The sequence below is a fragment of the Curtobacterium sp. Csp1 genome (assembly GCF_013347185.1).
Genome location: NZ_CP054594.1, coordinates 1,385,836 through 1,438,634, shown reverse-complemented (window position 1 = coordinate 1,438,634; position 52,799 = coordinate 1,385,836). Strand labels below are relative to the sequence as shown.

The 52,799-nt window shown below is 72.2% G+C and carries 45 protein-coding genes (1 of these 45 running past the window's edge); 4 read left to right on the top strand and 41 right to left on the bottom strand.

Annotation, left to right across the window (positions count from 1 at the left end):
* From HUN58_RS06985 to HUN58_RS06940, 10 genes are all read right to left on the bottom strand, one after another.
* Positions 1 to 180, bottom strand: a 180-nt coding sequence (locus HUN58_RS06985; RefSeq protein ID WP_208745724.1) for a leucine zipper domain-containing protein, incomplete at its 3' end; no start/stop codon positions are given.
* A gap of 102 nt (positions 181 to 282) precedes the next feature.
* The gene (aroB, locus tag HUN58_RS06980; protein WP_114850127.1) at positions 283 to 1,365 is read right to left on the bottom strand and encodes a 3-dehydroquinate synthase; all 1,083 of its coding nucleotides are present in this window, start codon (positions 1,363 to 1,365) and stop codon (positions 283 to 285) included.
* A gap of 11 nt (positions 1,366 to 1,376) precedes the next feature.
* Positions 1,377 to 1,919 (bottom strand): shikimate kinase, encoded by a 543-nt coding sequence (locus HUN58_RS06975; protein ID WP_338084835.1) that lies wholly within the window; start codon positions 1,917 to 1,919, stop codon positions 1,377 to 1,379.
* On the bottom strand, positions 1,916 to 3,136 hold the full coding sequence (gene aroC, locus HUN58_RS06970) for a chorismate synthase (RefSeq protein ID WP_180225367.1): 1,221 nt from the start codon (positions 3,134 to 3,136) through the stop codon (positions 1,916 to 1,918). Before aroC ends, HUN58_RS06975 begins: the two co-directional genes overlap by 4 nt.
* A gap of 69 nt (positions 3,137 to 3,205) precedes the next feature.
* On the bottom strand, positions 3,206 to 4,699 hold the full coding sequence (gene mltG / locus HUN58_RS06965; protein ID WP_180225368.1) for an endolytic transglycosylase MltG: 1,494 nt from the start codon (positions 4,697 to 4,699) through the stop codon (positions 3,206 to 3,208).
* Positions 4,700 to 4,792: 93 nt separating this feature from the next.
* The gene (gene ruvX, locus HUN58_RS06960; protein WP_058742143.1) at positions 4,793 to 5,236 is read right to left on the bottom strand and encodes a Holliday junction resolvase RuvX; all 444 of its coding nucleotides are present in this window, start codon (positions 5,234 to 5,236) and stop codon (positions 4,793 to 4,795) included.
* An 8-nt stretch (positions 5,237 to 5,244) separates the two neighbouring features.
* Positions 5,245 to 7,902, bottom strand: coding sequence for an alanine--tRNA ligase (alaS, locus tag HUN58_RS06955; RefSeq protein WP_180225369.1), 2,658 nt, complete (start codon positions 7,900 to 7,902; stop codon positions 5,245 to 5,247).
* A gap of 59 nt (positions 7,903 to 7,961) precedes the next feature.
* Positions 7,962 to 8,156: a hypothetical protein gene (locus tag HUN58_RS06950; protein ID WP_114849980.1), complete on the bottom strand. Its 195-nt coding sequence runs from the start codon at positions 8,154 to 8,156 to the stop codon at positions 7,962 to 7,964.
* Positions 8,157 to 8,285: 129 nt separating this feature from the next.
* Positions 8,286 to 8,915: a 30S ribosomal protein S4 gene (rpsD, locus tag HUN58_RS06945; RefSeq protein ID WP_058742120.1), complete on the bottom strand. Its 630-nt coding sequence runs from the start codon at positions 8,913 to 8,915 to the stop codon at positions 8,286 to 8,288.
* Positions 8,916 to 9,180: 265 nt separating this feature from the next.
* Positions 9,181 to 10,563 (bottom strand): replication-associated recombination protein A, encoded by a 1,383-nt coding sequence (locus HUN58_RS06940; RefSeq protein ID WP_180226019.1) that lies wholly within the window; start codon positions 10,561 to 10,563, stop codon positions 9,181 to 9,183.
* Between the two features lie 128 nt (positions 10,564 to 10,691).
* Here HUN58_RS06940 and HUN58_RS06935 point away from each other — a divergent pair, with 128 nt between their 5' ends.
* Together HUN58_RS06935 and HUN58_RS06930 are read left to right on the top strand one after the other, a co-directional pair.
* Positions 10,692 to 11,507: a peptidylprolyl isomerase gene (locus HUN58_RS06935; RefSeq protein WP_180225370.1), complete on the top strand. Its 816-nt coding sequence runs from the start codon at positions 10,692 to 10,694 to the stop codon at positions 11,505 to 11,507.
* A 111-nt stretch (positions 11,508 to 11,618) separates the two neighbouring features.
* Positions 11,619 to 12,851 carry a DUF349 domain-containing protein gene (locus HUN58_RS06930; protein WP_180225371.1) on the top strand — a complete coding sequence of 411 codons (1,233 nt, stop codon included), beginning with the start codon at positions 11,619 to 11,621 and terminating at the stop codon, positions 12,849 to 12,851.
* 133 nt (positions 12,852 to 12,984) lie between these two features.
* Here HUN58_RS06930 and HUN58_RS06925 read toward each other — a convergent pair whose 3' ends face one another.
* The 5 genes from HUN58_RS06925 to HUN58_RS06905 form a co-directional block, all read right to left on the bottom strand.
* Positions 12,985 to 13,947, bottom strand: a complete 963-nt coding sequence (locus tag HUN58_RS06925) for a bifunctional riboflavin kinase/FAD synthetase (RefSeq protein WP_058742118.1) — start codon at positions 13,945 to 13,947, stop codon at positions 12,985 to 12,987.
* Between the two features lie 8 nt (positions 13,948 to 13,955).
* Entirely contained in the window at positions 13,956 to 14,396 is a 441-nt protein-coding gene (locus HUN58_RS06920) for a hypothetical protein (protein WP_180225372.1), read from the bottom strand.
* A gap of 80 nt (positions 14,397 to 14,476) precedes the next feature.
* Entirely contained in the window at positions 14,477 to 14,842 is a 366-nt protein-coding gene (locus HUN58_RS06915; RefSeq protein ID WP_058742116.1) for a hypothetical protein, read from the bottom strand.
* A complete protein-coding gene (truB, locus tag HUN58_RS06910) occupies positions 14,839 to 15,807 on the bottom strand; it encodes a tRNA pseudouridine(55) synthase TruB (RefSeq protein ID WP_180225373.1) in 969 nt (322 codons plus the stop codon). The genes HUN58_RS06915 and truB overlap by 4 nt, the downstream gene beginning before the upstream one ends.
* A 36-nt stretch (positions 15,808 to 15,843) precedes the next feature.
* The gene (locus HUN58_RS06905; RefSeq protein ID WP_058742114.1) at positions 15,844 to 16,290 is read right to left on the bottom strand and encodes a hypothetical protein; all 447 of its coding nucleotides are present in this window, start codon (positions 16,288 to 16,290) and stop codon (positions 15,844 to 15,846) included.
* A gap of 52 nt (positions 16,291 to 16,342) precedes the next feature.
* On the opposite strand from HUN58_RS06905, the gene HUN58_RS06900 reads away from it, so the two are divergent.
* Positions 16,343 to 17,242, top strand: coding sequence for an A/G-specific adenine glycosylase (locus HUN58_RS06900; protein WP_141861839.1), 900 nt, complete (start codon positions 16,343 to 16,345; stop codon positions 17,240 to 17,242).
* A 3-nt stretch (positions 17,243 to 17,245) separates the two neighbouring features.
* On the opposite strand, the gene rbfA is transcribed toward HUN58_RS06900, so the two are convergent.
* The 12 genes from rbfA to HUN58_RS06840 all read right to left on the bottom strand — a co-directional run bounded on the left by rbfA (position 17,246) and on the right by HUN58_RS06840 (position 31,511).
* Positions 17,246 to 17,689: a 30S ribosome-binding factor RbfA gene (rbfA, locus tag HUN58_RS06895; protein WP_058742112.1), complete on the bottom strand. Its 444-nt coding sequence runs from the start codon at positions 17,687 to 17,689 to the stop codon at positions 17,246 to 17,248.
* A gap of 89 nt (positions 17,690 to 17,778) precedes the next feature.
* On the bottom strand, positions 17,779 to 20,610 hold the full coding sequence (gene infB, locus HUN58_RS06890) for a translation initiation factor IF-2 (RefSeq protein WP_114849986.1): 2,832 nt from the start codon (positions 20,608 to 20,610) through the stop codon (positions 17,779 to 17,781).
* 75 nt (positions 20,611 to 20,685) lie between these two features.
* Positions 20,686 to 21,000, bottom strand: coding sequence for a YlxR family protein (locus tag HUN58_RS06885; RefSeq protein WP_180225374.1), 315 nt, complete (start codon positions 20,998 to 21,000; stop codon positions 20,686 to 20,688).
* A 211-nt stretch (positions 21,001 to 21,211) separates the two neighbouring features.
* Positions 21,212 to 22,207: a transcription termination factor NusA gene (nusA, locus tag HUN58_RS06880; protein ID WP_058742891.1), complete on the bottom strand. Its 996-nt coding sequence runs from the start codon at positions 22,205 to 22,207 to the stop codon at positions 21,212 to 21,214.
* A 197-nt stretch (positions 22,208 to 22,404) separates the two neighbouring features.
* Positions 22,405 to 24,159, bottom strand: coding sequence for a proline--tRNA ligase (locus tag HUN58_RS06875; RefSeq protein WP_208745445.1), 1,755 nt, complete (start codon positions 24,157 to 24,159; stop codon positions 22,405 to 22,407).
* Positions 24,160 to 24,196: 37 nt separating this feature from the next.
* On the bottom strand, positions 24,197 to 25,330 hold the full coding sequence (ispG, locus tag HUN58_RS06870; RefSeq protein WP_058742895.1) for a flavodoxin-dependent (E)-4-hydroxy-3-methylbut-2-enyl-diphosphate synthase: 1,134 nt from the start codon (positions 25,328 to 25,330) through the stop codon (positions 24,197 to 24,199).
* Positions 25,331 to 25,380: 50 nt separating this feature from the next.
* On the bottom strand, positions 25,381 to 25,956 hold the full coding sequence (locus HUN58_RS06865) for a cysteine hydrolase family protein (protein WP_058742889.1): 576 nt from the start codon (positions 25,954 to 25,956) through the stop codon (positions 25,381 to 25,383).
* Positions 25,953 to 27,398, bottom strand: coding sequence for a cytosine permease (locus tag HUN58_RS06860; protein WP_141861845.1), 1,446 nt, complete (start codon positions 27,396 to 27,398; stop codon positions 25,953 to 25,955). Before HUN58_RS06860 ends, HUN58_RS06865 begins: the two co-directional genes overlap by 4 nt.
* Before the next feature lie 16 nt (positions 27,399 to 27,414).
* Entirely contained in the window at positions 27,415 to 28,749 is a 1,335-nt protein-coding gene (locus HUN58_RS06855) for an RIP metalloprotease (RefSeq protein WP_175326338.1), read from the bottom strand.
* Positions 28,750 to 28,863: 114 nt separating this feature from the next.
* Positions 28,864 to 30,054, bottom strand: a complete 1,191-nt coding sequence (locus HUN58_RS06850) for a 1-deoxy-D-xylulose-5-phosphate reductoisomerase (RefSeq protein WP_180225377.1) — start codon at positions 30,052 to 30,054, stop codon at positions 28,864 to 28,866.
* Positions 30,055 to 30,056: 2 nt separating this feature from the next.
* Complete coding sequence (locus tag HUN58_RS06845; RefSeq protein ID WP_114849990.1) at positions 30,057 to 31,028, bottom strand: FKBP-type peptidyl-prolyl cis-trans isomerase; 972 nt, start codon at positions 31,026 to 31,028, stop codon at positions 30,057 to 30,059.
* A 6-nt stretch (positions 31,029 to 31,034) separates the two neighbouring features.
* Entirely contained in the window at positions 31,035 to 31,511 is a 477-nt protein-coding gene (locus tag HUN58_RS06840) for an OsmC family protein (protein WP_254631635.1), read from the bottom strand.
* Positions 31,512 to 31,545: 34 nt separating this feature from the next.
* Here HUN58_RS06840 and HUN58_RS06835 point away from each other — a divergent pair, with 34 nt between their 5' ends.
* On the top strand, positions 31,546 to 32,538 hold the full coding sequence (locus tag HUN58_RS06835) for an asparaginase (protein ID WP_180225379.1): 993 nt from the start codon (positions 31,546 to 31,548) through the stop codon (positions 32,536 to 32,538).
* 11 nt (positions 32,539 to 32,549) lie between these two features.
* Here the strand turns inward: HUN58_RS06835 and HUN58_RS06830 are convergent, their stop codons facing one another.
* The 14 genes from HUN58_RS06830 to HUN58_RS06765 all read right to left on the bottom strand — a co-directional run.
* Positions 32,550 to 33,335, bottom strand: a complete 786-nt coding sequence (locus HUN58_RS06830) for a hypothetical protein (RefSeq protein WP_180225380.1) — start codon at positions 33,333 to 33,335, stop codon at positions 32,550 to 32,552.
* A gap of 103 nt (positions 33,336 to 33,438) precedes the next feature.
* On the bottom strand, positions 33,439 to 35,181 hold the full coding sequence (locus tag HUN58_RS20460; RefSeq protein ID WP_254631634.1) for an FHA domain-containing protein: 1,743 nt from the start codon (positions 35,179 to 35,181) through the stop codon (positions 33,439 to 33,441).
* On the bottom strand, positions 35,178 to 37,643 hold the full coding sequence (locus tag HUN58_RS06820; RefSeq protein WP_180225381.1) for a transglutaminase domain-containing protein: 2,466 nt from the start codon (positions 37,641 to 37,643) through the stop codon (positions 35,178 to 35,180). The genes HUN58_RS20460 and HUN58_RS06820 overlap by 4 nt, the downstream gene beginning before the upstream one ends.
* Positions 37,640 to 39,052: a DUF58 domain-containing protein gene (locus tag HUN58_RS06815; protein ID WP_144801015.1), complete on the bottom strand. Its 1,413-nt coding sequence runs from the start codon at positions 39,050 to 39,052 to the stop codon at positions 37,640 to 37,642. Before HUN58_RS06815 ends, HUN58_RS06820 begins: the two co-directional genes overlap by 4 nt.
* Entirely contained in the window at positions 39,049 to 40,020 is a 972-nt protein-coding gene (locus tag HUN58_RS06810) for a MoxR family ATPase (RefSeq protein WP_058742420.1), read from the bottom strand. Before HUN58_RS06810 ends, HUN58_RS06815 begins: the two co-directional genes overlap by 4 nt.
* A gap of 67 nt (positions 40,021 to 40,087) precedes the next feature.
* Positions 40,088 to 45,901, bottom strand: coding sequence for an Ig-like domain-containing protein (locus HUN58_RS06805; RefSeq protein ID WP_180225382.1), 5,814 nt, complete (start codon positions 45,899 to 45,901; stop codon positions 40,088 to 40,090).
* Positions 45,898 to 47,307: a serine/threonine-protein kinase gene (locus tag HUN58_RS06800; protein WP_144801011.1), complete on the bottom strand. Its 1,410-nt coding sequence runs from the start codon at positions 47,305 to 47,307 to the stop codon at positions 45,898 to 45,900. Before HUN58_RS06800 ends, HUN58_RS06805 begins: the two co-directional genes overlap by 4 nt.
* Before the next feature lie 185 nt (positions 47,308 to 47,492).
* Entirely contained in the window at positions 47,493 to 48,314 is an 822-nt protein-coding gene (locus tag HUN58_RS06795) for a PP2C family serine/threonine-protein phosphatase (RefSeq protein WP_229666818.1), read from the bottom strand.
* Positions 48,315 to 48,374: 60 nt separating this feature from the next.
* Entirely contained in the window at positions 48,375 to 49,055 is a 681-nt protein-coding gene (locus HUN58_RS06790) for an FHA domain-containing protein (protein WP_141861865.1), read from the bottom strand.
* A complete protein-coding gene (locus HUN58_RS06785; protein ID WP_180225384.1) occupies positions 49,052 to 49,648 on the bottom strand; it encodes a hypothetical protein in 597 nt (198 codons plus the stop codon). The genes HUN58_RS06790 and HUN58_RS06785 overlap by 4 nt, the downstream gene beginning before the upstream one ends.
* 89 nt (positions 49,649 to 49,737) lie before the next feature.
* Entirely contained in the window at positions 49,738 to 50,499 is a 762-nt protein-coding gene (locus HUN58_RS06780; RefSeq protein ID WP_254631676.1) for a YaaA family protein, read from the bottom strand.
* 5 nt (positions 50,500 to 50,504) lie between these two features.
* On the bottom strand, positions 50,505 to 50,768 hold the full coding sequence (locus HUN58_RS06775) for a F0F1 ATP synthase subunit epsilon (protein ID WP_058740380.1): 264 nt from the start codon (positions 50,766 to 50,768) through the stop codon (positions 50,505 to 50,507).
* Position 50,769: 1 nt separating this feature from the next.
* Entirely contained in the window at positions 50,770 to 52,224 is a 1,455-nt protein-coding gene (atpD, locus tag HUN58_RS06770) for a F0F1 ATP synthase subunit beta (protein WP_058740381.1), read from the bottom strand.
* A gap of 48 nt (positions 52,225 to 52,272) precedes the next feature.
* On the bottom strand, positions 52,273 to 52,799 hold the 3' portion of the coding sequence (locus tag HUN58_RS06765; RefSeq protein WP_058740382.1) for a F0F1 ATP synthase subunit gamma. It continues 376 nt past the right edge of the window; 527 of the gene's 903 nt are visible here — the last part of the coding sequence; its start codon lies off the right edge, out of view; the stop codon is at positions 52,273 to 52,275.

The window sequence follows — 52,799 nt, the reverse complement described above, 5'->3', positions numbered from 1 at the left end:
TGACCGGTCCAGTAATCCGATGGCGCCGTCAGCCCGAAACCGACGAACCCACCGGTGCGCGCACTGACGCGAGATGCCGAGCTCCTTGGCAACGTGCGCGACGGGACGACGGTCATCAATGACGCGAGTAATGAGCAGCCGCCGGCCGTGCAGGGTCAGACGGGCATTAGCGTGGGACACAGAGGCCTCCTGGCGATGGCAGAACTAGACAGCTCCATCAAGCCAGGAGGCCTCGCTGAGTCACAAGCCCCGCAGTGTCACCAACGTCACGGCCGGGTACACCTAGACCCCGACCTCCTGGTACGCGGTGAAGAGCAGGTGGTCCTCGGGCCCCTCGAGCGTGACCGGCTTGCCGACCCCGTCCAGGATGATGAACCGCAGCATGCCGGCCCGGGCCTTCTTGTCCCGACGCATCGTCGCGAGCAGCCCCTCCCACCGGCCGAGCCCGTAGGACGTCGGGAGCTCGAGCGACTCCAGGATCGAGCGGTGCCGGTCCACCGTGGCGTCGTCGAGGTGCCCGGTCAGCCGCGCGAGCTCGGCCGCGAACACCATCCCGACCGAGACCGCCGCGCCGTGTCGCCACTGGTAGCGCTCGGCGTGCTCGATGGCGTGGCCGAGCGTGTGCCCGTAGTTGAGGACCTCGCGACGGCCCTGCTCGGTGAAGTCGTCCGAGACGACCTCGGCCTTGAGCGCGATCGCGAGCTCGACGACGCGGCGGAACTCGGGCGTCGTCGGGTCCGTGACGCGTGCGACGTCGGCCTCGATGACGTCGAGGATCTCCGGCACGGCGATGAACCCCGCCTTCACGATCTCGGCGAACCCGGTCAGGATCTCGTTCCGGGGCAGCGTCCGTGCCAGGTCGAGGTCCACGACCACGGCGCGCGGCGCGGAGAACACCCCGACCAGGTTCTTGCCCTCGTTCGTGTTGATGCCGGTCTTGCCCCCGACGCTCGCGTCGACCATGCCGAGCACGCTCGTCGGGATCGCCAGGAAGGGGACGCCGCGGAGCCACGTCGCCGCGACGAAGCCGGCGAGGTCCGTGACCGCACCGCCGCCGAGCCCGATCACGGCGTCCGTGCGGGTGAAGTCCGCCTGGCCCATGACCTGCCAGCAGAAGGCCGCCACCTCGACGCGCTTGGCCCCTTCGGCGTCCGGCACCTCGGCGATGAGCGCCTCGAGTCCGGCGTCCGCGAGCATCTCGCGGAGCTCGTTCGCCCGGGCGCCGAGCGTCGGGGCGTGCACGATCAGCACCTTGGCGACGCGCGGACCGAGCAGCGCGGGGACGGACCCGAGCAGGCCGTTCCCGACCGCGACGACGTACCCGCCGTCACCGCCGACCCGGATCTCGGTGGTGCCCTCGGGCAGGTTCGACTCGGTCACGGTGTCCCTCCGGTGGTGGTGTCCTGCGCGGTCACCCACGCGACGACGTCCTGCACGACGTGCGACATCGGCCGCCGCGAGGTGTCGAAGGTGGCGTGCGCCAGTTCGGCGTAGGTGGCGGCCCGGGCGTCCAGGATCGTCTGCCAGGCGTCGATGCCGCCCTGGGCGAGCAGCGGGCGGTCGCTGCCGGCGATGCGTTCGGCCACGGCCTCGGGTGAGACGGTCAGGAGCACGACCCGTGCCCCGGCCATGGCGTCCCGGGTGTCCGCGTGGGTGACGGCTCCCCCGCCGACCGAGACGACCCCGCCGGTGGCGATCGCGTCCCGGACGGCCCGGGCCTCGAGCTCCCGGAACGCCGGCTCCCCGCGCTCCGCGAAGATGCCCGGGATCGGGCCGTGCTCGCGCGCGATGACCCGGTCGGTGTCGGTGAACGGCACGCCGAGCGCCTTCGCGACGCGCTTGCCGACGCTCGACTTGCCGGCGCCCATCGGGCCGATCACGACGACCGGCCCGTGCGGCGCCCGGTCGGGCGTGCTCACCAGGCGGTCGAGGGCTCGGCGGCGTCGGTCCGCCGGGAGCGGAGCGTCTCCGGGATCGCGGCCAGGTAGCCGTCGAGGTTCCGCTTCGTCTCGGCGAGGCTGTCCCCGCCGAACTTCTCGAGCACGGCGTCGGCGAGCACGAGCGCGACCATGGCCTCGGCGACGACGCCGGCGGCGGGCACCGCGCAGACGTCGCTGCGCTGGTGGTGCGCCGAGGCGTCCTCGCCCGTGGCGACGTCGATGGTGTGCAGGGCGTGCGGGATCGTCGCGATCGGCTTCATGCCGGCGCGGACGCGCAGCACGGTACCGGTCGACATGCCGCCCTCGGTTCCGCCGGCGCGGTCGCTCGTGCGGATGATCTCGCCGTCCTCGCGGTACAGCTCGTCGTGCGCCGCCGACCCCCGTCGCGCGGCGGTCGCGAAGCCGTCACCGACCTCGACGCCCTTGATCGCCTGGATGCCCATGATCGCGGCGGCCAGACGGGCGTCGAGTCGACGGTCCCACTGCACGTGGGAACCGAGCCCCGGGGGGACGCCGTAGAACAGGACCTCGACGACCCCGCCCAGGGTGTCGCCGTCCTTCTTCGCGGCCTCGACCTCGGTGACCATGCGTGCGGACGTCTCGGCGTCGAAGCACCGCAGCTGGTCCTCGTCGAGCCGGTCGACGTCGTCGGGCTGCGGCAGGTCCGTGCCGTCCGGCACGCGGACGGTACCGACCTGCAGGGTGTGCGCGACGGACCGGATGCCGAGCTCGGCGAGGAACGACTTCGCGACGGCGCCGAGCGCGACGCGGGCCGCGGTCTCACGGGCGGACGCGCGCTCGAGGATCGGACGCGACTCGTCGAAACCGTACTTCTGCATCCCGACCAGGTCGGCGTGACCCGGACGCGGGCGGGTCAGCGGGGCGCTGCGGCCGCGGGACATCTCGGTCTGCTCGACGGGCTCGGGGCTCATCACCTCGACCCACTTCGGCCACTCGGTGTTGCCGATGCGGATGGCGATCGGGCTGCCGATCGAGAACCCGTGGCGGACACCGCCGGAGACGTGCAGCTCGTCCTGCTCGAACTTCATGCGGGAGCCCCGGCCGTACCCGAGCTTCCGCCGTGCGAGGTCGGTGCGGATGGACTCGAACGACACCGGCACACCCGCGGGCAGGCCCTCGAGCATCGCGATCAGTTCGGGTCCGTGGGACTCACCAGCGGTCAACCAACGAAGCATGTCGACCATCCTCCCACAGCGCACCACCGTGCGACGCGGCCGCCGGACCGGCGCACCGGCCCGATCGACTCACTGGTAGGACGGGTGCGCCCGGAGCCACGCCTGGAACTGCGCCACTGCGACCTGGTGCTGGGCGTAGGTGTCCGAGAACACGGTCTCACCGGTCTCCAGGTTCACGGTGACGAAGTACAGCCAGTTCCCGCTCGCGGGCTGGGTCACGGCCTTGATCGCGACGTCACCCGGGTTCGAGATCGGTGCCGGCGGCAGGCCCTTGTGCTGGTAGGTGTTGTACGGGTTGCTCGCGTCCGCCCGCTCCTTGTCGGTCGTCGTGACGGTGTGGGTGTTCCCCGTTCCGTAGGCGACGGTCGCGTCGGACTGCAGCGCCATCCCCTGGTCGAGACGGTTCTGGAACACGCGCGCGACCTTCGGGAAGTCGGCCGCGACGCCGGCCTCCTTCTGCACCAGCGAGGCGAAGATGATCACGCGCTCCTGGTCGGCCTCGGCGACGCCCGCCGCGGCGAGGTGCTGCTTCATCGTGTCGACCATCGACTGGAAGTACTGCTTCGCGCTCCAGCCCGGGTTGATCGGGTACGTGGCCGGGAACAGCCAGCCCTCGAGCGTCGTGGTGCCGGCCGGCAGCCCGTAGGCCTGCACGTCGGCGGCCGCGGACGAGACCTCTTCCTTGGTGAGACCGGCCTTCGAGACCATCCCGGCCTCGATGTCCTGCAGGGCCGTGCCCTCGGGGATGACGATGGAGGCCTGCACGCGGTTCTTCTCGTCCTGCAGTGCCGCCAGGGCCGACTTCGCGCTCATCTCCTTCTTGAGCGCGTAGGAGCCCGGCTGGAACTGCACGTTCGGCGACGTCAGCAGCAGCTTGTAGAACACCTGCGAGCTCTTCACGACACCGCTGCGCTGCAGCGTCTTCGCGACGTCCTCGCCGATGTCGCCCTGCTTGATCGTGATGGTGACCTTGCTCGTCCCGGACCCGGAGTAGTCGTCCGACTCCTGGGCGCCGCTGATCGCGCCGATCACCTGTTGGATCTTCGGTGCCGCGAACGCGTACGCCCCGCCGCCGGCGGCGAGCACGACCGCCACGATCACGATCCCCGCGATCAGCGGTCCGCGTCGTCGCTTCGGTCGCGGCTCGCGCGGCGGCCTGGAGGATCGCCCTCCACCGCCACGGCCGTCACGTCCGCCGCCTCCCGCGGCCCCGCCGCCGGGTGCCGCACCGCCACCGGCGGCTGCGGCACCACCGACGAGTCCGGCGTTCCGGGCTGCGTCCGCCGGCACCTCGCCGGTCAGGAGCGCCCGCACCTCGGGGTGGAGCTCGTCGTGGTGCTGCGCGACGGGAGCGTCGGCCGGCGACGTCGGTCGCGTGCTGTCGGCGTCGTCGCCGTCCCGTCGACCGCGGGCCGCCTCGGCGGCGCGGGCTTCGCGGCGGGACAGCGGCTGGTCGGCGCTCGTCGGACGCTCGGTGTCGTCGGGTCGTACCGCGGGCTGCTTGCGCCCGTCGGCGTCGTCACCGGGCGCGATGATCGCGTTCCAGTCCAGGTCGTCTGCCAACGGATCCTCGGTTCCTCGGGTCGGGGGCTCCGCCTGGGGGTGTCGGTCCGGGTACGACGGTCGGTGGCGGCGTCCTCGTCGTCGGCCGACCGGTCAGGGGAGCGTGGCGCCGGGGGCGGCGCTGGACGCACGCTCGTGGTCGAGCGCGTGTTGCAGAATGATAACAGCGGCCGCTTGGTCGATCACGGCCCGGGACTTCTTCGTGTTCTTGCCCGCCTGGTGCAGGCCGCGCTGGGCCGTCACGGTCGACAGACGCTCGTCGACGAGCCGGACCGGACGGTGCCGTGCGATCCGCTCGGCGAACGCGCGGGCGTCGGCGGTCGACGGCGTGTCGCCGCCGGACATCGACAGCGGCAGTCCGACGACGACCTCGAGCACGTCGTACTCGTCGGCGATCGCCAGGATGCGCCCGAGGTCCCTGCTGTCGTCGCGTCGCACGGTCTCGACCGGGGTGGCGAGCAACCCGTCCCGGTCGCACACGGCGACGCCGATCCGGGCGCGACCGACGTCGATGCCGAGTCGTCGCCCGGACCGCATCGTCACCGTCAGCCCGCCAGGCGCGCGGTCACCGCACGCAGGGCCGCCGGCAGCGCAGCCGGATCGGTCCCGCCGCCCTGCGCCAGGTCCGGCTTGCCGCCGCCGCCGCCGCCGAGCACGCCCGCGGCCTCCTTCGCGAGGGGTCCGGCCTGGACCCCCGCAGCGCGCGCGGCGTCGTTCGTCACGACGATCACGACGGGCTTTCCGCTCACCACGGCACCGAGCACGACCACGGACGCACCGTCGCCGAGCTGTGCGCGCACGCCGGTGGCGAGCGAACGGAGGTCGTCGGCGGACTGGACGCCGTCGACCGTCTCGGCGACGACCGTCGTCGCGCCGACCGTCGTGGCCTGCTTCGCGATGCTCGGCACCCGCTGCTGCAGGTTCGCCGACTCGAACTCGGCGATGCGCTTCTGGGCGGCGCGGAGGTCCTCCATCAGGCTCTGCACACGTCCCGGCAGGTCGTGCCGGGGCGCCTTGAGCGCGCTGGACAGCTGCGAGACGATCGTGCGCTCGACCGCCAGGTCCCGGAAGCCCTCGAGTCCCACGAGCGCCTCGACGCGGCGGTTCGTCGAGCCGACGCTCGACTCCCCCACCAGGTTGACGAGGCCGACCTGGGCGCTCGAGGCGACGTGCGTGCCACCGCAGAGCTCACGGGACCACGGTCCGCCGATGTCGACCATGCGGACCTCGGCGCCGTACTTCTCGCCGAAGAGCGCCTGGGCGCCGAGGGCCTTCGCCTCGTCGAGCGGCAGCACGCGGGTGGAGACCTCGAGGTCGGAGCGGATCGCGGCGTTCACGACCTCCTCGATCTCGGAGCGGGTCGACGTCGAGACCGGCTGCGACCAGGAGAAGTCGAGGCGCATGTAGCCGGACTTGTTGTACGAACCGGCCTGCAACGCCTCCGGGCCGAGCACGTCGCGGAGCGCGGCGTTCACCAGGTGGGTCGCGGAGTGCGCCTGGGTCGCACCGCGGCGGTACTCGGCGTCGACGACGGTGGTCGCGGCGTCGCCGACCCCGACCTCGCCGGACCGGACCTGGACCTTGTGGCTCCAGAGCCCGGCGACCGGACGCTGCACGTCGAGGACCTCGAGGTCGAAGCCGTTGCCGATGATCGAGCCCTGGTCCGCGTCCTGGCCACCGCTCTCGGCGTAGAGCGAGGTCTCACCGAGGATGACCTCGGCGATGTCGCCCGCGACCGCACGGTCCACGCTGACACCGTCGACGATGATGCCGAGGATCGAGGACTCCGCCTCGAGCGCGTCGTAGCCGAGGAACACGGTCTCGCCCGCGGCGCGGAAGGCGCTGTAGACGCTGAGGTCGGCGAGGGCCGTCTTCTTGCTCTTCGCGTCCGCCTTGGCGCGGGCACGCTGCTCGGACATGAGCGTGTCGAACGCGGTGCGGTCGACGACGACGCCCGCCTCCTCGGCCATCTCCATCGTCAGGTCGATCGGGAAGCCGAACGTGTCGTGCAGCAGGAACGCCGTGTCGCCGCCGATCGACGGGGCGCCGTCCTGCTTCGCACGCTCGACGGCCACGTCGAGGATCGTCGTCCCCTGCGCGAGCGTGCGGAGGAAGGTCTCCTCTTCCGCGTAGACGGTGCGCGCGATGCGGTCGTACTGCTCCGCGACCTCGGGGTAGGCGTCCCGCATCGCGTCGCGCGACGCCGGGAAGAGCTCGGGGAAGGTGGCGCCCTCGACGCCGAGCAGGCGCATCGCGCGGACCGTGCGGCGCAGGAGTCGGCGGAGGATGTAGCCGCGTCCCTCGTTCGACGGCGTCACGCCGTCCGCGACGAGCATGAGCGACGAGCGGACGTGGTCGGCGATGACGCGCATGCGGACGTCGTCCTCGTGCACGGCGCCGTAGCGGCGGCCGGAGATCTCGGCCGCCTTGTCGAGGACCGGGCGCACCTGGTCGATCTCGTACATGTTGTCGACGCCCTGCTTGATGAACGCGACGCGCTCCAGGCCCATGCCGGTGTCGATGTTCTGGTTCGGCAGGTCGCCCGTGATGTCGAAGTCGACCTTCGACCGCACGTTCTGGATCTGGTACTGCATGAACACGAGGTTCCAGATCTCGACGTAGCGGTCGTCGTCCGTCGCAGGACCGCCGTCGATGCCGTACGCCGGGCCGCGGTCGAAGAAGATCTCCGAGCAGGGGCCAGCAGGACCGGGCTGCCCGGTCGACCAGTAGTTGGTGTCCTTGCCCAGGCGCTGGATGCGCTCGTCGGGCAGCGACGAGTGCTGCTTCCAGAAGGCGATCGCCTCGTCGTCGTCCTCGTACACGGTGACCCACAGGTCCTCCGGGTCGAAGCCGAGGCCCCCGTCGGACTCCGACGACGTCAGGAACTCCCAGGCGTACTGGATCGCCTGCTCCTTGAAGTAGTCGCCGAACGAGAAGTTCCCGTTCATCTGGAAGAACGTGCCGTGCCGCGGGGTCTTGCCGACCTCTTCGATGTCGTTCGTGCGGATGCACTTCTGCACGCTCGTGGCGCGCGGGTACGGCGCCGGGACGAGCCCCGTCAGGTACGGGATGAACGGCACCATGCCGGCGACCGTGAACAGGAGCGACGGGTCGTCGGAGACGAGCGACGCGGACGGGACGACGGTGTGCCCACGGTCGCCGAAGTACTGGAGCCAACGGCGGCGGATCTCTGCGGTCTGCATGGTGCTTCCTGGGTCGAGGAGTCGGTGGGAGGGTGTGCGCGGGGACGCGGCTCGGGCGGTCAGTCGACGACGTCGGTGGACGGGCGCAGCTCGGCGTCCCGCGACCGGTAGCCGTCGGCCACGGCGTCCGTGAAGGCCTTGGTCCGGGCGTTCACGTCCGCGAAGAAGCGCGCGCCACCCGGGGTGTTCGCGATCCGGTGCGCTGCGGCGAACCCGATGACGACGCCGACGGCGACGAAGAACAGCTGCTTCACGGTGCCCCTCCCTCTCGCGCACGCAGGCGGCGCGTGCCCGACGAGTCTAGTGGCGGGGAACCTCCGGTACGCCGAACGGCGGGCCGTCCTCCTGAGAGGACGACCCGCCGTTCGGGTGTGATCGGTGGATCAGCGAGCTGCGTAGTACTCGACGACGAGCTGCACTTCACAGGTCACGGGGACCTCGGCGCGCTTCGGGCGACGGACCAGGCGGGCCTGGAGCTTCTCGATCTCGACCTCGAGGTAGCCCGGGACCTTCGGCAGGACCTCGAGGTGACCACCGGCGGCGGCGACCTGGAGGGGCTCGAGGGACTCGGAGCGCTGCTTGACGTGGATCATCTGGCCCTCCTTCACGCGGAAGGACGGACGGTCGACGAGCTTGCCGTCGACCATGATGTGACGGTGCACGATCAGCTGACGGGCCTGCGCGGTGGTGCGGGCGAAGCCGGCACGGAGCACGAGGGCGTCGAGGCGCTGCTCGAGGAGCTCGACCAGGTTCTCACCGGTCAGGCCCTTCGTCTTGCGGGCCTCTTCGAAGACGATGCGGAGCTGCTTCTCGCGGATGCCGTACTGGGCGCGCAGACGCTGCTTCTCACGGAGGCGGACGGCGTAGTCGCTGTCCGCACGACGGCGGGTGCGGCCGTGCTCACCGGGGCCGTAGGGGCGCTTCTCGAGGTAGCGGGCCGCCTTCGGCGTCAGCGGGATGCCGAGCGCGCGCGAGAGGCGGGTCTTGCTGCGGGTGCGTGACTTGGTAGACACAGGGTCCTTTTCTCTGTCTGAACTGAATGACTCGTCGGACACCACCCGTCCGCGGGCACTGCGTACCGGGGGCACTGCAAGCACGCGGGCGTGTTCGGTCCCGACGACGGGATCCAGAGGGATGAGCCTGTGGGATCGGACGGCTACAGTCCGAACCTCTGTCCCCGTACCGCCGGAGCGGGACTCTGTCCTCGGCGCAGCCGCACGCGAGGACCAGGACGTAGGCCCGGCAATGTTAGCAGCATCTGGACCCGCGGTGCCAGCACTACTCGCCGCGGGTGATCTTCCGGAGCCGCTCGAGGCGCGGACCGACCTCGCGCTCGTACCCGTTGCCGGTCGGCGTGTAGTACTCGGTGCCGTCGAGGACGTCGGGCAGGTACTGCTGTCGGGCCACCCCGTGCTCGGCGTCGTGCGAGTAGACGTAGCCCTTGCCGTGCCCGAGCCGCTTCGCCCCGGGGTAGTGCGCGTCACGGAGGTGCATCGGCACGACGCCCATCCGCCCGGCCTTGACGTCGGCGATCGCCGCGTTCACGCCGTTGTAGGACGCGTTCGACTTCGGAGCGGTGGCCAGGTACACGACCGCCTCGGCCAGGGGGATCCGGCCCTCGGGCATGCCGATGAGCTGGACGGCCTGCGCCGCGGCGACCGCTATGGGCAGTGCCTGCGGGTCCGCCATGCCGATGTCCTCGGACGCGGAGATGATGATGCGCCGCGCGATGAACCGCGGGTCCTCGCCCGCCTCGATCATGCGGGCCAGGTAGTGGAGCGCGGCGTCGACGTCGCTCCCCCGCACCGACTTGATGAACGCGCTGATGACGTCGTAGTGCTCGTCGCCCTGGCGGTCGTAGCGGAGCAGCGCCCGGTCCACCGCGGCCGCCACGGTGTCCGCGTCGACGACCGGGACGGTGTCGACGCCGTCGAGCGGCGCGTCGTCGGCGTCCTCGGGGTCGGCAGCGGCCGCGATGGCCGAGGACGCCGCGGCCTCGAGCGCGGTCAGAGCGCGTCGGGCATCGCCGGAGGACAGCCGCACGATGGCCGCACGGGCGTCGTCACCGAGCACGACCGACCCGCCGAGCCCCCGTGGGTCCTCGACCGCGCGGTCGACGAGCATGCCGAGGTCGGCGTCCGTGAGGGGCTTGAGCGTCAGGAGCAGCGACCGGGACAGCAGCGGCGAGATGACGGAGAACGACGGGTTCTCGGTCGTCGCCGCGATGAGGATCACCCAGCCGTTCTCGACGCCGGGCAGCAGGGCGTCCTGCTGCGCCTTGCTGAAGCGGTGGATCTCGTCGAGGAACAGCACGGTGGTCGAGCCGTACAGGTCGCGGTGGGTCAGGGCCTTCTCCATGACCTCGCGCACGTCCTTGACCCCGGCGGTGACCGCGGAGAGCTCGACGAACTCGCGACCGGACTGCCGCGCGATCGCCTGCGCGAGGGTGGTCTTGCCGGTACCGGGCGGCCCCCAGAGGATCACCGAGACCCCACCCGGGTTCTCGCGCGTGCCCGTCGCGAGCTGCACGAGCGGACTGCCGCGACCGAGCAGGTGCTGCTGCCCGGCCACCTCGTCGAGGCTGGTGGGGCGCATCCGGACAGCGAGCGGCACCGAGCCCTGTGCCAGGCCGGCGCGACCGCCGGTGGTGGGCGCACGCATGCCCGATCGATCCGCTGCCATGCGTCGATCGTAGGCCGACCCACCGACGTGGGCGTGCCTCCAGGCCGGGCGCACCGCGCCGTCCGCTACGCTCGGCGGCACACTCGACGAGAGGTCCGATCAGCACCGTGGCACCGAAGAACCAGTCGCGCGACAACCGCGAGGCGCGCGAGCGGCTCCGTCTGTACCAGGCCCGTCAGGGGCTCCACGACCGGCAGCGCCGGCGCCGGGTGCGGGACAACACGGTCGGTGCGGTGGTGCTCGTCCTGGTCGCCGCGCTCGCGACCGGGTCCCAGCTCGTCCACGCGGGCACGCAGGGCTCCGGGAAGGCGGACACCAGCGCGAGCACGTCGGCCACCGCGACGGCGACCCCGTCCGCCAGTGCCGCGGGCGACACCGGAGACGTGCCGAGCAAGTCCATCGCCGGCGGGAAGACCTGGACCGGCACGCTGACCCTGAACAAGGACGTCGAGCTCGGCATCGAGCTCGACGGCAAGGCCGCCCCGCAGGCCGCGAGCGTCGAGATCGACCTCATCCGGAAGCAGTTCTACGAGGGCACGACGTGCCACCGGCTCGCCGACAGCGCCGACTTCGAGTTCCTGCAGTGCGGCTCCGCGAACGGCGACGGGACGGGTGACGCCGGGTTCCAGTACGGGCCGCTCGAGAACGTGCCGAGCGACGGGGAGTACCCCGCCGGCACGATCGCGATCGCCCGTGGGTCCTCGCCGACGTCGCAGACCACGCAGTTCTTCATCGTCTACGGCGACACGACCCTCGACGGCTCGACGGGCGGCTACACCGTGGTGGGCAAGGTGACGAGCGGCCTCGACCGGCTCGAGTCCCAGATCACCTCGAAGGGCATCGCCTCCCCCGGGAGCGACGGCACGGGCGAGCCGAAGGTCGCGACGACGATCACCGGCGCCACCATCGCCGAACAGCAGTAGTCCACAGGTCGCACGGACGCGGGTCGCGGAGGCCTCCCGTGCAATAGGCTGACGACCTGACCGTGCCGACGGTGACGTCGGTGATGCACGACCACGATCGAGGCGAGACCTGTGGGACCTGACGAAGCAACGACCTGGGGCCGGGTCGACGAGAACGGGACGGTGTACGTCCGGTACGAGGACACCGAGAAGGCGGTCGGCGAGTACCCCGACGCCACCCCGGACGAGGCGCTCGCGTACTTCGCGCGGAAGTACGCCGACCTCGAGGGGCAGGTGAAGATCGCGGAGCAGCGCACCCAGCGCGGTGCCTCGGCGAACGACGTCGCCCGCACCGTCGAGCACCTCCGCGCGCAGGTGACCGAGGCCCGGGTCGTCGGTGACCTGAAGTCCCTCGAGGATCGCGTCGCGAAGCTCTCCGAGCAGGTCGGTTCGCTGACCAAGGAGCAGCAGGCGCAGGCGCAGCAGGCCCTGACGGACGCCCTCGCGCACCGGACCGCCCTGGTCGAGGAAGCCGAGCAGCTCGCGGCCGTCGATCCGGCGCGTGCGCAGTGGAAGCAGATCACCGCACAGCTCGACGACGTGTTCGCCCGGTGGCAGCAGCACCAGCACGACGGTCCCCGTCTGCCCAAGAACGAGGCGAACGAGCTCTGGAAGCGGTTCCGTGCCGCCCGCTCGACGGTGGACCAGCACCGCCGCGCGTTCTACTCCGAGCTCGACGCGCAGCACCGCGACGCACGGGGCCGCAAGCAGGAGCTCGTGCAGCAGGCCGAGGCACTCGCCTCGCGCGGCTCGGACGGGATCCCCGCCTACCGCGAACTCCTGGACGAGTGGAAGCGCGCCGGTCGGGCGGGCAAGCGCCACGACGACGCGCTGTGGGCGCGGTTCAAGGCCGCCGGTGACGTGCTGTTCGAGCAGCGCCACGCCGAGGCTGCGGTGGAGAACGAGGAGTACTCCGCCAACCTCGTCGCGAAGCAGGAGCTCCTCACCGAGGCCGAGCCGCTCCTGCAGCAGCACGACCGCGTCGCCGCGCGCCGCACGCTCACCGACATCCAGCGCCGCTGGGACGAGATCGGCAAGGTCCCCCGCGGGGACGTCCGCCGCATCGAGGACCGACTGCGCGCGGTCGAGGACCATGTGCGGAGCCTCGAGGACCAGCACTGGAAGGCGTCGGACCCGGAGCGCAAGGCCCGTCAGACCGGCCTCGCGAGCCAGCTCGAGGACGCGATCGGCAAGCTCGAGGCCGAGCTCGCCGAGGCGCAGGCCTCCGGGAACGCCCGGAAGATCAAGGACGCGCAGGAAGCCCTCGACGCCCGCAAGATCTGGCTCGACGCGCTCGGTGGTTGAGGATCTGAGCGGTTGAAAATCCGAGTGGTCGAAGCTCCGAGCGGTTGACCACCCGGTCCACGACGAGGGCCCCCGCGAGTGCGGGGGCCTTCGTCGACCAGGTGATCGTCGACCGGGCGACGCTCGGTCCGGGTCAGACGGGAGCGGGCATGCCGAGCAACAGTCGGATGTCGAGGTCGTCCTGCCGCATCTGGGCAGCGAGCTCGTCCATCGAGGAGAACGCCACCATGCCCCGGACGTAGGACACGAACAGGACCGAGATCGTCTCGCCGTACAGGTCGATGTCGACGTCGAGCAGGTGCGCCTCGATCTGCTTCGCGGGCACGCCCTCGAAGGTCGGGTTGTTCCCGACCGAGACAGCCGCGGGGTAGACCGTGCCGCGGTGCAGGACCCGAGCGGCGTACACCCCGTCGGCGGGCACGAAGCCCTCGCACGCCGGGTCGAGGTTCGCGGTCGGGTAGCCCATCGCACGGCCGCGCTGGTTGCCGTGCACGACGGTGCTGCGGACGGCGTGCTCTCGCCCGAGCAGTCGCGCGGCCTCGGCCACCCGGCCCTGACCCAGGAGCTCGCGGATCCACGTGGAGGACACGCGGCGCTCGTTCGACTCGCGGACGTCGTCCCGCAGGTCGACGTCGTCGATGAGCTCGACCGTGAACCCGTGCCGCTCCCCCAGCGCCCGCAGCAGGGCGACGTCGCCGGCACCGCGGGCACCGAAGCGGAAGTCGCTGCCGACGAAGACGAGCCGGGCGTGCAGCGTGTCGACGAGCACGTCGGACACGAACGACTCCGGCGCCTGCGTCTGCAGGTGCTCGTCGAAGCGGAGCAGCAGGGTCGCGTCGACCCCGACGGACTCCAGGAGCTCACGGCGCTGCGCAGTGCTCGTGAGGGCCGGCGGGACCCGGCTCGGGTCGATGACGCTGAGCGGGTGCCGGTCGAAGGTGACGACGGTCGACACGAGCCCCTGTTCGCGTGCGGCACGCTCGAGGTGCGCGATCACGGCGCGGTGGCCGACGTGCACGCCGTCGAACTTGCCGATCGTCACCGCGCTCGGTCCGAAGCCCGAGGCGACGTCGGCAGGGTCGTCGTAGAACTGCACGCGGGCCCCTACTCGCCGGCCGCGACGGTGCTGCGGGCGGGCTCGGCGGCAGCCGTGCGGTGGTGCTTGCGGAGCCACCAGAGCCCGGCGATCGGCAGCACGAGCGGCGCGAAGACGTAGCCGAGGCCGTAGTACGACCAGACGGTGTCGTCCGGGAAGAGCTGTCGGTCGACCAGGGACAGCGTGCCGACGATCAGCACGCCGGCCATCTCGAAGCCGATCGTCACGCAGGCGACCCGGTACCAGACCCGGCCGGGGGCGATGAGGGCGATCATCGCGACGATGTACACGACCGCCGCCACCGCGCTGAGCGTGTAGGCGAACGGCGCGTGCGAGAACTTCTCGATGATCTGCACGACGCTGCGTCCCGTCGCGGCGAGGGCGAGGATGCCGTAGACGGCGATGAAGACACGGCCGACACCGGTCGCGAGGGAGGATCTGGTCGCCACGGCACCGAGTCTACCGACGCCCTGGGACACCCGATGCCAGCCCGGGCCGCTGTCCGCCCCGAGCACCCGGTCGGCGCTGGTCAGTTCAGCGCGAACCAGATCTGGTACATCCGGTAGACCATCACCGCGACGGTGAACGCACCGGCGCCGAGGACGACCGTGCTCCAGCGGGTGCGGTCGATGAGCGCCCAGACGATGGCCGCCGGCGGGACGAGCAGCACCGACACCGCGTACACGCCGAACTCGAGGCCGTTGCCCTGCGGCGGCGACCCGACGGCCGGCAGCACGAGCGACACGACCCCCTGGGCGAGCAGCAGCACCTCGATGAGGGCGAGCGCTCCGACCGTGTAGTCGTTCGGCTTCCACCCGACGAACCCGACGACGACCGTGAAGATCCCCACGACGACCGCGAGCACGAGCTGCACCCACATGAACCACTCGATCACGCGTCGGCTCCGCTCCGGTCGGCGTCCGCAGCGGCGGACGCCGGCGCGGGGAAGTTCGTGATGACGCGGAGTCGCCCGCGCCGGACCGACACGAGTCCGACGAGCCGGTCGTCCGCCGTCGCGACCGCCGCGACGGGGCCGTCGTCGTCCGGGTGGTCGGCGGCGACCCGTTTGCCGTCCGTCAGGTCCTTCGCCGCCTGCGGGTCGAGCGACACGCTCGGGAAGAGCCGCCGCGCGACGTCCGCCGGCCGGGCGAGCGCGCCGAGGACGTCCACGTCGTCGTCCTCGAGGTCGACCGCGTCGGCGACGTCGAACGGACCCACCGCCGTCCGACGGAGCGCGGTGAGGTGGCCGCCGGTGCCGAGCGCGGCCCCGACGTCCCGGGCGAGGGCGCGGACGTACGTTCCCGACGAGCAGTCGACGACGACGTCGAGGTCGACCACGGCGACGTCGGCGCCGTCCACGCGGACCGTGTGCTCGGTGCGCGCGGTCACGTCGAAGCGGGACACCGTGACGGTGCGGGAGCGCAGGACGACCTCCTCGCCCTTCCGCGCGAGGTCGTAGGCGCGACGCCCGTCGACCTTGATCGCGCTCACGGTGGAGGGCACCTGGTCGATCGTGCCACGCTGCCCCGCCACGGCGCGGTCGACCGCGGCCTCGCCGACGTCGGCGCCGAGGACGCCCGGTGCGGCGGTCGGGGTGCCGTCGGCGTCGTCCGAGTCCGTCGACACGCCGAGCCGGATGGTCGCGGTGTAGGTCTTGCCGAGGCCGACCAGGTGCGTCAGCAGACGCGTGGAGGGGCCGGCGCCCAGGATGAGCAGGCCGGTCGCCATCGGGTCGAGCGTCCCGGCGTGCCCGATCTTCTTCAGGCCGAGGCGGCGGCGGGCGATCGAGACGACGCGGTGGCTCGAGATGCCCTGCGGCTTGTCGACGAGGAGGATGCCGTCAGGCACGGAAGCGAGCACCGGACGAGGGTACCAGCGGCGCTGCGGGGCCGGCGCTCAGCAGGCGTCGTTCCAGTTGCGCCGCGGGTGCTCGGGGTCGGTCGCGTCCAGGATCGCGGAGGCGGCGAGCTTGACGTCCGCGCGGCGCTCGAGCCGCCCGTCCTCGCGCTCGACCCACAGCGACCAGCGCCACAGCCCCCGCGCCCCCGGCGCCAGCAGGCCGTGCCCGTGCACGACCAGGACACCGTCGCCGGCGCCCGTCGTGCGGAACGGCGTCACGACGTCCGCACGGAGCCGGTCGACGTCGTCCGAGGGAGCGGCGGCCGCCATCGCGGGGACACCGTGCTGCTCGAAGCCGGCGACGAGGCCGGCGGCGACGCGCTCGAGGTCGGTGCCGTCCTGCCCGTCCACCCCGATCACGGCGCGGTTCGTCCCCACCTGCGCGATCACCTCGCCCGCGATCGCGGCGTACGTGTCGGTCTCCTGCGGTGCCCAGCGTGCCATGCACCCACCGTAGGCTGTCGTGGTGAACGCGAGCGGAGCCTCCCGTCCTCCTGTGGACGAACCGTCGGACGCGACCCGACCCGACCTCGCGACCCCGCTGGTCGCCTGGTTCCGCGCCGAGGCGCGTGACCTGCCGTGGCGCCGCCCCGGCTTCCCGGCGTGGGGCACGCTGGTCAGCGAGGTCATGCTGCAGCAGACGCAGGTCGCGCGCGTCGTCCCCCGACTGGAGGCGTGGCTCACCCGGTGGCCGACGCCTGCGGACCTCGCGGCGTCACCCCCGGCGGACGCGGTGCGTGCCTGGGACCGGCTCGGCTACCCGCGTCGCGCGCTCGCGCTGCACGCGGCGGCGACCGCCATCGCGGAACAGCACGACAACGTCGTGCCGCGGGACGTCGACGCCCTGCTCGCGCTGCCGGGGATCGGTGACTACACCGCGCGTGCCGTCGCGGTGTTCGCGTACGGCGACCGCCACCCGGTCGTCGACGTCAACGTCCGGCGGGTCCTCGCCCGCGCGCTGCTCGGGCAGGGCGAGCCGGGACCGGCGAAGGCGAAGCAGGACCTGCCGCTGATGGCGTCCGTGCTGCCCGAGGAACGCGACCTGGCGGCGGCGACGAACGCGGCCGCGATGGAGCTCGGGGCGCTGGTCTGCGTCGCCCGCTCCCCCGCGTGCGACACCTGCCCGATCGCCGACCGGTGCGCCTGGCGCGCCGCGGGGTACCCGGAGCACGACGGACCGCGAGCACCGAAGCAGGCGCGCTTCGCCGGGAGCGACCGGCAGGTGCGCGGCCTGATCATGGCCGAGCTGCGGTCGAGCGACGTCCCCGTGCTCCGTTCCGAGATCGACCTGGTCTGGCCGGACGACGCACAGCGGGAGCGTGCCCTCACCTCGCTCCTCCGCGACGGGCTGGCCGTCGGGGACGATGCGGGCGGGTACACGCTCCCGAGTGCGTGAGGGTCAGGCGCGGTCGTCGTCCTCGTCCTCGTCGTCGTGCTTGTACGGGTCGGCGTCGCCGGCGTACTGCGCACCGGCCGAGGCCGCCTTCACCTGCGCGTCGCGCATCTGCGCCTGGGCGAGCAGGTCCTCCATGTGCGCCGAGGTCTCCGGCAGGGCGTCGGCGATGAACTCGAGCGAGGGGGTGAGCCGTGCCGTGATGTTCTTGCCGACCTCGCTCCGGAGCATGCCGGTCGCGGCCTTGAGCGCCGCGGCGGAGTCGGCACGCTCCTCGTCGGAGCCGTAGACGGTGTAGAAGACCGAGGCGTGCTGCAGGTCCCCGGTGACGCGGACGTCGGTGATCGTGACGAAGCCGAGACGCGGGTCGCGCAGACCCTTGTCGAGTCGACGAGCGACGACTTCCTTGATGCGGTCCGCCATCTTGCGTGCGCGCTGCGGATCGGCCATTGGGTGCCTCCTGGGGCAGGGATTCTTCTGGTGGAACGGGTGGACCCCGCCCCTCCCGAGGGAGGAGCGGGGTCCAGACTAGCCAGGCGTCAGTCGCGAGGCTTCTCGACGAGCTCTGTGGTCTCGATCTCGTCACCGACCTGGATGTCGTTGTACTTGCCCAGACCGATACCGGCCTCGAAGTCCGTGCGGACCTCGGTGACGTCGTCCTTGAAACGACGCAGCGACTCGATGGCCAGTCCGTCGGCGAGCACCACACCGTCACGGATGACGCGCGCCTTGGCGTTGCGCGTGATCGTGCCGGAGCGGACGATGACACCGGCGATGTTGCCGAACTTCGAGGAGCGGAACACCTCGCGGATCTCGGCGACACCCGACTGGACCTCTTCGTACTCGGGCTTGAGCATGCCCTTGAGGGACTGCTCGATGTCCTCGAGTGCGTTGTAGATGACCGAGTAGAAGCGCACGTCGATGCCTTCGCGCGCCGCACGCTCGCGGGCCTTGACGTCCGGGCGGACGTTGAAGCCGACGACGATCGCGTTGTCGATCGTGGCCAGGTCGATGTCCGACTCCGTGATCGCACCGACGCCGCGGTGCAGGATCCGGAGCTGGACGCTGTCGTCGACCTCGATGTCCAGGAGCGACTGCTCGAGTGCCTCGACGGCACCGGAGACGTCACCCTTGATGATGAGGTTGAGCGAGTCGACCTTGCCCTCTTCGAGTGCGCGGGTGAAGTCCTCGAGCGAGATGCGCTTGCGGGCCTTGGCCAGCTGGGCGTTGCGCTCGGCGGCTTCACGCTTCTCGGCGATCTGACGGGCCGTGCGGTCTTCTTCGGTGACGAGGAACGTGTCACCGGCGCGCGGCACCGACGACAGACCCTGCACCTGGACCGGGCGGCTCGGCGTCGCGGCAGTGACCGCGTTGCCGTCCTCGTCGGTCATCGCACGGACGCGGCCGTAGGCCGTACCCGCCACGATGGCGTCACCGACGTGGAGCGTGCCGGACTGGATGAGCACCGTGGCGACCGCACCGCGACCCTTGTCGAGTCGGGCTTCGATCGCGACACCGCGTGCGTCCTTGTCGGGGTTCGCACGCAGGTCGAGACCCGCGTCGGCGGTGAGCAGCACGGCGTCGAGGAGGTCCTGGATGCCGACGTTGTTGCGCGCCGACACGTCGACGAACATGACGTCGCCGCCGTACTCCTCGGCCACCAGGTTGTACTCGGTGAGCTGCTGCCGGACCTTCGCCGGGTTCGCGCCCTCCTTGTCGATCTTGTTCACCGCGACCACGATCGGCACACCGGCCGACTGCGCGTGGTTCAGTGCCTCGATCGTCTGGGGCATGATGCCGTCGTCCGCCGCGACCACGAGGATCGCGATGTCCGTCACCTGGGCACCACGGGCACGCATGGCGGTGAACGCCTCGTGACCCGGGGTGTCGATGAAGGTGATCGGGCGGTCGATGCCCTCGTGCTCGGTCGTGATCTGGTACGCACCGATGTGCTGGGTGATGCCACCGGCCTCGCCCTCGACGACCTTCGAGTTGCGGATCGCGTCGAGGAGGCGGGTCTTGCCGTGGTCGACGTGGCCCATGACGGTGACGACCGGCGGCCGCTGCTGCAGCACGTCGTCGTCCTCGTCCTCGAGCTCGGCATCGAGGTCGATGTCGAAGCCCTCGAGGAGCTCACGGTCCTCGTCCTCGGGCGAGACGATCTGGATCTTGTAGCCGAGCTCCTCGCCGAGGACCTCGAACGTGGCCTCGTCCAGGGACTCCGTGGCGGTCGCCATCTCACCGAGGTGGAACAGCACCGTCACGAGGTTGCCGGGCATCGCGTCGATCTTGTCCGCGAAGTCCGAGATGCTCGCACCACGGCGCAGACGGACGACCGTGTTGCCGTCGCCACGAGGGACCTGCACGCCGCCGAGCGACGGCGCCTGCCGCATCTCGTACTCGGCGCGCTTCGTCCGCTTCGACTTGCGGGCACGGCTCTTGCCACCACCGCGACCGAACGCACCGGCGGTCCCACCACCGGGGCCACGACCACGGCCACCGCCACCGGCGGGACGCGGGCCGGAGAACGCCGGACGCGGGAAGCCGCCGCCGGCACCCGGGGCACCCGGACGACCGCCGGGGCCACCACGGCCGCCACCCTGGCCCGGGCGCTGCCCGAAACCGTTGGGACGGTTCGCCTGACCGGGGCCACCCGGACGCGGCGCACCGGGACGCGGGGCGCCCGGACGCGGCGGTGCCGGACGCGGGATGCCGTTGCCGCCACCGGCGCCGCCGGCGGGACGCTGTCCCATGCCCTGGTTCGAGGAGTACGGGTTGTTGCCCGGACGCGGCGGGCGCGAGCCCATGCCCTGGCTCGACGCGTAGGGGTTGTTGCCGGGACGTGCGCCCGGCTTCGGGCCACCCGGCTTCGGGCCGGCTGCTGCGCCCGGCTTCGGGGAACCGCCGGGCTTGACGGCGTCACCCTTCGGCGCGGTCGTGCCACCGGACGCCTGGCTCGCGGCCTTCTCGTCGGCTGCGGCCTTGCGTGCGGCCTCGGCCTCGGCCTGGCGCTGGGCGACCGACTTCGGTGCAGCGGGCACCGGGGCGTCGCTGGCCGGGGCCTGCGCCTGGGGCTCGGGCTGCGGGGCCGGTGCCGGACGGGCCGGACCCGGGCGGGGGCCGCCGGGCTTCGGCGCGCTCGACTTCGGCGCTGCGGTCTTGGCGGGCGCGCTCGGCGTGGCCGACGCTGCCGGAGCCGACGACGAGGCGCCGGACGCCTGCAGCGCAGCACGGAGCTTGCGCGCGACGGGGGGTTCCACACTGGAGCTCGGGCCCTTGACGAACTCGCCGAGCTCCTTGAGCTTCTCCATTGCGGTCTTGCTGTCGACACCGAGTTCGGATGCGATCTCGTGTACGCGTGGTTTTGCCACTGTTCTCCTTCACGGGTCCCACCCCGCGAAGGGGGCAGGACTCACTGGATGACGGGTCTCATTTCGAGCCGCTCATCAGTTGTCCATAAGCCGTTCAGCCTGTTCTGTCGTGTCCTGGTGTCCGCCCGACTGCTCGGCTGCGAGGCCGTGCAGGTGGTCGAGCACTGCGGACGTGTCGGGTTCGCGATCCAGCCGGAGCGCCCGGCGGAAGGCCCGGCGCTTGACGGCCAGTTCGTAGGCTTCGACGGTCGGGTTGAGCCACGCTCCCCTGCCCGGCATGACTGCCTTCGGGTCCGCCACGACGCGACCGTCGCTCGAGGCGACGACACGGAGGAGGGAGGACCGGGGAGCACGGCGACGACTGCCGATGCACGTTCTGACGGGAACCACCTTACTCCTCACCTCCGACGACCGCGATCCGGCGCGCCCGACCGGGCCACGCCGAGGGCGAAAACGCACCGGACGACAGCCGCCGTCCGGTGCCGGGAGCCGCTACTCGTCGCCGTCCAGGATCGAGCCCTGACCGGCACTGCCTGGATGTCGACCCTACTCGTCGCCGTCCAGGATCGAGCCCTGACCGGCACTGCCTGGATGTCGATCCCTACTCGTCGCCGTCCAGGATCGAGTCCGGCTGGATGTCGATCCGCGCGCCGGTGAGCTTCGCGGCGAGGCGGGCGTTCTGCCCTTCCTTGCCGATCGCGAGCGACAGCTGGTAGTCCGGCACGAGCGCGCGGACGGCCTTCGTCGAGGCGTCGAGCACGAACGCGCTCGTCACCTTCGCCGGCGACAGGGCGCTCGCGACGAAGGACGCCAGGTCGGACGAGTAGTCGACGATGTCGATCTTCTCCGCGCCGAGCTCGGTCGTCACGGCACGCACGCGCGCACCGAGCTCGCCGATGCACGCGCCCTTCGCGTTCACGCCGGACTCGTTCGCCTTCACGGCGAGCTTCGTGCGGTGCCCGGCCTCGCGGGCGATCGAGGTGATCTCGACGACGCCGGAGGCGATCTCCGGGACCTCGAGCGCGAAGAGCTTGCGGACGAGCCCGGGGTGCGTGCGCGAGACCGTGATCTGCGGACCCTTCGCCCCGCGGCCGACGCTCGTGACGTAGACGCGGATGCGGTTGCCGTGCTTGTACTCCTCGCCCGGGACCTGCTCCTCGGGCGGGAGGATCGCCTCGACCGTGCCGAGGTCGACGTGCACCATCTTCGGGTTCGGACCCTGCTGGATCACGCCCGCGACGATGTCGCCCTCCTTGCCACGGAACTGCCCGAGGATCTTGTCGTCGCCGATGTCGCGGAGGCGCTGGTTGATGACCTGCTTCGCGGCGAAGGCGGCGATGCGGCCGAAGTCGCTCGGCTGGTCGACGGCCTCGCCGACGACGGTGCCCTCCTCGTCGCGCTCCGGCACGTAGACCGAGACCTCGCCGGACTTGCGGTCGAGCTCGACACGCGCCTGGGCGTCGACGGGCTCGTCGTTCTCCGCGCGGTGCTTCTGGTACGCCGTCAGGATGGCGGATTCGATGATCTGGACGAGTTCGTCGAACGGGATCTCCCGCTCGCGCTCCATGAGTCGCAGGACTGCGAGGTCGATCTTCACCGAGGTGCCTCCGTATTCAGCTGAGTCGCCTCCGCGGGGTGGATCTGCGCGGAAGTCGGCGACCAGCGTACCCCAGAACGGGACGGGAGGCGCGTGGCGGAGCCGCCACGCCTCCCTCGCAGGCTCGGTCGGCGCGCCCCGCGCAGCGCTCCGCGTCGCCGCCGAGCGGGGCGCGCCCGTCCGTCAGGGGGTTGCGATCAGATCGCGCGGACCGCCTCGAGCAGCTCCGCGACCGGCACGTCGCGGCGGACGCCGGACCGCCGGTCCCACAGTTCGACGACGCCGTCGGCGGCGCCCCGACCGGCGACGACGACCACGGGCACGCCGAGGAGCTCGGCGTCGCGGAGCTTCACGCCGGGCGAGACCTTCGGGCGGTCGTCGTAGACGACGTCGTACCGCTCGTCCTCGAGGGTCGCGATGAGCGACGACGCGACGTCGTAGGCGACCTCGTCCTTGCCGGTGGCGACCACGTGCACGTCGAACGGTGCGATCTCCTTCGGCCAGGCGAGGCCCTTCTCGTCGTTGTGCGCCTCGGCGAGGATCGCCATGATGCGCGTGACGCCGATGCCGTAGGAACCCATCGTGACGGTCGCGAGCTTGCCGTTCTCGTCCTGGACCTTGAGTCCGAGGGCCTCGGCGTACTTGCGGCCGAGCTGGAAGACGTGCCCGATCTCCATGCCGCGGGCGGTCTCGAGGGGGCCCGAGCCGTCCGGTGCGGGGTCGCCGGCACGGACGTCCGCGACGTCGGCGGTGCCGTCCGCGGTGAAGTCGCGACCCGCCACGAGGCCGGAGACGTGCACACCGCGCTCGTTCGCACCGGTGACCCACGCGGTCCCCTCGGCGACCCGGGGGTCGACGAGGTACCGGATACCCGAGGGGCTGTCGGCGCCCAGGACCTGCGGGCCGATGTAGCCCTTCACGAACACACCGGGGTGGCGCTTGAAGTCGTCGTCGCCGGCCGCCTCGACCTCGGCGGGCGCGAAGGCCACTTCGGCGCGCTTCAGGTCGACGTCCCGGTCGCCGGGGAGCCCGACGACGACGACCTCGCGGGTGCCGTCGAGGTGCGTCAGGGCGAGCACGACGTTCTTCAGGGTGTCCGCAGCCGTCCACCGACGGTCCGCGCGGGGGGCGGCGTCGTTGGCGTGCGCGACGAGCGTGTCGATCGTCGGGGTGTCCGCCGCGGGCAGGCGCACGGGGTCCGGCTGCCCCTCGATCGGCAGGCTGTCGGCCGCGGGGGTGACGTAGGCCTCGACGTTCGCCGCGTAGCCGCCGGCGCTCCGGACGAAGGTGTCCTCGCCGACGCCGATCGGGTGCAGGAACTCCTCGGACTTCGAGCCGCCCATCGCGCCGGCGTCCGCCTGGACGATCACGTACTCGAGGCCGAGTCGGGCGAAGATGCGCTCGTAGGCGTCGCGCATGACCTGGTAGCTGCGCTCGAGGCCCTCGTCCGTGAGGTCGAACGAGTACGCGTCCTTCATGGTGAACTCGCGCCCGCGCAGGAGTCCGGCGCGCGGCCGGGCCTCGTCGCGGTACTTGTCCTGGATCTGGAACAGCGTGACCGGGAGGTCCTTGTACGAGCCGTACAGGTCCTTCACGAGGAGCGCGAACATCTCCTCGTGTGTGGGCGCGAGCAGGTAGTCGGCGCCCTTGCGGTCCTGCAGGCGGAACATCCCCTCGCCGTACTCGGCCCAGCGGTTCGTCGCCTCGTAGGGCTCACGCGGCAGGAGCGCGGGCAGCAGGACCTCCTGCGCGCCGGCGGCCACCATCTCCTGGCGGACGATGTCCTCGATGCGGCGGCGGACGCGCAGGCCGAGCGGCAGCCACGCGAAGATCCCTGGGGACTGACGACGGACGTAGCCGGCGCGGACGAGCAGCTTCGCGCTCGTCACCTCGGCGTCGGAGGGGTCGTCGCGGAGCGTGCGGAGGAAGAGATGGGAGAGCCGTGTGACCACGGGGCAAGCCTAGCGGCGCACGCGGCCCTCCCCGCGACTACGGGGTCGTGACGACCTGGGGCGAACCCGTCGTGGCGTCCGGGCCCATCTCGTCGGCGAGCCGGTTGGCCTCCTCGATGAGGGTCTGCACGATCTCGCGCTCCGGGACGGTCTTGATGACCTGCCCCTTCACGAAGATCTGTCCCTTCCCGTTGCCGGACGCGACGCCGAGGTCTGCCTCGCGCGCTTCGCCGGGACCGTTCACGACGCAGCCCATGACGGCGACGCGGAGCGGGACGGTCATGCCCTCGAGCCCCTTCGTGACGTCGTTGGCGAGCTGGTAGACGTCGACCTGTGCGCGGCCGCAGCTCGGGCACGAGACGATCTCGAGCTTGCGTTCCCGCAGGTTGAGCGACTGCAGGATCTGCAGGCCGACCTTGACCTCCTGCGCGGGCGGCGCGGAGAGCGAGACGCGGATGGTGTCGCCGATGCCCTCGGCGAGCAGGATGCCGAACGCCGTGGCGCTCTTGATCGTGCCCTGGAACTCCGGGCCGGCCTCGGTCACGCCGAGGTGCAGCGGCCAGTCCCCCGCGGCGGCGAGCTGCCGGTAGGCCTTCACCATGACGATCGGGTCGTTGTGCTTGACCGAGATCTTGAAGTCGTGGAAGTCGTGCTCCTCGAACAGGGACGCTTCCCACACGGCGGACTCGACCAGTGCTTCGGGCGTGGCCTTGCCGTACTTCTGCAGCAGGCTCGGCTCGAGCGACCCGGCGTTCACACCGATGCGCAGCGAGACGCCCGCGTCCTTCGCGGCCCGGGCGATCGCGCCGACCTGGTCGTCGAACTTGCGGATGTTGCCCGGGTTCACACGGACGGCGGCGCACCCGGCGTCGATGGCCTGGAAGACGTACTTCGGCTGGAAGTGGATGTCGGCGATGACCGGGATCTGCGACTTCTTCGCGATGATCGGCAGCGCGTCGGCGTCGTCCTGGCTCGGGACCGCGACGCGCACGATGTCGCACCCGGAGGCGGTGAGCTCGGCGATCTGCTGCAGCGTCGCGTTGATGTTCGTCGTCGGCGTGGTGGTCATCGACTGCACCGAGACAGGTGCGTCGCCGCCCACGAGGACCTTGCCCACCCGGATCTGCCGCGACTTCCGACGCGGGCTCAGGGTTTCGGGGACTTTCGGCAGACCGAGGTTCACTGCTGGCACGAGGTGCACTCTACGCGCTCGCGGTGCCGTCACTCGGCGCTGGTCACCAGGTCCGTCCCGCGGTCCACGACCGTGACGAGCGGTGCGTACAGCCGCATCGCGTCGAGGGCGCGCTCGTGGTCCGCGTCGGTGGCGCCGGCGCACGCGTCGGCGACGACCGTGACGGTCGCGCCGGCGTCGGCAGCGGCCAGCGCGGTGCTCAGCACGCAGCAGTCGGTGGAGACGCCGGTGAGCACGAGGTGCGGGTGGTCGCCGACGACGGCGCGGAGGCTCGTCCCCCACTTGCCGAAGGTCGGTTCCGTGACGACGGGGTCGCGTCGGTCGACCGCGGCGGATGCGAAGGGCTCGGTCAGGCCGTACAGCGGGTCGCCGTCCGGGACGAGCGCGAACGGCCAGTCCCGGTAGTACGGCACCCAGGCACCCTCGGGCCGCTCGGGCGCGACGAAGCGCGTGAAGACCGTGCGACCGGCGAACCGGGGCAGCAGCCGTCCGGTCCCGGCGGCGGCCGCGTCGTACCGCGGCGCCGCCCACGGGCTGTCACCGGTGAAGATGCGCTGCAGGTCGATCGCGACGAGCCACGCGTCGGGCGGGACGACGACGCTCACGCCTGCTCCTGGCGGCGCACGGACCCGCGCGCGGTGAGGAGCGTGCCGACGAACCCGACCACGAGCGCGACGAGGACGCCGAGGTTGGCGTACGCCCACGCGCCCTGCCGGCCACCGAGGCCGAACGGCTCGAGCAGGTAGCCCTGCCAGTTCAGCCACGCCGGGACGCCGTACGTGTTCGTGACGAGCCCCCAGCCGAGGACGGTCCCGAGGACGACGAGCCCGATCGCGGCCCAGCGCACGTCGCCGTAGCGGCCCCGCACGTCGTCGAGCTCGGCGTCCGCGTAGGCCCGGCGTCGCAGCAGCACGTCGGCGACGAACACCCCCGCCCAGGCGGCGATCGGCACGCCGAGGGTCACGAGGAACGCCTGGAACGGCGAGATGAAGTCCTTCGCGAAGAAGACCACGTACACGGCCCCGGCGACCATGAACACGCCGTCGACCCCGGCCGCGACGGGCCGCGGGATCCGGACGCCGGCGCTGAGGAGCGCGAGCCCGGACGAGTAGATGTCGAGCACGGCACCGCCGACGAGCCCGAGGATCGCGACGAGGGCGAACGGGACGAGGAACCACACGGGGAGGATCGTCGTGAGCGCACCGATCGGGTCGGCGCCGATCGCGCTGTTCAGGTCCTTCGACGAGCCCGCGAGCAGGACGCCCACCACGACCAGGACGGCGGGAGCGAGCGCACCGCCGAACGTCGTCCACCAGACCACGCCCCCGGTCGAGGCGGTCCGCGGCAGGTAGCGCGAGTAGTCCGCAGCGGCGTTGACCCAGCCGAGCCCGAAGCCCGTCATCACGAGGACGAGTGCGCCGAGGACGTTCTGGGCGCTTCCGGACGGCAGGGCGCCGAGCGTGCCGAGGTCGATCGACGGCACCGCGAGCACGACGTAGACCACCGTGAGCACGGCGGTGACGACGGTGATCACGGTCTGCAGGCGCATGATGACGTCGAAGCCGGCGATCCCCGCCCCGACCACCAGCGCGGCGACCACGACCAGGGCGACGAGCTTCGTCACGACGCCGTCGTCCCAGCCGAGCTCCCGGAACACGGTCGACGTCGCCAGGACCGCGAGGGACGCCAGCGCGGTCTCCCACCCGACGGTGAGCACCCAGCTCAGGAACGACGGCAGCCGGTTCCCCCGCACGCCGAACGCCGCGCGGCTGAGGACCATCGTCGGCGCCGAGCCACGCTTGCCGGCGATCGCGACGATCCCGCAGAGCAGGAACGAGAACGCGACGCCGACGACGGACACGATCGTCGCCTGGGCCAGCGAGATGCCGAACCCGAGGACGAACGAGCCGTAGCTCAGGCCGAGCACCGAGACGTTCGCGGCGAACCACGGCCAGAACAGCCCGCGGGGCCGCCCCTTCCGGTCGGACTCGGCGATGACGTCGATGCCCTGGCGCTCGACGGCGCGGACCTCGGGGGCTGTGCTCATGCGCCCGAGCGTAGTGCTAGCCGAACAGGTTCACCGGTCGCACGATGTCGGCGTAGACGAGGAGCGCGCTCATCCCGGCCAGGAGCACGACGACGACCATCGTGAGCGGCATCGTCTTGGCCAGGTCGATCGCGCCCGGGTCCGGCTTGCCGACGAGCAGGTACGCGCGGCGCTTCACGGCCTCCCACAGCGCCCCGGCGATGTGACCACCGTCGAGCGGCAGGAGCGGCACCATGTTGAGCACGAACAGGCCGATGTTGAGCGACGCCAGGAGCCCGAGGATCGTGTAGACCTTGTCGACCACGGGGACCCCGCTCATCGACGAGACCTCACCGATGGCCCGGCCGACGCCGACGACCGAGACCGGGCTGTCCTGGGACCGCGCCTGCGAGCCGAACGCCGCGTTCCAGACCGCGACGAGCCGCTGCGGCAGGTCGATGATCAGGTGCGCCGACGCGGCGATCTGCGCGCCCGTCGCGGGGAGGACGGCCGCCGGGGACTGCCGCACGAGGGACTGCCCGATGCTGACCCCCACGACACCGACCTGCTGCGTCTTCGTGGTGCCGTCCGCGTTCTTCGCCGCCGTGCCCTCGGCCGTGACGACGTCGCGGGTGGCGAGCTGCGGCGTGACCTCGAGCGTCTTCCGCGCACCGTCGCGCTCGACCACGACCGTCACGGTCTTGCCGGCGGAGCGCTGGAAGACCTTCGAGACCTCGGCGATCGTCGGGTCCTGCTGGCCGTCCACCGCCAGGACGACGTCGCCGTCGCGGATGCCGGCCTGCTTCGCGGGTGACTCGGCGTCCCCCGGGGCGCACGCCGTGGCGCTGCTCGACGGCAGGACGCAGTCGACGCTCGACGTGAAGGTCGTCGTCGGGGCACCGAAGCCGCACAGCAGCACGCCGAACAGGACGATGCCGATGACGAGGTTCATCGCCGGGCCGGCGACCATGACGATGATGCGCTTCCACGGGGTCAGCCGGTAGAACGCGCGGGAGTCGTCGCCGCCGGAGTCCGCGATCTGCGCGGCGCTCGCCTCGCGCGCGTCCTGCACGAACGCGCCGTACATGCCGGTGTTCGTGATCGCGTTCGGCTTGCCCGAGGCCCGGGGCTTGAGCATGCCGACCATCGAGATGTACCCGCCGAGCAGGATCGGGCGGATCCCGTACTCGGTCTCGCCGCGGCGGAAGGACCACATCGCCTTGCCGAACCCGAGCGAGTACTGCGTGACCTTGACGCCGAAGAGCTTCGCGAAGGACAGGTGGCCGAGCTCGTGGAGGCCGATCGAGACCAGCAGGCCGACGATGAAGACGACCACGCCGAGGACGAACAGGAGCACGGATTCGACGGTCACCAGGAGAGGGTACGGGACCCCGCCCATGACGGAGCCGAGCGCATCCTGAGAGGTGGGGCGGGCCTCCCGTCCGTCAGGTGGTCACCACGGGACGGACGGGAGGCACGGGTCGGGTCAGCGCGTCAGCGCGCGGTCCGCCGCATCGCGGGCCCAGCGCTCGGCCGCCAGTACGCCGTCCAGGGACGGCTCCCCCGCCGTGTGCGCGTCGACGACGCGCCGGACCGTGTCGACGATGTCGAGGAAGCCGATCGCTCCGGCGTGGAAGGCGGCGACGGCCTGCTCGTTCGCGGCGTTGAAGACCGCGGGGAACGTGCCGCCGAGGACCCCGACGTGCTTCGCGAGGTCGACGGCGCCGAAGGCCTGCGCGTCGAGCGGTTCGAAGGTCCAGGTGCTCGCGGTCGTCCAGTCGAGCGGGACGCCCACGCCGGGGACGCGGTCCGGCCAGGCCAGGCCGAGCGCGATCGGCAGGCGCATGTCCGGCGGCGAGGCCTGGGCGATCGTCGAGCCGTCGACGAACTCGACCATCGAGTGCACGATCGACTGCGCGTGCACCGTCACGTCGATGCGGTCGTACGGCACGCCGAACAGCAGGTGCGCCTCGATGACCTCGAGGCCCTTGTTGACGAGCGTCGCGGAGTTCGTCGTGACGACGAGTCCCATGTCCCACGTCGGGTGTGCGAGCGCCTGCGCGGGCGTGACGTCGACGAGCTCGGCGCGGGAGCGTCCGCGGAACGGGCCGCCGCTCGCCGTGAGGACGAGCCGCCGGACCTCGGCGCCGGTGCCCGAGCGGAGCGCCTGCGCGATGGCGGAGTGCTCGCTGTCGACGGGCACGATCTGCCCGGGCGCGGCGGCGGCCTGCACGAGCGGGCCGCCGACGATCAGGCTCTCCTTGTTCGCGAGGGCGAGCGTCGCGCCGGTGTCCAGCGCCGCCAGGGTCGGGCCGAGGCCGACCGAGCCGGTGATGCCGTTGAGGACGACGTCCGCCTCGACACCGCGGACCAGGCGTTCGGCGTCGGCCGCGCCGAACGCGGTCTCCGTGACGCCGAAGCGGGCGGCCTGCTCGGCGACGAGCTCGCGGTTGGTGCCGGCGGTGAGGCCGACGACCTCGAAGCGGTCGGGGTTGCGGGCGACGACGTCGAGGGCCTGGGTGCCGATCGAGCCCGTGCTGCCGAGGACGACGATGCGGCGCCGGCCGGTCGGGCCGGCCGGGCCGGTCGCGTCGGCCGGGCCGGTCGCGTCGGCCGGGCCGGTCGCGTCGGCCGGGCCGGTCGGGCTGGTCGCGTCGGCCGGGCCGGTCGGCGTCATGGTCAGCCCTTGGCCAGTAGGTCGACGACGAAGACGAGCGAGGCGTCCTTCGGGATGTTCGAGCCCTCGGGCGGGTTCGAGCCGTAGGCGTCCTCGGCCGTCGTCACGATGAGGACCTGCGAGCCGATCTTCTGCCCGACCAGGCCGGTGACGAAGCCCTTGATGAGCGAGCCCTCGGACACCGTGAAGGTGGTGGGTGCGCCCTTCGACCACGAGGAGTCGAACTCCTTGCCGCCGTCGAGCGTCACGCCCTTGTACTGCACCAGGACGCTGTCGCCGTCGGCCACGGTGTCGCCGTCGCCCTGCTTGAGGACCTCGACCTCGGTCTTCGCGGGGGCGGTCTCGCCGGCGGGGATCGTGATCTCCGGCTCGCCGTCCGCCTTGTCCTTGACCGTGGGCAGCGCGGGGTTCTGCTCCTGCGGCGTGCCGGTCGCCTTCGTCGGGGTCTTCGCGAGCACGTCCGCGACGACGACGATGTCGCCGCTCGTGGTGAAGCCGAGCGCCGAGGACGCACCGACCGCCGCGACCCGGTCGCCGACCTTGGTGCAGGCGAGCAGGGCGCCGAAGCCGGTGCCGCCCACCGACAGGACCTGCGGGTTGCCCTGGTCGAAGCCGACCGCGCCGAGCTTCGAGGCGTCCTTCGCCTGGTACACGGCGTAGGAGACCTGCGCGAACTCGCCGTCCTTGAGCGCGGCACCGTCGCCCTCGACGACCGTGGAGGCCTGCGGCGTCTTCGCGCTGATGCCCTTGTCGAACGTGACCGTCGGGGCCTCCTTGCCGCCGAACGCACCGCTGACCTCGATGCTCTTCGACGCCGAACCCGGCTTCGGGCAGGCGGAGATCGGCGTGGCCGACGCGCTCGAGGACGCGCTCGGCGAGGCCGACGCGTCACCCGACCCCGAACCGGAGCAGGCGGCGAGTCCCAGCACGACGGCGGGGACGAGGGCGATCGGGAGCAGGCGAAGACGCTTCACGGGGACCTAGTGTGCCGTACGGACCTTGGTGACCGGCGCGTGGTGGACGGGGAACGCCACGGAGCGGGCGATGAAGCAGAGTTCGTTCGCGCGGGCGTGCGCCGCGTCGGCGTCGGCGACGCGGTCCGGCTCGGCGATCGTGACCACCGGGTGCAGGTGGACGGCGGTGACCTCGCCGGTGCCGTCACGGTGGACGTCGAGCGACGCCGTCGCGGTGTCGGTGTAGTCGAGGACGGTGAAGCCCTGCTGCACGGCGACGTACAGGTAGCTCATCATGTGGCACTGCGCGAGGGCGCCGAGCAGCATCTCCTCGGGGTTCCACCGGTCCGCGTCGCCACGGAACGTCGGGTCGGCCGACCCCGGGATGGACGGCTTCCCCGCGGCGGTGACGTCGTGGTCGCGGCCGTAGTCGCGGTAGCCGCTCGTCCCGGTGCCGCGGTTGCCGGTCCAGTTGACGGTGACCTCGTAGGAGTGGTCGCTCACGGTGGCCCTTCGTCGGTGTCGGTACGCTGGCGACATGACGGTGAGCACCGATGTCCGCACTGATCGCCATCCTCTCACCGCCGACGGTTCCGTCGAGCTCGCGGTGCTCGACCGCAACGGCTTCGATGAGAGCCGGCACGTGGGTGCCGGTGTCGTCGTCGGTGCCGACGGTCGGGTGCTCGACGCGGTCGGCGACGTGACGGCGAGCATCTACCCCCGGTCGACGATGAAGCCGTTCCAGGCGCTGGCCATCCGCCGGGCCGGGGCGTCCTTCAGCGACGAGGAACTCGTGCTCACCACGGCGAGCCACGCCGGCACGGCCCCGCACCAGGCCCTCGCCCTGCACATGCTCGAGTCCTTCGACCACACCGAGGCCGACCTGGGCTGCCCGCCGGACATGCCGTTCGACCGGGCGACGGCCCGCACGATGGCAGAGCCCCGGCGCCTGGCGATGAACTGCTCCGGGAAGCACGCGGGCATGCTCGCAGCCTGCCGGGTGAACGGCTGGGACGAGGCCACCTACCTGGACACGGCCCACCCGCTGCAGCAGCGCGTCCGTGACACCGTCGAGGAGTTCACGCGGGAGACGGTCGACCTGGTCGGCACGGACGGGTGCGGCGCCCCGGTGTTCCCCCTGACCCTGACCGGACTCGCCCGCGGCTTCGCGGGCGTGGTCGCACGAGCGGACGCCGACTCCGCCGCGCTCGTCGACGCGGTCCTGGACCACCCCTGGGCGATCGACGGCGTCGGGCGGGCCAACACCGTCACGATCGAGCGCCTGCAGGTCCTCGCGAAGTTCGGCGCCGAGGGCGTCATGGTGATGGGCCTGCCCGGAGGCGCGGCCGTCGCCGTGAAGACGCTGGACGGCTCCCAGCGCGCCGGGACCCTCGCGGCGCTGACGCTCCTGCAGCGGAACGGGCTCGTCGATGCAGAGGGCGTCACGGACGTCCTGCGTGCGACGGGCGAGCAGGTGCTCGGTGGCGGGGTGCCCGTCGGCGCGGTGCGGGTCGGCGCCGGCCTGCGCTGAGCTCGACGCCGTCACAGCGCCGGCAACGCGGGGTCGAGCGCGCGTGAGCGGTGGTCCTGCGCCCGTCGCACCGAGCATCCGTAGCGGGTGACCTCGACGACGGTGTCCCACGCCCGAGGCTGCATCCGCTCGCTCGGGACGAGCACGATCGTCGTCCGGATGCGCTCGTCCGCATCGGACAGGACGGCCACCGCCGTCCCCGCGGGGAGGGACACGCCTGCCGGCGCGCCGTCGAGCGCGGCGACCGGCGGCCGAGCGTCGACGAGGTCATCGGCGAGAGCCGTCCGTACGGCACCCCCGATCACCGCCGTCTCCGTCCCGGTCACGGTCGTGGTCGCCGTCGCGGTCGTGGTCACCGTCGCGGTCGTGGTCACCGTCGCGGTCGTGGTCGCGGTCGCACGGAGCAGGACCGCGAGTTCGACGAACACCGCGAGTGCGAGGGCGCCGGTGCCGACCACCACGAGGTGCGTCGGACGCCCAGGTGTGCCGAGTTCGTGACCGATCGGCTCGCCGTCGTCGTCGTGCCCGAGGAGCAGGTCGGACCGGCGGGACTGCGCCTGGCGGGCGGGAGGGTCGTCGCTGGTTCCCGGCAGGGGGCGTGTCCGGGTCGACTCCGGTTCCGGTTCGTCCGACGTCGTCGGTAGCGACCGGCTCGATGCACGGTCGAGCAGGGCGCAGCAGCATGCCGCCCCGAACAGAACGGCCCGCGCGGGACCGTCGAGCGCGAGGAGCACCGCGGCGAGCCCGAGCAGCACGGCGGTGCCGACGAGGGCGGTTCGAGCGACGAGGAGGGACACGCCGGTCAGTCCAGCAGAGTGACGACCTGCCCATGGAGGGAGCCGCCCGTCCTGTGGAGGGCGATGCGCTGTTCCTCCGTTGTGGAGGAGGAACAGCGCACCGTCACTGCACCAGGAAGAACTGCTCGCCGATGTCCACCCGGGCCCCGCGCTCCACGCGGTAGCGTCGCCCCGGCTCGCAGCGGCGGATGGAGCCGTCGATGTGCCGGATGACCGTGCCGTTGCCGGAGAACCGGTCGGAGACCCAGAGGTCGTCGCCGTCCCGGCCGAGCTCGAGGTGCGTCTTCGACACGGACTTTCCCGGGTCGTGAACGGTCACCAGGTCGTCGAACCGCTCCCCCGGCTGCGGCCGCGGCAGGCGTCCGAGCAGCCCGGTGCCGTGCACCTCGACGCGTTCCCCGGTGCTGCAGTGCAGGACGAAGGGATCCCGGCCGGTGTCCTTCGTGACGATCCGAGTCGCTTCGACGTCCTCGTCCAGGTCATCCGCGCTCGACGGAGCCGTCGCCGAACCGGTGGGCGGCAGGACCGGTCCGGTCGTCCCCGGAACAGGCGGGAGCGGTGCGGCGATGGGGGCGCTCGAGGCCGGGGACGCGACGTCCGTGACGGGCGGCGCGGTCCACTCGGCCACGGGGGCGGACGGTACCGTCGGCGAACCGGGTACCGGTGGGAGCGGCGCGGCACCGACGGCCCCGGGCGCTCCGCCGAACGCGCCTGCACCGGTGTCGTGCTCGTCCGCGCTGGGCGCATTCACGTCGGCGGCGTGCTCGTCGGCGTCAGCGTTCATGTCCGTGTCGTGCTCGGTCGCGTCGTCCCCGTCCGCACCGTGCTCGTCCTCGGCGCTCGCGTCGCTCGCATCAGCGTCGGCGGCGGTCGCGTCGTCGCCGCGACTGTCCTGGTCGCCGTCGTCCACCGCGTCGGCTGCGACGAGCGCTTGGTCGTCGGCAGCCCAGTCCGGGCGGGCGATCGGCAGCGGGACGACGGGTCCGGTGAACGCTGCGGTCACCGCGGGACGCACGGCTCCGCACTCGGCGCAGAAGATGTCGTCGGGCTCGAGCGGGTGTCCGCAGACGTGACAGGTAGCGGGTCCGCTCCCGGGGGTCACGAGCGGTGTCGGGCGCGAGGGGCGCCGGTCGACGAGGGGCTCGACGACGGCGGTGTCGTTCTCCGTGGGTCGCGACACGTCCTGGGCGGCGGCGGTGTCGGTCCGCTCGGCGTCGGTGACGTCGCTCGGGGTCTCCTCAGTGGCCGGCGGACGGCCGACCCACCACGACGGACGGGAGGGCGCGACGGGGGCCGACTGCGTCGGCGGCTGCCAGACCGGGGTGGTGGGCGGCTCGGGCACGTCGACCGGGTCCGTCTGCTCCGCCGGTCGCTCACGGGGAGCCGCGGGACGCGTCCACTCGGCATCGGCACCGTCCGGTACCGAGGACGACGGGTACTGCTCCGGGTCGAGGGGCGGCTCCGGGTGCGTGGTCGGAGCGCCCGTCGCGGGGACGTGGACGCCGGACACCGCACCGTGCGCGTGCGTCCGTGCACCACGCGGATCGGCACCACGCTGGTCGATGCCGTGCGGTGCGGCGGGGGCGGCGGTCGGGTTCGGGTCTGAGCCGGTCAGCCAGGCCCGGGTCGCGGGGTCCAGGGTCGCCTCAGGCAACCACGCCTCGGTGGCCGGGTCGGGGCGACGGCCCTGCGGATCCGGCTGCTGCAGCGGCGGCGGTGTCGTCTGGTCGTTCCGGGCTACCGGCGCGGGACGACGGTTCGCCGCGACGTTCACCGATCGCCCGCACTCACCGCAGAAGATCGCCCCCTCGGGGAGCATCGACCCGCAGTGTTCGCATCTGATCACGGTTGTTGGTCCTCACTCGGCCGTCCACGACGCTCGCCGGCCTCCGGCCCATCGTAGTCACGCGTGCCCGGACGACCGCGGTGCCACCGGCCGTCCGACGGGACACGTCGGGACCCCGTTCGGGGGCTGCTGCCCGTCCGCAGGGACCGGACGGACACCGCCGCACGCCACCGTTGCCGTCGGTTCCGCCCGGTGCGGAGGCTCCGGACCGCTTCCTCGGTCGCCGACCACATCCGGCTCGCGATGCGGTCGTCGGGGTCGTCCGGCCCGAAGACCGCGCGGTCCGCCAGCGCAGCGAGGCCCGTTCCGCCCTCGCCCGGTGCACCGACGACGGCCTCCTTGCGCGTGGCTGCGCGGGTGACGTCGTGCCCTCGGTCGACGAGGGCGTCGCGGTACTCGTCCCAGGCGCCGACGATCCGCCCGCGCGGGGTCGGGGCTCGGCGCCGCCGTCGTCGTCGCAGGCGCTTGAGCAGGACGACGACGACGAACGGCAGGAGCACGAGGGCCGCCAACGCGAGGACGCCGAGCACCCACGGCAGCACAGCGAGCAACACCTGCAACCAGAGCGGCTGGACGGGCGGGGTGCTCCGGTCGCTCTGCGGCGGCGCCTGCCGGTCCTGGTCCTGCTGCTCGACCGGCGGCGGCGGGACGACGGTCTCCGGACGCGTGACCGGCTGCGGCGTCTGGTCCTGCTCCTCGGGGATCTCGCGCACGACCGGGTTCGGGTCGAGCATCACCCACCCGTACTGCGCGGTGTCGACCTCGATCCGCGCGGTGACGTCGGAACCGCGGAACGTGGTGGTCCCGCCGGAGCCGCCTGCCGTCTCGGCGGCGTTCCCACCGGCGTCTCCCCCGGCGGTGAAGCCCATCACCACCCGTGCCGGGAAGCCGAGCTCGCGCGCCATCAGGGCGGCCGTGACGGCGTACTGCTCTTGGTCGCCGATCATGAGCGGGGACGTCAGGAGTTCCTGGATGCGGTCCGCCCCGTGACCCGAGCGGCTGGCGCGGTCGTCGCCGACGCCGTGGCTCACGTAGCCCGTCCGCTTGAGGTCCTGCACCGCAGCCAGGAGCTTCGCGCCGTCGGAGCCCGCGTCGGCGGTCGTCGCGTCGACCCGCTCGCGGACCGCGTCCGGCACGCCGGACGGCGTCGGGACCGAGGCGGTGCCCGGTCGGGCGTCGGCGAGCTGGGCGTCCGTCGGCTGGTCCGGGACGACGGCGTCGAGCTGGTAGCGGGTGCGGTCGCCCACCCCGCTCACCACCGCTCCGGTGCTGGTGGTGCGGTTGTAGAAGAACGCACCGCGTTCGGAGCCCGCGTCGCTGCCCTGGAACGTCACCGAACGGAGGTCGCCGACGGTCGGCAGCCACACGCCCCGGTACCCGTCGACCCGCACGTCGACGCGGACGTCGGTGCCGGACACGCCGCGCACGTCGACGCTCGTCGGCACGCGCTCGAAGGTGCCGGACGCCGATGCCCCGTCGTCGCCGCCGACGCGGTACACGACCCCGTCGTACGTGTCGAGGGTCGCGATCCGGACGAATCCGCCTGCGGGCAGACCCGTCACCGTCAGCTGTGGTGCATCGGCGCCGCCGGACTCCTCGTACGCGCGGAACCCGCTCAGCGGACTCACGTGGTCCCGTGGGTCGAAGGGCTTCACGACGTCGCTGCGGGCGACCGTCCGGTCCGCGGCCGGTGGCACGACGAGTCCGAGTCCGGTCGCCACGACCCCGGCCGCGACGATCGTGCCGGTCCCGACGAGCGCGGGTCGGAGCACCGAACGCCAGACCGGCACCCGCGCCCCGACGGTGCGCGACACGGCCGCGGCGCGACGGACGTACCGCACCGTCAGCGCCCAGACGAGTGCGATCCCGCCGAGCAGGACCGCACTCGCCACGGACACGTCGAGTCGCGTCGGACCGACGACGACGCCGGCGGCGAAGAGGACGAGAGCCGGGATGCTCGCGAGTTCCGGACGGGAGGCACGGGTCGCCACGCTCACGGCCGTCACCGTCGCGACGAGGAGCGTGACGAAGAAGGGGACGAGCAGCGACTCGTAGGACCCGACCGGCAGGCTGATGGTCACCAGACGCTTCCAGTCGAGTGCGACACCGGCCGCGAGGTCCACCAGACCGGGTCCGGTCGGCAGCAGACCGGCCGCCTCGGACGGCACGGCAGCGGGGACGCCAGTCACGGCGAAGGCCGCAGCGGTGGCGACGCCGACGACGAGGGCGGGCAGGCGGAGCGCCGCCCCCGCGAGGGCGACCACCGAGCCGGCGACCACCGCGGTGACGGCAGCGGCGACCATGGACCCGTCGCGGTAGACCGGCCACCACGACACGCTGCCGACCGCGAGCAGGAGCCAGACCACGAGCGTGCCGCCGACCAGGCGCAGCGGTTCGCGACGCGCGTCCCGACGCCGGGCTGCACGCCGTGCGTCGGCCCGCGTCCCGGTCACGGCGCTCACGCGGCGGCCGCCTGCCGGTGCAGGGCGGTGCGGAGGTCGTCCAGGTAGCCGATCGTCACGACGGTCAGACCGGCGACGCGGAGGAACCGGGGCTGGGCCTCCGGTTCGCAGATCACGGCGACCACCTCGACGCCGACCGGGAAGCGCGTCGCTGCGAGGCGGAGGGCGGGCAGGCCGACCGTGGAGCCGACGACGAGGAACGCGACGGAGATCCCGGTGGTCTCGACCCCCACGATGCGCGACACCTCGGCCACGGGCAGGCACGAGTCGGCGAGCCCGACTGTCGCGAAGGCGTCGAGCAGTCGGGTGGGCGTCACCGTGGGCAGTGGCTGGACGGCGTAGACGGCTCGCTTGGCGTACTCCGGGGTCCGCGCGGAGACGACGACGGAGACCTCCCTGCCGTCCCGGACGGCCCGGGTGCCGAGCGACGCGGCGGCGCTCACGGCGAGCTCGAACTCGTCGTCGTCCGCGAACTCGCCGCGTCCGACGCCGAGGGCGACGACGAGGTGGGACCGGCGCGTGTCCTCGAACTGCCGGACCATCAGGGCGCCCGACTTCGCCGTCGACTTCCAGTGGATGGTCCGGGGGTCGTCACCGGGCATGTACTCGCGGATCGCGTGGAAGGCGATGTCCGCCGGCGAGAGGTCGGTGGTCGCCTGTCCCTCGAGGTCCCGGACCAGACCGGTGCTCGTCGAGGGGATCGCGATCGTGCGCGGGTGGACGATGACCTGCTCGCGGGCGGTCCACACGACCTCGCGCCGGACCAGCCCGACGGGGTCGGCACGCACGCCCGTGACGGGTCCGACGTCGAGCACACCGCGTCGGACCGTCGGGACCGGGACGCGCTGCTCGAACGTGCCCCGCGGCGGGATGCCCGGGATCGCGACGTCCACCAGCCCCGGACCGACCGGGACCTCGACCGTGGCGGGCACCGACGGCAGGCGCGCCGGGTTCTCGGCCGTGACCACGACACCGGCCTCGTCCCCCACGGCGACGCGGTGCTGTGGCAGGCGCATCCGGATGAGCAGGCGCGAGCGACCGACGAGGGCGACGGCCGCGACGAGGACCAGGACGGTCCCCGCCCACCCGACCACGACGACCTCGCGCAGCCCGGACCGGTACCCGACGACGAACGCGACCAGCGTGACGGCGGCGACCGCCCATCCCAGGCCGGTGACCACCGAGGCGACCTCTGCCCACCCGCGACGGACGAGCCTCCAGGCCGTGGACCAGGCCTTCGCGAGCCCGACGACCGCGTCGGCGGCGACCCCCTCCCGGTCGCCGACCAGGCGGGTCCGGACGTTCGTCAGCCCGGCGACCGTCCCGGTGCGCTCCGTGACGGTGGCGCCCCGACGCGACCGGGTCGCGGCGCGCCGTGAGCGCGTCGCGACGGACCGACGATCGTTCACGAGACCGCCCGGTCGCTCGGCGGCGGCGTCTCGACGAGGAGCTGCGCGACGACGCTCGTCGTGCTGACCCCGTCGAACTCGGCTTCGGCGTCGAGGACCAGCCGGTGCGCGAGCACCGGGACGGCGAGTGCCTTGACGTCGTCGGGGGTGACGTAGTGGCGGCCGTTCAGCGCGGCGAGGACGCGCGACGCCCGGACGAGACCCATGGCACCGCGCACGCTCACGCCGAGGCGGACCTCGTTCGCGGAGCGCGTGGCGTCCACCAGGCGCGCCACGTAGTCGGCGATCGTCGGGTCGACGTGCACCGTCCGGGCGAGGGCGGCCATCTCGGTGATCGTCGCGGCCGGCACGACGGCGGCGAGCGGTACCGAGGCCGACGGCGCGGACGAGGTCTCGAGGATCCGGACCGTCGCGGCGTGGTCCGGGTACCCGATCGAGGTCTTCATGAGGAAGCGGTCGAGCTGCGCCTCGGGCAGGCGGTAGGTGCCGGCCTGCTCGACGGGGTTCTGCGTCGCGATGACCATGAAGGGTGCGGCGAGGCGGTGGTTCACGCCGTCGACCGTGACTGCGGACTCCTCCATCGCCTCGAGCAGGGCGGACTGGGTCTTCGGGCTGGCACGGTTGATCTCGTCGGCGAGCACGATGTTCGCGAACACCGGGCCGCGGTGGAAGTCGAACTCCTGGGACCGCTGGTCGTAGACGCTGATGCCGGTGATGTCACCCGGGAGCAGGTCCGGCGTGAACTGGATGCGGTTCGTCGACCCCTGCACGCTCTGCGCCATCGCGCGGGCGAGGCTCGTCTTGCCCGTGCCCGGGACGTCCTCGAGCAGCAGGTGCCCCTCGCTGAGCATCGCGGTGACGGCCAGACGGATCACGAACGTCTTCCCGAGGAGCACCTGCTCGACGTTGGTCACGATGCGGCCGGCGACGTCGGCGAACCAGGTGGCCTGCTCGGGGGTCATGCTCATGCGGGAGGGTCCTCGTTCTCGGGGATGCGGTGTCAGCAGCGTACGGGGAGCGGGGCGCGGCCCGGGGTCACCCGGCCGCGGGTGTGGAGGGATCGGTGCTCGGCGCCTGGTCGATCTGTCGAGTGACGCCCTCGGAGTCCTGGACGCCGTTCACCGTCGCCCGGACCCAGATCGTCGCGTAGCCCGACGGCACGGCGTCCGAGGTCGTCCAGGCTGCCCCGGTCGCCGGGTTGGTCGTCGAGCACAGCAGGTGCGGCGCGATCCGGCAGTACTGGACGTCGTAGGCGCTCGGCTGGAACCGGCCGTTGTTCGCCGGTGGGTTGATGACCGGCGCCTGTCCCTCGGTCGCGACGGAGACGCTCGCCCTTGTCGTGAACGCGGTCGCGGTGGACGCGCTGCTCGATGCGCAGTAGTCACCGTCGACGGCGCAGGACGTGAACACCACGCTGCTGTCGACCCCGTAGCCGGCCCCCGCGCCGATCGAGGCAGAGCCTGAGAACCGCTGCGGCGCCCCGCCGTTAACCGAGTAGTACAGGTACGGCGACGTCGGCGTGGCCTGCACGGTCAGGTCGACGTTCCCGTCGCTGTCGACGTCGTCGGTCGTGACCGATCCGCTCGGAGCGTCGGGGGTCTCGTAGCCCTGGACGCTCGCGGCTTGCGACGCGGAACAGAACGATCCGTTGTCGGCGTACGCCACGTAGCGGAACTGGGTCGAGATCCGGTCCGTGGCGGAGGCCGCGTTCCAGACCTGCACCGCTCCGCTCGTCGAGCAGCCGTTCGGGATCGGGGTGCTCACCGCGAACTTGGCGATCTTCCAGTTCTGGCTGCCACCGCCACCCCAGTCGCCCTCGGACGCCTGCAGCGACACCGCTGTCGAGGTGCCGTCCTTCTGGCCGGTCGCGTTCAGGCTCGGCGTCCCGGGGACGCCCACCGCGGTCCCGGACGCCCGCGCCTGGTTCCACTCCACGACCGAACCGTCACGGTCCGCGGCGTTCCGCGCCGAGACCTGCACGTCGTACGACTGCCCGCTCTGCGCGCCCGAGAACGAGGTCGACGTCGACGTCCCCGTGCTGCGGGTCGTCGTGAGGCCGGGGCCGGAGATCGTCACGACGTAGTTCGACACCGGGGTGCCGCCGTTCGGTGCGGGCACCGCGTCCCACCGCACGTCGAGCTGGTTCGGCGTGTCCTGGCTCGCCGTCACCGAGAGGCCCTTCGGCGCGGCCGGCACGAAGTCCGCACTGATCGGCGCCGAGGACGCCGACGCGACGGAGTCCCCGATCGCGTTCGTCGCGACGACGGTGAAGCGGTACGAAGCGGACGGGTCGAGACCGGTCACGGTGCAGACGGTCGACGTGCCGCAGTCCTTCGCGACCCCGTTGGTGCCCTGCACGCGGTACCCGGTGATCGGCGAGTTGTTCGCCTGCGGGGTGGACCACGCGAGGGTGACCTGCCCGCCCTGGTTCGACCCGGTGCGGCTCGGTGCGCCGGGTGCGTCCGGGACGTCCTGGACCGAGATCGTCACGTCGCCCCAGACGTACCGGTCGGGGTCGTTCGTCGCATCGGCGACCTGGTACTGCAGGTGCGCGTCGACCGGCTGCGCACCGTCCGCGACGGACACCTGGAGTCGCGAGCGGTCGCTGCTCGGCGTCACCGAGACCCCGGCGGGCAGACCGCCGCCGAGACCACGGATCGCGACGACGCGGAGCGCCTCGTCCGGGAACGGATTCGTCGGTTGATCGTTCGACAGCACGTCGATGGTCGTCGTCGCACCGCGCTTCGTCACTGCCCGGTCGGCCCCCGGTTGCACGAGCGGCCGCGTGGAGCCGACCACGTCGACCGTCACACTGCCGGCACGTCCTGCGTTCGCCGCGTCCGCGACGCCGATGCCGATCGACGCCGTCGTGTCCTTCGGCGCCGTGTCGGCGACCGAGATGCGGAGCTGCTGCCCGTCGATCGTCGCGGTCGTCCCGGACCCCGGTCGGCTCACCACGCTGTACCGCAGCTCGGGGAGATCGGCGGGGTACGGGTAGTCGGTGAGCTTCGTCAGGTCGATCGTCCGGGTGTCACCCGGTTGCATGTCGACCGTCGAACCCGTGAACGCCGGGGGTTGGTTGGCCCGCGGGGTCACCTTGATCGGCAGGACGAGCGTCGCGACGCGTCCCTTGCCCCCGTTCGCGCTCGAGCCGTCGGTGACCTCGAAGGAGATCGAGGCGTTGCCGTAGTAGAGCTTCGACGACGTGAACTGGAGCGTCGAGCGGTCCACGACCAGGTCGTCGCCGTTCGCGTGCGTGGCCTTGACCGTCGCGCGGTCGGTGAGCTGCGCGGTCCGGCCGTTCGCCGTCACGACGTACTTCTCGAGCGGGATCCGGACGGTCGCCTCGCTCTTCACGGTGACCACGCCGGCACTGCGGTCGACCTGCGGCAGGGCGTCGTCGAACCCGGGGACGTGGATGAAGCCGTAGGACACCACGTCGGGGTGGTCCGAGCGCGTGACCGAGAACGGGATCACCTGTGACGCGTCGGTCAGGCGGACGGTGATCCGCCGGTCGGGGGTGGTCTGCGCGGTGTCGCCGTACCCGTCGACCACGCCCACCCGGAGCCGCGATGTCGAACCCTCGGCGAAGAAGACGTTCCGGAGCACGTCCACGGTCACGCTCTGCCGGTGCAGGATGTCCTGCAGGTCGAGCGTGGTGTCCTCGACCTCTGGTCGGAGCGGCTGGGCGTCCGGGTCGACGGTCACGGTGAGGAACGCCGTGCTCGAGCCGCCGGTGTCGTTCGCGACGGTGTACAGCACCGCGAAGTCACCGCGGTCGGCGGAGCGCGGCGGGGTGACGCGCACCTCGGTCCCGCGGAGCACCTTCGCGGCGACCCCGCTCGCCGTGGGCTCGGCCGCGGTGACCCGGAGCGCGCCGCCCTCGGGGTCGGAGTCGTTCTGCAGTACCCGGACCGTGACGCTGCCGCCGGGGCGGATCGTGACGTGGTCGGCCTGCGCCACCGGGTTCGAGGCCTGCTCCGCCCGGGGCGAGATGCCGACCCGGACGGTCCCGGTCGCACGGGCGCCGAGGGCGTCGACGACCGTGTAGGTGAACTCGTCGGTGCCCGCCGAGTAGTCGCCGGCCTCGTAGGTCAGCGCGTCGGAGGACACGTCGCTGACGGACCCCTTCTCCGGGTTGTCCGCGACACCGACGAGCTGCACGGAGTCACCGTCCGGGTCGATGCCGTTCAACGGGATCGACACCCGCACGGACTGTCCGGCGACGACGCGGGCGGTCACCGTCCGGGGCACGGGCGGGTTGTTCGTCGCCGCGTCGCGCTCGCGGACCGAGATCGACACGGTGGCGTCGGCGTACTGGCCGTCAGGCCCGGCGACGCGGTACACCGCGGTGTAGTTGCCCGGGGTCTCGGGAGCGAGGTACCGCAACCGGTCCCCCGACACGAACAGCAGGCCACCGTTGCCGGGCACGTTCTGCACGAGTTCGGGCTGCAGCGTGAGCGGCTCGCCCTCCGGCTGCGTGTCGTTGGCGAGGACGTCGATCTCGGCGACGTCCCCGACGCGTACGGTCGCCGTGTCCGCCTGGGCCACTGGTGGCTGGATGTGGTCGGGCTTCGGTATCTCGACCACGGTGACGGTGCCGGTCGCGGTGGCGAGGCCGTTCGACTCGGTGTAGCCGAAGGTGACCGGGCCGTCGAGCGGGGCCGTCAGGGTGACCCGGACGGTGTGCTGGTCGAGGACGCTCGCCTGGACGCCGCTGGACCGGTCCGGGGCGTCGAGCGCCGTCACCATGAGCACGCCGCCGGCGGGGTCGATGTCGGTCGCGGTGACGTCGGTGTCCTTCGTCGACAACGTGTTCACGAACACCGTCTTCGGGGTGGTGATCGGCGCGGTCGAGGCGTCCGGCGGCGCCGCGACCGTCACGCGCACGACGCCGCTCGTCGTCTTCGTGCCGTCCGTGACCGTGTACTCGAGCTGGTGGTCCCCGGCCGACGCCCCGACGACCCGGAAAGTCCCGGCGTCGTAGGCCGGCGTGACCGTCAGGCCGGCCGACGACGACACGCTGGTCAGCGTGACGGTGCCGTTCCCGCCGCGGACGTGCCGGAGCGGCTGCACCTCGAAGGACTTGCCCGCGTACCCGGTGACCGCGAACGGGTCGGCGAAGAGCGGCACCTGACCGGGGTCCGCGACGTGCACCGTCACCGCGCCGCGGCCGTCGGCGCGGCCGTCGCTCACGACGATCTGCACGGTACGGTCGCCGGTCCGGCCGCTCTGGTTGCGGAAGTCGAGCAGCCCGTCCGGCGTGGTGGACACCTGGTCGCCCTCGGCGGACGCCGACTTCAGGTACACCGGGTCGCCGTCGGGGTCGACCCAGTCGGCGAGCACGTTCGTCACGACGTGGCCGCCGCGGACGACGTCCGCCGACGTGTCGCGCACCTGTCGCGGCGGTTCGTTCTCGGACTCCGGCCGGATGCTGACGCGGACCGTCGCGGACGCCGACCCGCCGTTGCCGTCGGTGATCGTGTAGGGGAACGAGACGGTGCCGCTGGCACCCGCGGCGAGCGTGATCTGAAGCCGCTGACCGTCGCCGACGATGCGCACCGTCCCGACCCCCGCGTCGATCGTGCCGACCTCGCTGATCACGAGTGGGTCGCCGTTCGGGTCGTAGTCGTTGAGCAGGACCGGGAGGCTCGTGGTGCGTCCCGGACGCGCGCCCAGGTCGTCGTCGACCGCCACCGGCGGCTTCTGGTCCTTGTCGACCTCCGGGTCGTCGGACGACACCTGCTCCTGCCGCTGCTCGTCGTCCCGCTTGACGAGGTCGGCCCAGTTGTCGATGAGCTGACCGCTGCGGTCGATCGCCCACGAGCGCCCGCTGCGCGGGTCGTTCGCGACGACGGTGTCGCCGTTGTGCACGATCTGCAGGTCACTCGCGCCGGCGGTGTCGCTGAGCCGCTGGAGCGCGCGGCCGTCGCACGTGTCGAGCGCCTGTCCGCCGGTCCACGCGGCGTACGTGCACGACCCGACGACCGTCGGCCGTGCGGCGCGGCCGGAGACCTGGAGCGCGGTCTGCTCGACCTGGCCGGAGGCGCCGACGCGGACCATGCCCGCCGTCCCCGCGACGACGACGTCGGCAGCGTCGTCGACGGAGTGCTGCAGCGCCGGTGCGCTGCCGACGCGCTCCCCCAGGTCGACGGTGTCGCCGTCCACCGACAGCGCGCCGCTGGTGCGGTCGAGCACGGCGACGTGGTCGCCGAAGGACGCCACCTGGAAGTCGTGGTCGCGGTCGAACCGGACGTCCCACCGACGGTCCACGGTCAGACCGGTCCCGACGTCGACGAGGGACGCCCGACCGGTCCGCGGCGAGTACACCGCGACGTGCGAGTCGGACGCGTCGAACACCGCGTCGGCGCCGAGCGCGAGGTCGGCCTTGGCGGCCGCGTCGAAGTCGCCGAGCTCCGACGCGGGTGTGGCCCAGAGCTCGCCGGTGTCACCGTTCCCCACGACGGCGGTGTCCCCAGCGAAGAACACCTGCGGCGTCCCCGCCGGCAGCGTGACCGGGTCGCCGACCGTCGCCGAGGCCACGTCGACCTTCGCGACCGTGCCCTTCGTGCCGTCGACGCTGTACACCTGGCGCCCGCGCTGCAGGACGGACAGGTCGTCGCTGGCCGTCTCGACCGCGGTGTTGAGCTCGAGCACGCCGGTGTTCGCCCGACCGACCGCGCCGTACTCGGCGGACGGGACCCAGACGGTGCCGTCCCCGAGGTCCACGCGCTGCGTGTGGTACCCCGTCGAGACCACCGCGGCGGTCGCGACCACGGCGGCGACGACGACCGAGGCGCCGACGCCGACCACGGCGGACCGGTGCTTCGCGAGGAAGGCGCGGATCACCCGGCGCTCCCGACGGTCCCGCACTGCTGCGCACTGGCCGCACCGGTCTTGCCGTCGCGGTTGACCGCGACGGTGATGCACTCCTCGGTACCGGAGGTCCCGGACACGACGAAGGTCGTGCCGGTCTGCTGGCTGGAGGCCCCACCGGAGGTGATGACGTAGGTGTCGCCGGCGCGGAGTCCGGGGTCGGCCCAGCTGAACGACACCGCGTCCGCGCCGGCCTCGGCCCGCACGTCCTGCACCACCGGGATCGACCCCGTGCCCAGTCGGGTGACGACGAGCACCGCGACCACGGCGAGGGCCGCCACGACCACGGCGGACAGTGCGGTGGCCCAGACGAGCGTCGACCGGCCACGCCGCCGGGCGCGGGTGGCCGAGCCGGTGCGGTGCAGGGTACCGATGCTCTCGGCCCCGCTCGCCGCCCCGCCCTGGAGCGCCCGACGGGTCCGACGGCGGACCGAGGACCGGCCCGCGGGCCGGAGATCCCGGACGACCGTGTGGTCGGCGTCGAGCGTGGGCGTCGCAGCGGCCCATGCCTCGACCGCGACGTCGGCGGGCGTCTGCGGGATGCCGAGTTCGGCCTCCACCTGCTGCAGTCCGCGGACGAACTCCATCACGGTCGCCGGACGGGCGGCGGGCTTGCGCGACATCGCGGTGGCGAGCAGCCGCTCGAGCGACGGCGGCGCGTCGGCCCGACCGGTCGGCTTGACCCCGCCCTTGTCGATGCGCGCCATCAGGTCGGCCGCGCCGTTCTTCCCGCCGCGCACCTCGAACGGACTGCGGCCGGCGAGCAGCGAGTACACGGTGGCGGCGAGGGAGTAGACCTCGGACTGGATCGACCCGCGCGACTCGTCGGCCAGGACCTCCGGCGCGGACCACGGGATCGACATCCCGACCGGTTCGTCCGGGTCGGCGCTCCCGATGCTGGCCGCGATGCCGAAGTCGGACAGGACCGGGTTGCCGTAGGCCGTCCGGAGGATGTTCGACGGCTTGATGTCGCGGTGGAGCACGCCTTCGCGGTGCGCGGTCTCGAGGGCCGACCCGATCCTGACCCCGATCGACAGGACCTCGGACACGGGGATCGCTTCGCGGCGGTAGCGCTCGCTGAGGGACGAGGAGCACAGCTCCATCACGAGGTACGGCCGCCCGTCGGACGCGACGCTCGCCTGGAACACCGTGAGGATCGACGGGTGGGTGCTGAGCCGGGCCATGAGGTTCGCCTCGGCCTGGAACATCTGCCGCACCCGGTCGTCGACGACCTCGTCGAGCAGCACCTTCACGGCGACCTGGCGGCGCGGCATGTCCTGTTCGTAGAGGAACACGTCGGCGAAGCCACCGCTGCCCAGGACGTGCACGGGCGTGGAGCCGGCGATCACGGGCGGGGTGGACGGCAGGCGTCGCGCCATGGTCGCCCTCCCTCTCCCCGGCCGGACGGCCGGCTGTGTCGTCTCGGCCCTGACATCCTACGGACGAGGCACCGACGCCCCGGGCCCGCTGCAGCCCCACAGCACTGACACACGCCCCCACTTCGGGGGTGGCGACCCGGCGGGGACCGGCGACAGTGGTCGGCGCCGGACGTCGGTGTCGGCAGTCAGTGGCGGGGCAGCGTGTCCTCGACGTCCGGATCGGCGGGCGCCTCGTCGACCTGCAGCACCACGACGGTGACGTTGTCCCGCCCACCCGCGACGACGGCGTCGCCGACGAGACGCTCGGCGAGGTCCTGCGCGGCGGGCACCCGGGCCGCGATCCGGCCGATGCCGACGTCCCCGAGCTCCTTGGTCAGCCCGTCGGAGCAGACGATGTAGCGGTCGCCGGCGCGCAGCGGCAGCGTCCACCAGTCCGGCTCCGGCGGCTCGCCGAAGCCGACGGCGCGCGTGATGACGTTGCTGTCCGGGTGCTGCTCGGCGTCCTCGGCGCGCAGGAGCCCCGCGTCGACCATCTCCTGGACGACCGAGTGGTCGACGGTCACCCGACGCAGGGTGCCGTCCTCGATCCGGTAGGTGCGTGAGTCGCCCACGTTGAACACGAGCGCGGCCGGGAGTCCGTGCGACGCGACCAGCGCGACACCCGTCACGGTCGTGCCGGCACCGAGCGCGTTGCCGCCGGCCGCCCGCTCGATGTCCGCGGTCGCGAGCAGGAGCGCGCGCTGGATCTGCTGCCGTGTCGTGAACGGACCGTCGGCGACCTGGTCGAGTCGGCGGACGACCGCGTCGCTCGCCCGGTCCCCCGCGAGGTGCCCGCCCATCCCGTCGGCGACGACGAAGAACGGTGCACCGACGACGTAGCTGTCCTCGTTGTGGTCCCGACGGCGCCCGACGTCGGTGGCGGCGCCCCACGAGAGCGTGAGGGTCGTGCCGGCGGCGCCGGGGACGTCGATGGCGTGCTCGGTGGCTGCTCGGCCGAGTTCGGTCACGGTTTCAGGGTCGCTCTCTGGTCGTCAGGGGAACGGGCGGCGTCGGGCACACCGGCGCCGTCACGGGGTCGGCGCGAACGGGATCCGCGGGAACGGGGTCGGCGGGAACGGTGGGATGCCGTCCGCGGGTCCGACGCGGAGGTGCGGCGACAGGACCTCGATCACGTTGCCGTCACCGATCTCGATGAGCGTACCCGTCAGCACGACGATCGAGGCACCCGACGGCATCCGGAACGGCGCGGCTCCCGCGGGACGGACGACGGTGCCGTTGGTCGAACGGAGGTCCTCGACCACCGCGGCCTCGCCGTCGGCGTGCACGAGCACGTGCGAGGACGACACCTGCCCACTCGGCGACGGCACGGTCACGAGCTCGGGAGTCGGACCGCGCACCACCCGGGGCAGGGTCGGCCGTCGGCCGACCACGACCGGGTGGTCGAGCCGGACGACACGACCGGCCACACGGATCGACGGCAGTCGACGGACCGGTGCGGGATCGGCCGGGAGGATCGTCGCTGCCCCGTCGGACCGGCTCGCGCCCACCGGCGCGCCCGGCCCGGCGACCCGGATGACCGTGTCGTCGTCGGGAGCACCGAACGAGCCGTGCGATCCGGGCTCATCGGCCCGGGGTCGGATGACGGTGTCGTCGTCCGGAGCGACCGCCGGGTCCGCGCCGGTCCGCCCGGGTCGGATCACCGTGTCGTCGAGGTCGTCCTCGTCCGTCCACTGTCGCTGCATCGTCATCCCACCGTAGACGATCCGGTCCGCCCCGTGTGGTCCGTCGACCAGCTCGGCCCGTTGCCGGCGCGGACCGAGCGCGCCACGAGCGCCGCGAGGGGATCGTCGGCCCAGGTGTCGAGCGCGTGTTGTGCGCGCACGAGCGCCCGTGCGGGCGACCCGAGTGCCCACGAGCACCACGCGGCGAGGGCCAGGGCGCCGGCAGCCCCGATCGCGTCGTCCACCCCGCCGGGTCGCTCCGCCCGCCAGCGGCGCCACGCAGAGGCGCAGCGGTCCCCCGCTACCCGCACCCGGACGCCGTCCGGAGCCGGGCCCGTCCCGGTGAGCGCCGGCGGGGTCGGGTCGCGGAACGGGTCGAACGACCGCACCGAGCGCGGCGCCGGGGTGTCGCGCGCCGCGATGAACGCGACCAGCGCGAAGCGCGTGGCGAGCGCCCCGCAGGCCGTCGTGACGACGACGGCGCGGCGCGGGTCGAGCACATCCTCCGGGTGCTCCGGGGCGACGAGCGCGGCGCAGGCCGCGCGGAGGGTGACGGCGGCCGCGATCTCGCGTGGCCAGCGCACGAAGGTGGACGGGTGGGTGTTCGTCGACGAGGTCATGCACGAGATCGTGACGCGCCACGCGCCTCCAGGCCGGCGTCCGCGGCCCGTCTGTGGACGGACAGCCGCCGGAGCGCTCCTGTGGAGGATCAGACCGAAGCTGGTTCCAGGCTCTCGGCGACGAGGTCCCAGCCGTCGGCCGTGCGGTCGAACGTCACGCCGTTCGCACGAGCCCACGCGACGAGGTCGTCGACCGACGCGACATGCGCCCCCGTCCGACCGAGGAGCGCGACGAGCCGACCCTTCGCGGTCTTGTTCCAGTGGTTCAGCGCCTTGCGTCGTCCGCCGGCGTCGACGCTCACCACGCGCGGAGCGACCGCTCCGGGCACGGGACCGAGCGCACGGTACCCCTCGGACCGCAGGTCGAGCACGAGCCCGGCACCGCGGCTGCTGATCGCGCGGGACGACACCTCCGGCCAGTGCCGGGCGAGCCGGAGCGGGCCGAGGCGCGAGTCGTGCGACAACCGGTAGGCGGGGATCTGGTCTCCGGCACCGATCGGGCCGAACATCGCGGACTGCACCACGACGTGGTCCGCCCACCAGCGTCGGGTGGCGTCGTCGGCCGCGTCGGCGGCGAGCGGGTCGTAGAGCACCCCGGTGTACCGCTCGATCGCCGGCAGGGTCGCCGCGGTGTCGAGCTCGAGGTTGCGGAGCCGCTCGGCGATCGACTTCGGGCCGAGCTTCAGGGCCGTCCGTGCCGTGGACTCCTCGGAACTGACGGAACGGGCCGCGGTGATCACCGCGGCCCGTTCGTCGGCCAGTTCCGGGAAGGACAGCGCACGCAGGTCGAGCGTGCGGTCCGTGTCCCCGCCCTCCCGCTTCGTCTCCGAAGGCGGGAGGAGGACGGTCAGTCCGGTCAGGACGCCAGCGCGGCCTGGCGCGCCACGATCGTGACCGTGTCGTGCTCGACCGACAGGAAGCCGTCCTCGGCGTCCGCCGCCACCGTCGAGCCGTCGGCTCGGGTGATGCGGACCTGCCCCTGCGCGAGGGTGGCGAGCAGCGGCTCGTGCCCCGCGAGGATGCCGATCTGGCCCTCGGACGTCCGAGCCACGACCATGGTGGCGTCGCCCGACCAGACCTCGCGGTCGGCCGAGACGACGCTCACGGTGAGTGCCGCCATGTCAGCGGTTCTCCTTCTGGATCTGCGCCCACTTCTCTTCGACGTCGTTGATGCCACCGACGTTGAAGAAGGCCTGGGTCGCGACGTGGTCGAACTCGCCGTCGGCGATCGCGCGGAACGACTCGATGGTGTCCTTCAGCGGGACGGTCGAACCCTCGACACCCGTGAACTTCTTCGCCATGTACGTGTTCTGCGAGAGGAACTGCTGGATCCGACGAGCGCGCTCGACCGTGATCTTGTCCTCCTCGGAGAGCTCGTCGACACCGAGGATCGCGATGATCTCCTGCAGCTCCTTGTTCTTCTGGAGGATCTGCTTGACACGCGTCGCGGTCTCGTAGTGGTCGGCGCCCAGGTACCGGGGGTCCATGATCCGCGACGTCGAGGTCAGCGGGTCGATGGCCGGGTACAGGCCCTGCGACGCGATCTCACGCGAGAGCTCGGTCGTGGCGTCGAGGTGCGCGAACGTGGTCGCCGGCGCCGGGTCGGTGTAGTCGTCGGCCGGCACGTAGATCGCCTGCAGCGAGGTGATCGAGTGACCACGCGTCGAGGTGATGCGCTCCTGGAGCACACCCATCTCGTCGGCGAGGTTCGGCTGGTAGCCCACCGCGGACGGCATGCGACCGAGCAGCGTGGAGACCTCGGAACCGGCCTGCGTGAAGCGGAAGATGTTGTCGATGAAGAGGAGCACGTCCTGCTTCTGGACGTCGCGGAAGTACTCAGCCATCGTCAGCGCCGACAGGGCCACGCGCAGGCGCGTTCCCGGCGGCTCGTCCATCTGGCCGAACACGAGGGCGGTCTTGTCGAAGACACCGGCCTCTTCCATCTCACCGATGAGGTCGTTGCCCTCACGGGTGCGCTCACCGACACCGGCGAACACCGAGACACCACCGTGGTCCTGCGCGACGCGCTGGATCATCTCCTGGATGAGGACCGTCTTGCCGACGCCCGCGCCACCGAAGAGGCCGATCTTGCCACCCTGCACGTACGGCGTGAGGAGGTCGATCGACTTGATGCCGGTCTCGAACATGGTGGTCTTCGACTCGAGCTGGTCGAAGGCCGGGGCCTTGCGGTGGATCGGCCAGCGCTCGGTGATCTCGAGCGCCTCGTCGGTGTTGAGCACGTTGCCCAGCACGTCGAAGACCTTGCCCTTGGTGACGTCGCCGACGGGGACCGAGATCGGGGCGCCCGAGTCACGGACCTCCTGACCGCGGACGAGACCGTCGGTCGGCTTCAGCGAGATGGCGCGGACCAGGTCGTCGCCGAGGTGCTGCGCGACCTCGAGGCCGATCTCCTGCGAGTCGTCACCGATGGTGACGGTCGTGTGCAGGAGGTTGTAGATGTCGGGGATGGCGTCGTGCGGGAACTCGATGTCGACGACGGGACCCGTGACACGGGCGATCCGTCCGACACCGGGCGCCGACGACGTCTCGACCGCGGTGGTGGCGGTGTCGGTCATGGCGTGTGCCTTCCTGAGGGGTGGTGTCTGTCCGCGGGCGTCCGCGGACTACTTCTTCTTCGACGAGAGGGCGTCGGCGCCGCCGACGATCTCGGAGATCTGCTGGGTGATCTCGGCCTGACGCGCGTTGTTCGCGAGCCGGGTGAACTCGTTGATGAGCGAGTCGGCGTTGTCGCTCGCGGACTTCATGGCCTTCTGGCGGGCGGCGTGCTCGGAAGCGGCCGACTGCAGCATGGCGTTGAAGATGCGGCTCTCGATGTAGACCGGGAGCAGCGCGTCGAGCACCGCGTCGGCGTCCGGCTCGAACTCGTAGAGCGGGAGCGGCTCGTCGTTCGACGGCGCCTCGACCCCCTCGACGACCTCGAGCGGCAGCAGACGCACGACCTGGGGCTCCTGCGTGGCGAGGCTCAGGAAACGGTTGAACACGATGTGGATCTCGTCCACACCGCCCTCCGCCGTGTCCTGGAGGAACTTCGACACGACCGCGTCGCCGATCTCCTTCGCCGTCGAGAACTCCGGCTGGTCGGTGCCGCCGATCCACTGGCGCTCCGACGCACGCTCACGGAACGTGAAGT

Coding starts and splice junctions, on each gene's coding strand:
- aroC (WP_180225367.1), bottom strand. CDS start 3,136: ATGCTTCGTTGGTTGACCGCTGGTGAGTCCCACGGACCCGAACTGATC.
- ruvX (WP_058742143.1), bottom strand. CDS start 5,236: ATGCGGTCCGGGCGACGACTCGGCATCGACGTCGGTCGCGCCCGGATC.
- alaS (WP_180225369.1), bottom strand. CDS start 7,902: ATGCAGACCGCAGAGATCCGCCGCCGTTGGCTCCAGTACTTCGGCGAC.
- HUN58_RS06940 (WP_180226019.1), bottom strand. CDS start 10,563: ATGCGTGCGCCCACCACCGGCGGTCGCGCCGGCCTGGCACAGGGCTCG.
- HUN58_RS06905 (WP_058742114.1), bottom strand. CDS start 16,290: ATGGCACGCTGGGCACCGCAGGAGACCGACACGTACGCCGCGATCGCG.
- rbfA (WP_058742112.1), bottom strand. CDS start 17,689: ATGGCCGATCCGCAGCGCGCACGCAAGATGGCGGACCGCATCAAGGAA.
- HUN58_RS06860 (WP_141861845.1), bottom strand. CDS start 27,398: ATGAGCACAGCCCCCGAGGTCCGCGCCGTCGAGCGCCAGGGCATCGAC.
- HUN58_RS06850 (WP_180225377.1), bottom strand. CDS start 30,054: ATGACGCCGACCGGCCCGGCCGACGCGACCAGCCCGACCGGCCCGGCC.
- HUN58_RS06835 (WP_180225379.1), top strand. CDS start 31,546: ATGACGGTGAGCACCGATGTCCGCACTGATCGCCATCCTCTCACCGCC.
- HUN58_RS06810 (WP_058742420.1), bottom strand. CDS start 40,020: ATGAGCATGACCCCCGAGCAGGCCACCTGGTTCGCCGACGTCGCCGGC.
- HUN58_RS06800 (WP_144801011.1), bottom strand. CDS start 47,307: ATGGCGCGACGCCTGCCGTCCACCCCGCCCGTGATCGCCGGCTCCACG.
- HUN58_RS06790 (WP_141861865.1), bottom strand. CDS start 49,055: ATGACGATGCAGCGACAGTGGACGGACGAGGACGACCTCGACGACACG.
- HUN58_RS06785 (WP_180225384.1), bottom strand. CDS start 49,648: ATGACCTCGTCGACGAACACCCACCCGTCCACCTTCGTGCGCTGGCCA.
- HUN58_RS06775 (WP_058740380.1), bottom strand. CDS start 50,768: ATGGCGGCACTCACCGTGAGCGTCGTCTCGGCCGACCGCGAGGTCTGG.
- atpD (WP_058740381.1), bottom strand. CDS start 52,224: ATGACCGACACCGCCACCACCGCGGTCGAGACGTCGTCGGCGCCCGGT.